General features: G+C 62.3%; 54 protein-coding genes and 1 rRNA gene (1 of these 55 cut by a window edge). 25 read left to right on the forward strand and 30 right to left on the reverse strand.

Annotated elements, in window-relative coordinates; translation table 11 throughout:
• Positions 1–113: ribosomal RNA gene (locus O3297_RS19980) — 16S ribosomal RNA — on the reverse strand; the annotation flags it as partial.
• A gap of 607 nt (positions 114–720) precedes the next feature.
• Here O3297_RS19980 and O3297_RS19985 point away from each other — a divergent pair.
• The 3 genes from O3297_RS19985 to O3297_RS19995 all read left to right on the forward strand — a co-directional run bounded on the left by O3297_RS19985 (position 721) and on the right by O3297_RS19995 (position 4,178).
• Entirely contained in the window at positions 721–2,001 is a 1,281-nt protein-coding gene (locus O3297_RS19985) for a sensor histidine kinase (protein ID WP_070253895.1), read from the forward strand.
• A 68-nt stretch (positions 2,002–2,069) separates the two neighbouring features.
• On the forward strand, positions 2,070–2,828 hold the full coding sequence (locus tag O3297_RS19990; RefSeq protein ID WP_034782231.1) for a LytTR family DNA-binding domain-containing protein: 759 nt from the start codon (positions 2,070–2,072) through the stop codon (positions 2,826–2,828).
• A gap of 156 nt (positions 2,829–2,984) precedes the next feature.
• Positions 2,985–4,178: a PAS domain-containing sensor histidine kinase gene (locus tag O3297_RS19995; protein ID WP_070282808.1), complete on the forward strand. Its 1,194-nt coding sequence runs from the start codon at positions 2,985–2,987 to the stop codon at positions 4,176–4,178.
• 45 nt (positions 4,179–4,223) lie between these two features.
• Here the strand turns inward: O3297_RS19995 and O3297_RS20000 are convergent, their stop codons facing one another.
• The 3 genes from O3297_RS20000 to O3297_RS20010 form a co-directional block, all read right to left on the reverse strand.
• Complete coding sequence (locus tag O3297_RS20000; protein ID WP_052140115.1) at positions 4,224–5,171, reverse strand: porin; 948 nt, start codon at positions 5,169–5,171, stop codon at positions 4,224–4,226.
• A 185-nt stretch (positions 5,172–5,356) separates the two neighbouring features.
• A complete protein-coding gene (locus O3297_RS20005; RefSeq protein WP_034782226.1) occupies positions 5,357–6,007 on the reverse strand; it encodes a class I SAM-dependent methyltransferase in 651 nt (216 codons plus the stop codon).
• 61 nt (positions 6,008–6,068) lie between these two features.
• A complete protein-coding gene (locus O3297_RS20010; RefSeq protein WP_034751505.1) occupies positions 6,069–7,010 on the reverse strand; it encodes a CysB family HTH-type transcriptional regulator in 942 nt (313 codons plus the stop codon).
• A gap of 160 nt (positions 7,011–7,170) precedes the next feature.
• On the opposite strand from O3297_RS20010, the gene O3297_RS20015 reads away from it, so the two are divergent.
• The 8 genes from O3297_RS20015 to O3297_RS20050 all read left to right on the forward strand — a co-directional run bounded on the left by O3297_RS20015 (position 7,171) and on the right by O3297_RS20050 (position 14,949).
• Positions 7,171–7,944 carry a sulfite exporter TauE/SafE family protein gene (locus O3297_RS20015; protein WP_305049741.1) on the forward strand — a complete coding sequence of 258 codons (774 nt, stop codon included), beginning with the start codon at positions 7,171–7,173 and terminating at the stop codon, positions 7,942–7,944.
• Positions 7,945–8,025: 81 nt separating this feature from the next.
• Complete coding sequence (locus tag O3297_RS20020; RefSeq protein ID WP_034782222.1) at positions 8,026–9,714, forward strand: nitrite/sulfite reductase; 1,689 nt, start codon at positions 8,026–8,028, stop codon at positions 9,712–9,714.
• A complete protein-coding gene (locus tag O3297_RS20025) occupies positions 9,707–10,267 on the forward strand; it encodes a DUF934 domain-containing protein (protein ID WP_034782220.1) in 561 nt (186 codons plus the stop codon). The genes O3297_RS20020 and O3297_RS20025 overlap by 8 nt, the downstream gene beginning before the upstream one ends.
• A 9-nt stretch (positions 10,268–10,276) precedes the next feature.
• Positions 10,277–10,993 (forward strand): phosphoadenylyl-sulfate reductase, encoded by a 717-nt coding sequence (locus tag O3297_RS20030; RefSeq protein ID WP_305049742.1) that lies wholly within the window; start codon positions 10,277–10,279, stop codon positions 10,991–10,993.
• Between the two features lie 39 nt (positions 10,994–11,032).
• Complete coding sequence (cysD, locus tag O3297_RS20035; protein WP_034782216.1) at positions 11,033–11,944, forward strand: sulfate adenylyltransferase subunit CysD; 912 nt, start codon at positions 11,033–11,035, stop codon at positions 11,942–11,944.
• Positions 11,944–13,260 carry a sulfate adenylyltransferase subunit 1 gene (locus O3297_RS20040; protein WP_305049743.1) on the forward strand — a complete coding sequence of 439 codons (1,317 nt, stop codon included), beginning with the start codon at positions 11,944–11,946 and terminating at the stop codon, positions 13,258–13,260. The genes cysD and O3297_RS20040 overlap by 1 nt, the downstream gene beginning before the upstream one ends.
• A 28-nt stretch (positions 13,261–13,288) precedes the next feature.
• Positions 13,289–14,053 (forward strand): uroporphyrinogen-III C-methyltransferase, encoded by a 765-nt coding sequence (cobA, locus tag O3297_RS20045; protein WP_305049744.1) that lies wholly within the window; start codon positions 13,289–13,291, stop codon positions 14,051–14,053.
• 245 nt (positions 14,054–14,298) lie between these two features.
• Entirely contained in the window at positions 14,299–14,949 is a 651-nt protein-coding gene (locus tag O3297_RS20050; RefSeq protein WP_139144061.1) for a hypothetical protein, read from the forward strand.
• Here the strand turns inward: O3297_RS20050 and O3297_RS20055 are convergent.
• From O3297_RS20055 to lptF, 4 genes are read right to left on the reverse strand one after another with little or no spacing between them, the layout of a single operon-like run.
• Positions 14,946–15,914, reverse strand: coding sequence for a Stealth CR1 domain-containing protein (locus O3297_RS20055; RefSeq protein WP_305049745.1), 969 nt, complete (start codon positions 15,912–15,914; stop codon positions 14,946–14,948). The genes O3297_RS20050 and O3297_RS20055 overlap by 4 nt on opposite strands.
• A complete protein-coding gene (locus O3297_RS20060; protein ID WP_070282797.1) occupies positions 15,911–16,318 on the reverse strand; it encodes a sirohydrochlorin chelatase in 408 nt (135 codons plus the stop codon). Before O3297_RS20060 ends, O3297_RS20055 begins: the two co-directional genes overlap by 4 nt.
• A complete protein-coding gene (lptG, locus tag O3297_RS20065) occupies positions 16,318–17,487 on the reverse strand; it encodes an LPS export ABC transporter permease LptG (protein WP_034782207.1) in 1,170 nt (389 codons plus the stop codon). The genes O3297_RS20060 and lptG overlap by 1 nt, the downstream gene beginning before the upstream one ends.
• Positions 17,484–18,629, reverse strand: a complete 1,146-nt coding sequence (gene lptF, locus O3297_RS20070; protein WP_305049748.1) for an LPS export ABC transporter permease LptF — start codon at positions 18,627–18,629, stop codon at positions 17,484–17,486. The genes lptG and lptF overlap by 4 nt, the downstream gene beginning before the upstream one ends.
• Before the next feature lie 67 nt (positions 18,630–18,696).
• On the opposite strand from lptF, the gene O3297_RS20075 reads away from it, so the two are divergent.
• Complete coding sequence (locus O3297_RS20075; protein WP_305049750.1) at positions 18,697–20,190, forward strand: leucyl aminopeptidase; 1,494 nt, start codon at positions 18,697–18,699, stop codon at positions 20,188–20,190.
• A 94-nt stretch (positions 20,191–20,284) separates the two neighbouring features.
• Here the strand turns inward: O3297_RS20075 and O3297_RS20080 are convergent, their stop codons facing one another.
• Genes O3297_RS20080 through O3297_RS20095 form a run of 4 tightly spaced genes read right to left on the reverse strand, consistent with a single transcriptional unit; the run spans position 20,285 to position 21,898 of the window.
• The gene (locus O3297_RS20080; RefSeq protein WP_305049752.1) at positions 20,285–20,812 is read right to left on the reverse strand and encodes a hypothetical protein; all 528 of its coding nucleotides are present in this window, start codon (positions 20,810–20,812) and stop codon (positions 20,285–20,287) included.
• A gap of 11 nt (positions 20,813–20,823) precedes the next feature.
• Positions 20,824–21,294, reverse strand: coding sequence for a CreA family protein (locus O3297_RS20085; RefSeq protein ID WP_058049645.1), 471 nt, complete (start codon positions 21,292–21,294; stop codon positions 20,824–20,826).
• A 33-nt stretch (positions 21,295–21,327) separates the two neighbouring features.
• On the reverse strand, positions 21,328–21,516 hold the full coding sequence (locus O3297_RS20090) for a DUF1653 domain-containing protein (RefSeq protein WP_034782199.1): 189 nt from the start codon (positions 21,514–21,516) through the stop codon (positions 21,328–21,330).
• Positions 21,517–21,526: 10 nt separating this feature from the next.
• The gene (locus tag O3297_RS20095; RefSeq protein ID WP_034751548.1) at positions 21,527–21,898 is read right to left on the reverse strand and encodes a hypothetical protein; all 372 of its coding nucleotides are present in this window, start codon (positions 21,896–21,898) and stop codon (positions 21,527–21,529) included.
• Between the two features lie 569 nt (positions 21,899–22,467).
• Between O3297_RS20095 and xth the strand changes: the two genes are divergently transcribed.
• Entirely contained in the window at positions 22,468–23,232 is a 765-nt protein-coding gene (gene xth, locus O3297_RS20100; RefSeq protein WP_034782197.1) for an exodeoxyribonuclease III, read from the forward strand.
• Positions 23,233–23,318: 86 nt separating this feature from the next.
• Here the strand turns inward: xth and O3297_RS20105 are convergent, their stop codons facing one another.
• A complete protein-coding gene (locus tag O3297_RS20105) occupies positions 23,319–26,981 on the reverse strand; it encodes an EAL domain-containing protein (protein ID WP_305049758.1) in 3,663 nt (1,220 codons plus the stop codon).
• Positions 26,982–27,192: 211 nt separating this feature from the next.
• Between O3297_RS20105 and prpR the strand changes: the two genes are divergently transcribed.
• From prpR to O3297_RS20130, 5 genes are all read left to right on the forward strand, one after another.
• Positions 27,193–28,818 (forward strand): propionate catabolism operon regulatory protein PrpR, encoded by a 1,626-nt coding sequence (prpR, locus tag O3297_RS20110; protein ID WP_305049760.1) that lies wholly within the window; start codon positions 27,193–27,195, stop codon positions 28,816–28,818.
• A gap of 25 nt (positions 28,819–28,843) precedes the next feature.
• Positions 28,844–29,782: a phytanoyl-CoA dioxygenase family protein gene (locus tag O3297_RS20115; protein WP_305049761.1), complete on the forward strand. Its 939-nt coding sequence runs from the start codon at positions 28,844–28,846 to the stop codon at positions 29,780–29,782.
• Positions 29,783–29,872: 90 nt separating this feature from the next.
• Positions 29,873–30,745, forward strand: coding sequence for an alpha/beta fold hydrolase (locus O3297_RS20120; RefSeq protein ID WP_305049763.1), 873 nt, complete (start codon positions 29,873–29,875; stop codon positions 30,743–30,745).
• Between the two features lie 3 nt (positions 30,746–30,748).
• Positions 30,749–31,798 carry a sensor histidine kinase gene (locus tag O3297_RS20125; protein WP_305049765.1) on the forward strand — a complete coding sequence of 350 codons (1,050 nt, stop codon included), beginning with the start codon at positions 30,749–30,751 and terminating at the stop codon, positions 31,796–31,798.
• Positions 31,795–32,514, forward strand: a complete 720-nt coding sequence (locus tag O3297_RS20130) for a LytTR family DNA-binding domain-containing protein (protein ID WP_305049767.1) — start codon at positions 31,795–31,797, stop codon at positions 32,512–32,514. Before O3297_RS20125 ends, O3297_RS20130 begins: the two co-directional genes overlap by 4 nt.
• Positions 32,515–32,519: 5 nt before the next feature.
• On the opposite strand, the gene O3297_RS20135 is transcribed toward O3297_RS20130, so the two are convergent.
• The 3 genes from O3297_RS20135 to clpS form a co-directional block, all read right to left on the reverse strand.
• Positions 32,520–35,873, reverse strand: a complete 3,354-nt coding sequence (locus O3297_RS20135; RefSeq protein WP_305049768.1) for a S41 family peptidase — start codon at positions 35,871–35,873, stop codon at positions 32,520–32,522.
• Positions 35,874–36,044: 171 nt separating this feature from the next.
• Complete coding sequence (gene clpA, locus O3297_RS20140; RefSeq protein ID WP_034751575.1) at positions 36,045–38,345, reverse strand: ATP-dependent Clp protease ATP-binding subunit ClpA; 2,301 nt, start codon at positions 38,343–38,345, stop codon at positions 36,045–36,047.
• Positions 38,342–38,644 (reverse strand): ATP-dependent Clp protease adapter ClpS, encoded by a 303-nt coding sequence (gene clpS / locus O3297_RS20145; protein ID WP_034751577.1) that lies wholly within the window; start codon positions 38,642–38,644, stop codon positions 38,342–38,344. Before clpS ends, clpA begins: the two co-directional genes overlap by 4 nt.
• Positions 38,645–38,965: 321 nt before the next feature.
• On the opposite strand from clpS, the gene O3297_RS20150 reads away from it, so the two are divergent.
• On the forward strand, positions 38,966–39,169 hold the full coding sequence (locus tag O3297_RS20150) for a cold-shock protein (protein ID WP_010395943.1): 204 nt from the start codon (positions 38,966–38,968) through the stop codon (positions 39,167–39,169).
• A gap of 87 nt (positions 39,170–39,256) precedes the next feature.
• Here O3297_RS20150 and icd read toward each other — a convergent pair whose 3' ends face one another.
• The gene (gene icd, locus O3297_RS20155) at positions 39,257–40,510 is read right to left on the reverse strand and encodes an NADP-dependent isocitrate dehydrogenase (protein ID WP_305049776.1); all 1,254 of its coding nucleotides are present in this window, start codon (positions 40,508–40,510) and stop codon (positions 39,257–39,259) included.
• A gap of 290 nt (positions 40,511–40,800) precedes the next feature.
• On the opposite strand from icd, the gene O3297_RS20160 reads away from it, so the two are divergent.
• From O3297_RS20160 to O3297_RS20170, 3 genes are all read left to right on the forward strand, one after another.
• Entirely contained in the window at positions 40,801–41,364 is a 564-nt protein-coding gene (locus O3297_RS20160) for a pseudouridine synthase (protein WP_305049777.1), read from the forward strand.
• 110 nt (positions 41,365–41,474) lie between these two features.
• Positions 41,475–41,795: a hypothetical protein gene (locus O3297_RS20165; protein WP_305049779.1), complete on the forward strand. Its 321-nt coding sequence runs from the start codon at positions 41,475–41,477 to the stop codon at positions 41,793–41,795.
• Positions 41,796–41,922: 127 nt separating this feature from the next.
• Positions 41,923–42,366 (forward strand): DUF192 domain-containing protein, encoded by a 444-nt coding sequence (locus tag O3297_RS20170; protein WP_034782186.1) that lies wholly within the window; start codon positions 41,923–41,925, stop codon positions 42,364–42,366.
• Positions 42,367–42,503: 137 nt separating this feature from the next.
• Here the strand turns inward: O3297_RS20170 and rpsT are convergent, their stop codons facing one another.
• Positions 42,504–42,770, reverse strand: coding sequence for a 30S ribosomal protein S20 (gene rpsT, locus O3297_RS20175; protein ID WP_010395935.1), 267 nt, complete (start codon positions 42,768–42,770; stop codon positions 42,504–42,506).
• A 308-nt stretch (positions 42,771–43,078) separates the two neighbouring features.
• Here rpsT and murJ point away from each other — a divergent pair, with 308 nt between their 5' ends.
• A complete protein-coding gene (murJ, locus tag O3297_RS20180; RefSeq protein WP_034782184.1) occupies positions 43,079–44,626 on the forward strand; it encodes a murein biosynthesis integral membrane protein MurJ in 1,548 nt (515 codons plus the stop codon).
• Between the two features lie 179 nt (positions 44,627–44,805).
• On the opposite strand, the gene O3297_RS20185 is transcribed toward murJ, so the two are convergent.
• The 12 genes from O3297_RS20185 to gspG all read right to left on the reverse strand — a co-directional run bounded on the left by O3297_RS20185 (position 44,806) and on the right by gspG (position 54,940).
• Positions 44,806–45,303, reverse strand: a complete 498-nt coding sequence (locus O3297_RS20185) for an FxDxF family PEP-CTERM protein (protein WP_052140113.1) — start codon at positions 45,301–45,303, stop codon at positions 44,806–44,808.
• A gap of 241 nt (positions 45,304–45,544) precedes the next feature.
• A complete protein-coding gene (locus tag O3297_RS20190; protein ID WP_176374937.1) occupies positions 45,545–46,195 on the reverse strand; it encodes a type II secretion system protein in 651 nt (216 codons plus the stop codon).
• 5 nt (positions 46,196–46,200) lie between these two features.
• Positions 46,201–46,593: a type II secretion system protein gene (locus O3297_RS20195; protein ID WP_305049782.1), complete on the reverse strand. Its 393-nt coding sequence runs from the start codon at positions 46,591–46,593 to the stop codon at positions 46,201–46,203.
• 3 nt (positions 46,594–46,596) lie between these two features.
• Entirely contained in the window at positions 46,597–47,088 is a 492-nt protein-coding gene (locus O3297_RS20200) for a type II secretion system protein (protein WP_305049784.1), read from the reverse strand.
• Complete coding sequence (locus tag O3297_RS20205; RefSeq protein ID WP_176376755.1) at positions 47,085–49,109, reverse strand: secretin N-terminal domain-containing protein; 2,025 nt, start codon at positions 49,107–49,109, stop codon at positions 47,085–47,087. Before O3297_RS20205 ends, O3297_RS20200 begins: the two co-directional genes overlap by 4 nt.
• On the reverse strand, positions 49,109–49,630 hold the full coding sequence (locus O3297_RS20210; RefSeq protein WP_070253562.1) for a hypothetical protein: 522 nt from the start codon (positions 49,628–49,630) through the stop codon (positions 49,109–49,111). Before O3297_RS20210 ends, O3297_RS20205 begins: the two co-directional genes overlap by 1 nt.
• Positions 49,627–50,199, reverse strand: a complete 573-nt coding sequence (locus O3297_RS20215) for a hypothetical protein (protein ID WP_305049787.1) — start codon at positions 50,197–50,199, stop codon at positions 49,627–49,629. Before O3297_RS20215 ends, O3297_RS20210 begins: the two co-directional genes overlap by 4 nt.
• Positions 50,196–50,744 carry a hypothetical protein gene (locus O3297_RS20220; protein WP_092611234.1) on the reverse strand — a complete coding sequence of 183 codons (549 nt, stop codon included), beginning with the start codon at positions 50,742–50,744 and terminating at the stop codon, positions 50,196–50,198. The genes O3297_RS20215 and O3297_RS20220 overlap by 4 nt, the downstream gene beginning before the upstream one ends.
• Positions 50,741–51,559 carry a hypothetical protein gene (locus tag O3297_RS20225; RefSeq protein WP_305049789.1) on the reverse strand — a complete coding sequence of 273 codons (819 nt, stop codon included), beginning with the start codon at positions 51,557–51,559 and terminating at the stop codon, positions 50,741–50,743. Before O3297_RS20225 ends, O3297_RS20220 begins: the two co-directional genes overlap by 4 nt.
• The gene (locus tag O3297_RS20230) at positions 51,552–53,258 is read right to left on the reverse strand and encodes a GspE/PulE family protein (protein WP_305049791.1); all 1,707 of its coding nucleotides are present in this window, start codon (positions 53,256–53,258) and stop codon (positions 51,552–51,554) included. The genes O3297_RS20225 and O3297_RS20230 overlap by 8 nt, the downstream gene beginning before the upstream one ends.
• The gene (locus O3297_RS20235) at positions 53,255–54,460 is read right to left on the reverse strand and encodes a type II secretion system F family protein (RefSeq protein WP_305049792.1); all 1,206 of its coding nucleotides are present in this window, start codon (positions 54,458–54,460) and stop codon (positions 53,255–53,257) included. The genes O3297_RS20230 and O3297_RS20235 overlap by 4 nt, the downstream gene beginning before the upstream one ends.
• A 36-nt stretch (positions 54,461–54,496) precedes the next feature.
• On the reverse strand, positions 54,497–54,940 hold the full coding sequence (gene gspG / locus O3297_RS20240) for a type II secretion system major pseudopilin GspG (RefSeq protein WP_099395142.1): 444 nt from the start codon (positions 54,938–54,940) through the stop codon (positions 54,497–54,499).
• 465 nt (positions 54,941–55,405) lie between these two features.
• Here gspG and O3297_RS20245 point away from each other — a divergent pair, with 465 nt between their 5' ends.
• A complete protein-coding gene (locus tag O3297_RS20245) occupies positions 55,406–56,164 on the forward strand; it encodes an NF038120 family PEP-CTERM protein (protein ID WP_305049794.1) in 759 nt (252 codons plus the stop codon).
• Positions 56,165–56,207: 43 nt separating this feature from the next.
• Positions 56,208–56,281: the 5' end (the start) of a S8 family peptidase gene (locus O3297_RS20250; RefSeq protein WP_151093286.1), read on the forward strand. 3,079 nt of this gene lie beyond the right edge of the window; 74 of the gene's 3,153 nt are visible here — the first part of the coding sequence; its start codon is at positions 56,208–56,210; the stop codon falls past the right edge of the window.

The following is a 56,281-nucleotide window of genomic DNA, read 5'->3' on the forward strand; positions in this document are numbered from 1 at the left end:
TACTCACCCGTTCGCCACTCGCCACCAGAGCAAGCTCCGTGCTGCCGTTCGACTTGCATGTGTAAGGCATGCCGCCAGCGTTCAATCTGAGCCAGGATCAAACTCTTCAGTTTAATCTCTGTTACTTTGCCATTTTACCGGCATGGTCGAACTATTTAACTAGTTCAAACCCCTCGCATTGCGAGGTGTTTGCTCACTCAAAAAACTGACAGGCTACTTCCGAAGAAGTATCCTATTTCATTATTTCTTGTGAACATTTGATATTTTAAGTTAGACGCCAATCCGAAGATTGACGCTGCACTTACATCAAATGCCCACACTTATCGACTGTTAATTGTTAAAGAACTGTATTCGGTACTGCTTTCGCGCTATCGACAAAGCGTTGTGTTTGTCAGCTGCGAAGAAGGAAGAGTATGAAGCGTTTAGATCGTTTCGTCAACCTTCTTTTTTCACCCTGCTTTACTCGGCATTTGCATGCGTCGTTCAGCGAGGGGGCGAATTATAGCCTTGCCCCTCACGCCCCGCAAGCGCTATTTTTCCCCCCTCACCGCCCAGCAAGCATAGTCTTCACTTCAAGCGCCTTTTTGTGCAGCCTGTCGCAATCGGCTGGCGTAGTTCGTGGTCTTTAGGCACAGTGGCAACATCAGACTCTGACGCTACTCAACAAGGGGTTAAACTTGCCCGCTGCGTCGATTAACTCTTGTACTTGAAAGTGCCCTCATGCTTCCGATTTCCAGCCTGCCCCAATTGTTGAAAACCATCCTCGCATGGTTGCAACGGGCATTCGACGCGACGACGACCTGGGTTACCCAACTGTCCTGGTGGAAATTCTTCCTGTTCGCTGCACTGGCACTGATCGCCGGCTCCATTTTGCAAGATGAGCTGTTCTCGTCCAGCCCGGACGAAGAGGTGGTCATCAAGTCGCATAAACGCAGCAGCAAAGGCTCGGGTGAAACCAATATCCTGATCGACGATACGGGCATTCACTTCAATCCCCGCAACAGCAAGAACCGCCGTAGCAGCTCGGCCGATCCAGCCGATGCGGCCGAGGCAGACGCACAAGCCGGTGCCGTGCCGCCCGAACCGCCTGAACCACCGGCGGCCCCTGCCAAACCCAGCTATCCAGTAACGACGAATGCCTCGGGCGAAGAAGTCCATATTGAATTGCCGCCGCAAATCGGCGAAGAGTTGTCGAATGCTATTGAAGAAGCGGTCGATGATGCGGCAGAACAAAAAGTGTCGCGCTATCACCAGCAGGCATCGACCTGGTTCAAGAGCTTTGTGTCCTTGCTGGTATTGGCCCTGTTTGCCATGAAAGCCCTGGTTGGCGGCAAGAAACGTGCGGAAGCGGAAACTGTCACGGCAAACGAGGCGGCCGAGCGCGAATCCATGCAGCGCCAGCTCAGCGAGGCGAAAATGCAGATGATGCAGGCGCAAGTCGAGCCGCACTTCCTGTTCAACACACTGGCCTCCGTCGAACACCTGATCCAGGTCGATCCGCCGCGCGCGGCCAAGATGCAGCGCAGCCTGATCCAGTATCTGCGCGCCGTGCTGCCGCAAATGCGCGACAACGCCCTGATTACCAACCTGGGCCGTGAAGCGGATATGGTGCAAGCGTACTTGAACCTGCTGAAAATGCGCATGGAAGAGCGCCTGACCGTCGATTTCCAGATTCCAGACGGCCTGCGCAGCGCCGCCTTCCCGCCCATGATGCTGCAATCGATGGTAGAGAATGCCATCAAACACGGCCTGGAAGTCAAACCGGAAGGCGGCACCCTGCGCATCGTGGCCGAAGTGGCGCACAGCAAGCTGCGCGTGACGGTGACCGATGACGGCCTGGGCTTTGGCGTGGTACCCAGCGATGGCACGGGACTCGGTTTACCCACCATCCGCGAGCGCCTGAAGCTGCTGCATGGCGACCAGGGCAGCCTGACCATTACGCCAAATCAACCGTCGGGCGTATGCGCCGTGATCGAAGTGCCATATCAATTGTCCAAATAAGACAGAGTAGTTGATAAAAACGCTAAATCATTGAATAATCAATCTTCGCCCGTTCACACTTGAGACCTATGCCTACCGCTATTATTGCCGACGACGAAAGACTGATGCGCGACCAGCTGCGCCTGCGCCTGGGCCAAGCCTGGCCTGAACTGGAAATCATCGGCGAAGCCAAGAATGGCGACGAAGCGATCGAACTGGTGGAGCAACTCAAGCCGGACTTTGCCTTCCTCGATATCCGCATGCCGGGCAAGACAGGCATGGAAGCAGCGCAAGTGATTGGCGGCAAGACGCACATCGTCTTCGTCACGGCCTATGATACCCACGCCGTCGAAGCCTTCGAGCGGGGCGCCGTCGACTACGTGCTCAAGCCGCCCGAGCATGAGCGCTTGCTGGTCACGGTGGAGCGCCTGAAAACCCATTTGAACAAGCCGGCCCTGGACGTCAACAGCAGCGTCACGGCCATGCTGTCGCAACTGGCGGAAAAAATCACGGCCAAGCCCACGTATCTGCAATGGATACAGGCCAGCATCGGCCAGGACTTGCGCATGATCCCCGTGGAAGAGATTCTGTTCTTCCGTTCTGACGAGAAATACACCTGCGTGCAGACAGCCAAGTATGAGGCGCTGATCCGCAAGCCCGTGCGCGACCTGGCCGAAGAGCTCGATCCTTCGCTGTTCTGGCAAATCCACCGCGCCACACTGGTCAACGTGAATGCCATCGAAGGCGTGACGCGCGACATCCGCGGCCGCCACCTGGTGCTCATCAAAGGCAAGTCCGACAAGCTCGAAGTGAGCCGCAGCTTCCTGCATCTGTTCAAGCAAATGTAAGTCTCTCGCCGCCGCCCGGCCCAGGCCGGCGCGGCGCATCACTCTCTTCTTTCCCCTTCCTGCGCCACATCAAGCCGCGCCGTGCCAACAGGCATAGGCTAAAGTCCTGTCTGCCATTCCTGTCTTGCCTTCGTTCACGTTCGCAAGGAGAACCCCATGCCTGACCGAGGCAGTTCCACACTGCTGCGCATCCTGCCGCTGGGCATGGCGGCAGCGCTTTTGCTGTGCTTGTTTCCTCCCCTGAAAGCCCTCCGGCAACGGCAGGCGCGTGGCCAGGCCATCATCGATAGCGCCAGCGACGCCATCATCAGCATCGACAGCGGGCAAATCATCCTGCATGCGAACGCGGCGGCAGCCAGGTTGTTCGATGACACGCCGGACGGCATGCGCGGCATGCGCCTGGGCCAGTACATCCTGCGCGACTTGCGTACCCTTGACGGCCTGGGCAAGCACGATGGCGATCCGCCGTTTGGCGACATCAGCCAGGAGCTGCGCCTGACGGGCCGGCGCGCCACCGATTACACCTTGACGGGCCGGCGCAGCGATGGCGCCATGTTTCCCCTCGAAGGTTCGCTCTCGGCCATGCAGGAAGACGGCCATAGCGTGTTTACCATCATCGTGCGCGATATCACTGCGCGCCAGCAAATGCATGAACAGCTGGCCCGCTCCTTTTCGCAACTGCGCGAATTGTCGAGCGCGCTGCAATCCATCCGCGAAGAGGAGCGCAAGCATATCGCACGCGAACTGCATGATGACCTGGGGCAGCTGCTGGCCACCTTGCGCGTCGACCTGACCCTGGTGCGCCAGCACACGGATACCACCGCATCCTTGCAAGCACTGCTGCACAGCATGGACGGCTTGCTGGTGACGGCCATCACCTCGCTGCGGCGCATCGCCAGCAACCTGCGTCCGCGCGCGCTCGATGAAGGGGGCTTATATTTTGCGCTACAAAAACTGCGGCACGACTTCCTGCTGCGCCGCGCCATCCATTTCGACTTGCTGGCGGACGAAGCCGACCTCGTGCTCGACGATGCGCGCAGCACGGCCATCTATCGCATCGTGCAGGAAGCGCTGACGAATATCGCGCGCCATGCCGAGGCCAGCCATATCACCATCGCCCTGCACCGCATCGATTCCTCGCTCGCCATCACCATCCAGGATGACGGCCGCGGAATTGCCGAGCACGACCTGGAAAAAGCCACGGCCCTGGGCTTGCTGGGCATGCGCGAACGGGTGTGGGGCTTGAACGGCAGCATCCATATCGGCGCCGATAGCGAATTGGGCGGCACGCGCATCGACATCTCGCTGCCCATGCATGCGGAGGCGGCAGCAGCAGCGGCGATGCAATAAAAAAGGCGCCCGCAGGCGCCTTTGCTTCCTTACATCGAATGATGCTTAGAATTTGTGTGCCAGGCCGATCTGGTACGAGGTCAGCGATTTGACGCGCTCGCGGCCAGCGTAAGCGTACACGTCGGTGCGCTTCGACAGGTGGTAGTCGTAGCCGACGCCGAATTCCTTGATGGTGTCCTGATCCTTGAACTTGTTATTGCTTTGCTCTTGCTTGCCGTACGACACTTTGGCATCGCCGCCGCCAACCGTGTAGTTCAGGCCGATCAGGTAGGACTTGAATTCGCCGGTCGTGGCAACTTTGGTGTCGCCTTTCGAGTAGGCGGCCGTGATCTTGGCCGGGCCGAATTTATAGCCGCCACCGATGGACCACAGGTCAGGCTTGGCGGCCGTTGCCGTTGCTTGCACGGCTTTTTCGTAGCCGGCGTGCAAGCTGATCGGGCCATTGTCGTAGGTTGCCAGGCCAATCACGCCTGCGTCAGCGCTGTTGACTTCGCTCAGCACGTATTGCAGGCTGCCCACGAAACCTTCAAAGCTTGGGCTGTTGTAGGTCACGGCGTTGTTGACGCGCGATGTGCCGACGCCCGAACGCAGCAGGGTTTCATTGTTCTTGCCGACCACGCCGTAGGTGTTGAATGGATCGACGCGGGCGATGGTGCCATCGACCAGATTCTTGGTGCGGCCCAGGATGGCGGTACCAAACGCGCCTTTCAAGCCCACGTAAGCTTGACGGTCGAACAACACGCCTTTTTGCGCGCCGGTATCGGCCAGGAATTCACTTTCCAGGTTGAAAATTGCGGACAGACCGCCACCCAGATCTTCCGTACCCTTGAAACCGAGGCGCGACGCATTGTTTTCGCGTTGTACCGTCGGCTGGCCAGTGGTCTTGGCAATACCGAGGTCAACCAGGCCGTACACGGTGACGTTCGATTGTGCTTGTGCCGTAGCTGCTGCGAAGGTGCCGATGATCAATGCTGCCAGAGTAATTTTTTTCACTTGAGATTCTCTACATTAGGTTGGACAAGAATGTTGCTGCTTAGCTGCTGAACCGAATCATGCCCACCAAATACTTCAACAATATGACATCGACAAGATGTTGTTTTTTGGCACAATGTCTTGTCAGATAAAAACAACAGGCGAAAAAAAACCGCCCGAGGGCGGCTTGTGGCGGCAGTCCGGCCTTACTTCAGGCGGCAGCTCAGCAGCCAGTAGTATTCCAGGCGCTTCATGCGGATTTCGCGGGCCGAATGGGCGAACTTCTTGCGCAGGTGGCTATCCGACGGGAAATTCTTCAGCACTTCATAGCGCTCGCCCCCATCCGTCGTGCGGAACTGGTGGGTATTGCCTTCCAGATCGGTGCGCGCGATAACGGTGCTGCTGCCATCGACATAGGAATTGTCGATCAGTACCAGCAGGATGTCCTTGCCCAGCTTGCTGCGCAATTGCTTCAGGTATTTGTCCTGGTCTTCGCGCTTGACGTGCGACCACCAGAAGCCGGCAAACACGGCCGTGAACTTGCCCAGCAAGTCGTCTGGCAAGTTGAACGCGTCGAGCTTGGCAAAGGTGACGTTGTCGGGCAAGCCGCGCGCCTGGGCCAGCGCCAGCATTTCATCGTTGATATCGGTGGCCAGGACGGACTCGGCCGACTCGGCGACCACCTCCGTCCAGTAGCCGGTACCGCAAGCCAGTTCCAGCACGGTGTGGCCTTCCAGCACGTCGGCGACCTTGTCGCGCAACACTTCCAGGTCTTCCTGGCGTTCGGGCTTGTCATAGACGCGCTCGTACTGCTGCGCGATGGTGGCGTAATATTTGGCAAGCTGATCGGTAATCATTGTTTCTTCTCTTCTTAAATAATCTTGGCCAGGCACCTCGCCCGGCCGACTTCATGCATTGTTATAGTTCGTAGTGCTCTTTATCACCGCTCATCGCCTGCTCGATGAGCTTGCGGTTCAGGGTCGGCGTCAGCAACTCGATAAAGGTATAAATATAGCTGCGCAAATACGCGCCTTGCTTGACAGCCACGCGCGACACATTCATGCCGAACAGGTGGCCGACAGGGATGGCGCGCAAGCCTTTGTCGCGCTCGGCATCGAAGGCCATACCCGCTATGATACCAATCCCCATGCCCAACTCGACATAAGTCTTGATCACGTCCGCATCGATGGCTTCGAGCAAGATGTCAGGCTTCAGGCCGCGCAGCACGAAAGCGTGGTCGATCTTGTTGCGTCCGGCAAACGCGCTGTCATAGGTAATCAGAGGGAAAGCGGCGATTTCTTCCAGGGTCACGGACTTCGACTTGAGCAGCGGATGGTCGACCGGCACCACCACCACGTGCTCCCACTGATAGCATGGCAAGGTGATCAAGCCATCGATGGCGGCGATCGATTCCGTGGCGATGGCCAGGTCGGCCTGGTCGCGCTGCACCATCTCGGCGATCTGGCGCGGATTGCCTTGCAGCAACGACAATCTTACCTTCGGGAACTTCAACATGAAGGCTTGCACCACCTTCGGCAAGGTGTAGCGCGCCTGCGTATGCGTGGTGGCAATGGTAAAGCTGCCGCTGTCCTGCGCCGCGAATTCCTTGCCGATGCGCTTCATGCTGTCGATTTCCTGCATGATCAGCTCGACGGACTCCAGCACCAGGCGGCCCGGTTCCGTCAAGCCGCGGATGCGCTTGCCGTGGCGCGTAAAAATATCCACGCCCAGCTCTTCCTCCAGCTCGATGATGGCTTTCGATACGCCCGGTTGCGACGTAAACAAGGCCTTGGCGGCGTCCGTCAGGTTGTAATTCTGCCGGACCGCTTCGCGCACGAAGCGCAATTGATGGAGATTCATTGCTGGTTTGCCCTAGATTGCCGTAATTTGCCGAGTTTCCGCCCCACCCATGATTTTACGTTCATGCATATACGCATATCGCATATAAGCAAATGCGTACTTAGTAGTTTGGAATAAACACTAAGTTTATTACTATTGCGGGTACTTTGGGGGTGCAAGCATGACTTTGTCTTATATAGTCTCAGGATTTGCCGTAGGATTACTCGTAGGAATGACCGGCGTGGGCGGAGGTTCGCTGATGACGCCGCTGTTAACCTTGCTGTTTGGCGTGCCGCCTTCCGTGGCGGTGGGCACCGACCTGGCGTTCGCCTCGATCACCAAGAGCGCCGGCACCCTGACGCACCGCCTGCGCGGCACCATCCGCTGGGATATCGTCAAGCGCCTGTGCATGGGCGCCCTGCCCGCCGCCGTCATCGCGACCCTGGCGCTGAAATCGTTCGGCACCCTGTCGCCGGAAATCGGCAAGATCATCCGTTACTCGATCGCCGGCTCCGTGCTGCTGACCGTCGTGGCGCTGATTTTCAAGGGCCGCATGCTGGCCTGGATCAATGCACACCCCGAGAAACAATTGCAAGGTAACAAGCTTGCCGCTGCGACCATTATTTCCGGCGCCGTGTTGGGCGTGCTGGTCACGGTGTCGTCGATCGGCGCCGGCGCCATCGGCGCGACCCTGCTGGTGATGCTGTATCCACGCATGAGCTCAGCCGAAGTGGCGGGCACCGATATCGCCTACGCCGTGCCCCTGACGGCCATCGCCGCCCTGGGCCACTGGTGGCTCGGCTCCATCCACTGGGAATTGCTGGCCTCCTTGCTGGTCGGCTCCCTGCCCGGCATCACGCTCGGTTCCTGGGTCGCCCGTTCCGTGCCGGAAAAGTTTTTACGAGTGCTGCTGGCGATGACCTTGACCGGCGTGGCAGTGAAGCTAATCTATTAATTACCGAACAAGTGACAAGAGCAGTATCAAGAACATAATCCCAGGCAATCTTCCAGCACCCCGGCTTTTTTAGGAATTGATATGTACCACTACGATCAGTACGACCACCTCATCATCAAAGAACGCATCGCCCAGTACCGAGACCAGGTTGCGCGCCGTATCGCCAATGAGCTGACGGAAGAGGAGTTCATTCCGCTGCGCCTGCAAAACGGCCTGTACATGCAACGCCACGCCTACATGCTGCGCATCGCCGTGCCGTACGGCTTGCTGTCGTCGAAGCAGATGCGCATGTTCGCGCACATCGCGCGCAAGTACGACCGCGGCTATGGCCACTTCACGACGCGCCAGAATATCCAGTTCAACTGGATCGAGCTGGAGCAAACCCCCGATATCCTGACGGACCTGGCATCGGTGGAAATGCACGCGATCCAGACTTCCGGCAACTGTATCCGTAATACAACATCGGACCCGTTCGCCGGCGTCGCCGCCGATGAAATCATCGATCCGCGCCCGTACGCGGAAGTGTTGCGCCAATGGAGCACCTTCCACCCCGAGTTCATCGCCCTGCCGCGTAAATTCAAGGTCGCCATCAATGGCGCCGAAGAAGACCGTGCCGCCATCGCCGTGCACGATATCGGCTTGACGGCCGTGCGCAACGAAGCTGGCGAAGTGGGCTTCAAGGTGATGGCCGGCGGCGGCATGGGCCGCACGCCGATCCTGGGCAGCGTCGTGCGCGAATTCCTGCCGTGGCAGCATTTGCTGACGTATATCCAGGCCATCATGCGCGTGTACAACCTGCACGGCCGCCGCGACAACAAATACAAGGCGCGCATCAAGATCCTGTTGAAAGCCATCGGCGTGGAAGAATTCACGCGCCAGGTGGAAGCAGAGTGGGTCGACTTGAAAGATGGTCCGGAAACCTTGACGGCCGAGGAAATGCAGCGCGTGGCGGACTTCTTCAATCCACCCGCCTACCTTGCCCTGCCGGAACTCGACTACAAGGCGGAGCACGCGGACAACAAGGCGTATGTGAACTGGCTGGCGCGCAACGTCAAGCCGCACCAGCGTCCCGGCTACGTGGCCGTGGTACTGTCGCTGAAGAAAACGGGCGTGCCGCCGGGCGACGCGACGGCCGAGCAGATCGACTTCGTGGCGGATCTGGCCGACCGCTACAGCTTTGGCGAACTGCGCGTGACCCACGAGCAAAACCTGGTGCTGGCCGACGTGGAGCAGTCGAAACTGTTCAAACTGTGGCAGGAAGCCAAGGCGCACGGCCTGGCCACGCCGAACATCGGCTTGCTGACGGACATGATCTGCTGCCCCGGCGGCGATTTCTGCTCGCTGGCCAACGCCAAGTCGCTGCCGATCGCGGCCGCCATTGCCGAACGCTTCGACAGCATCGACTTCCAGCATGACATCGGCGAGATTGAACTGAATATTTCCGGCTGCATCAATGCCTGCGGCCATCATCACGTGGGCAGCATCGGCATCCTCGGCGTCGACAAGGATGGCAGCGAATGGTATCAAGTGTCGATTGGCGGCGCACAAGGCAACAACGCGGCCATCGGCAAGATCATCGGACCATCGTTCTCTTCCCTGCAGATGCCTGAAGTCATCGGCCGCCTGCTGCACGTCTATGTGCGCGACCGCCACGAAGGCGAGCGCTTCGTCGATACGGCCCAGCGCCTGGGCGTGGCGCCGTTCAAGGAACACGTATATGCAACGCCGATCACGGTCGGCAACCTGGTGGGAGAGGACGAATATGTTTGAAGTACGCGAAGAAATCATCAAGAATGCCGCCGTGGTGCCAAATACCTGGGGCTTGCTGCGCCTCGATGAAAACGACACGCCGGAAACGGTCGTCGTGCCTGCAGGCAAGGTCATCGTGCCCCTGCTCGTATGGCAAGCCCAGCGCGAGACCCTGGCCGCCCGCCTGCCCGATATCGGCGTATGGCTGGCCAGCGACGAGCGCCCGGAAGAACTGGCGGCCGACGTGGCGCAACTGCCCGTGATCGGCGTGGACTTCCCGAAATTCACGGATGGCCGCGGCTATTCGATCGCCTTCAACCTGCGCGCCCGTCTGGGTTTCCAGGGTGAGTTGCGCGCCATCGGCGACGTGCTGCGCGATCAGCTGTTTTCCATGCACAGGGTAGGCTTTGACGCTTATGCCACCCGGCCCGACCGCAGCATCCACGACGCCCTGAAAGGTTTGTCGGTCTTTTCGGAAACCTACCAGGCTTCGTGGGATCAAAAATCACCGCTGTTCCGCCGCCACCAGCGCGAAGGCCAGAATCCTGACCTCGACAACGCGGCCGGCATCTGAGGGCCCATCATGAGCAATTTGACTTCTTTGATTGACGCCACCGAGCAAACGCTGACACGCATCGCTGCGGATTTTTCGCCAGCCGTGTTCGCGTCCAGCCTGGCAGCCGAAGACATGGTGCTGACCGACATGATTCTCAAGGCGAAGCTGCCCATCGGCATCTTTTCCCTGGAAACGGGCCGGCTGCACCAGGAAACCCTGGCCGTGCTCGACAAGGTCAAGACCCGTTACGACCACGACATCACCTTGTACCGCCCGCAGCCGGAAGCGGTGGCTGCCTACGTGAAACAGAACGGCCTGAACGCCTTTTATAACAGCGTCGAGATGCGCCGCGAATGCTGCCGCATCCGCAAGGTCGAACCGCTGGGGCGCGCCCTGGCCGGCAACAAGGCCTGGGTGACGGGACAACGCCGCGCCCAGTCCACCACGCGCGCCGAATTGCACGTGCAGGAAGACGACGCGGCGCACGCGATGACGAAATTCAATCCGCTGGCCGACTGGTCGGAAGAAGACGTGTGGGCATACATCCGCGCCAACGACGTGCCCTACAACGCGCTGCACGACCAGGGCTACCCGTCGATCGGCTGCGAACCCTGTACGCGGGCCGTCCAGCCGGGCGAAGATGTGCGCGCCGGACGCTGGTGGTGGGAAAACCCGGACTCCAAGGAATGCGGCCTGCACATGGTGGACGGCAAATTGATACGCATCAAATCCGTGGCAGCCTGAACAGACACAACAGACTCAGCAGAATAAGAAAGCACCCATATGAGCAATATTTTGAACCAGCGTCACCTCGACAGCCTTGAATCGGAAGCCATCCACATCATGCGCGAAGTGGCGGCCGAATCGGCCAATCCTGCGCTGCTGTTTTCCGGTGGCAAGGATTCCGTCGTCCTCTTGCGTTTGGCCGAGAAAGCCTTCCGCCCGGGCAAGTTCCCATTTCCCCTCGTACATATCGACACGGGCCACAACTTCCCGGAAGTCATTACTTTCCGTGATAAAAAGGTGGCGGAACTGGGCGAACGCCTGATCGTCGGCTCCGTGGAAGACTCGATCAAGCGCGGCACCGTGCGTCTGCGCAACCCGGCCACGGATTCGCGCAATGCGGCGCAAGCCGTCACCTTGCTGGAAACCATCGCCGAACACGGCTTTGACGCCTGCATCGGCGGCGCCCGCCGCGATGAAGAAAAGGCCCGTGCCAAGGAACGCATCTTCTCGTTCCGCGACGAATTCGGCGCCTGGGACCCGAAAGCCCAGCGTCCGGAACTGTGGGACCTATATAACACCCGCGTGCATCCCGGTGAAAACATGCGCGTGTTTCCCATCTCGAACTGGACGGAGCTGGACGTGTGGCAATACATCGCCCGCGAGCAACTGGAATTGCCACCGATCTACTTCGCGCACGAGCGCCAGGTGATCCCGCGCAACGGCTTGCTGGTGCCGCTGACGGATCTGACGCCGCCACGCGAAGGCGAAACGGTGGAAACGCAAGTCGTGCGCTTCCGCACGGTGGGCGATATCTCGTGCACCTGCCCTGTCTCCTCCGATGCGGCGACGGTCGACGCCATCATCGCCGAAACGGCAATCACGCAAATCACGGAACGGGGGGCCACCCGCATGGATGACCAGACTTCCGAAGCCTCGATGGAAAAACGCAAGAAAGCAGGGTATTTCTAATGAACGCAGCAATCCAGAACACCAACCTCACCGACAGCCTGGAGCGCGGCATGTTGCGCTTCATCACGGCCGGTTCCGTCGATGACGGCAAAAGCACCCTGATCGGCCGTTTGCTGTTCGACAGCAAGGGCATCTTTGCCGACCAGCTCGACGCCATGTCGCGCTCCAAGCACAAGCGCACGGTGGGCGACACGGTCGACCTGTCCCTGCTGACGGACGGCCTGGAAGCGGAACGCGAGCAAGGCATCACCATCGACGTGGCCTACCGTTACTTTGCCACGCCGAAACGCAAATTCATCATCGCCGACACCCCGGGCCACGAACAATACACGCGCAACATGGTCACGGGCGCTTCCACCGCCGATGCCGTCATCATCCTGATCGACGTGTCGAAGGTAAAACTGGGCGACGATGGCAGCGTGGAATTGTTGATCCAGACCAAGCGCCATTCGACCATCGCACACTTGCTGCAGATCGAGCACGTGGTCGTGGCCATCAACAAGATGGACCTCGTCGACTACGATGAAACGGTGTACAAGCGCATCGTGGCCGCCTACCGCGAATTTGCCCAGTCGCTGGGTTTGAAGGACATCACGCCGATTCCCCTGTCGGCACTCACTGGCGACAACGTCGTCGAACGCGGCGACAAGCTGGGCTGGTACACGGGCCCGACCCTGATCGAGCTGCTCGAATCGCTGTCCGTCTACGATGAATCGCACGACACGCCATTCCGCTTCCCGGTGCAGCTGGTGGCGCGCCACAATGGCCACGAAGCGAACGACTTCCGCGGCTACATGGGCCGCATCGAAGCGGGCAAGGTCAGCATCGGCGACACCCTGGTGGTGCAGCCATCGGGCCAGACGGCAACAGTCAAGGATATCGTCACCCTGGACGGTTCGCTGCCAACGGCCGTGGTGGGCCAGTCCGTGACCCTGCTGCTCAATGAATACCTCGATATCTCGCGCGGCGACTTGCTGGCAAGCAGCGAGCGTCCTGCCACCCTGCTGAAACAGGTGGTGGCCGACGTGTGCTGGCTGTCGGAAGACGCGCTGGACCTGCGCCGCAAGTACTGGATCAAGCACGGCACGAAGCAGACGGCAGCCAAGGTGACGGCGATCGAATCGATCCTCGACATCAATACGCAGCAGCGCCATCCGGCCGAAGGCTTGAAGCTCAACGATATCGCCCGCATCAGCCTGAATGTGCAGCAGGCGCTGGCGGCCGACGCGTATGCCGATATCCGCGCCACCGGTGCCTTCATCCTGATCGATGAAGTCACCCACCAGACGGTCGCGGCCGGCATGGTTCGACTCTAACTCCGCATCGTCCAGGAAAGGCAGCCATATGAACAGCTCCCCATCTCTCCCCGGCAAGGTCTACCTGGTCGGCGCCGGCCCCGGCGCGCAAGACCTGATGACCTTGCGCGGCGCGCGCCTGCTGGCGCAAGCGGACGTCGTGCTGCACGACGCGCTGGTCACCGAAGAGATGCTGGAGCTGTGCCCGCAGGCGAAGAAAATCCTCGTCGGCAAGCGCTGCGGCCAGTTGTCGACGGCGCAGGCCTTCATCAACAAGCAACTGGTCGACCATGCGCGCAAGCACGCCGTCGTCGTGCGCCTGAAAGGGGGCGACCCCATGCTGTTCGGGCGCGCCGACGAGGAATTGCGCGCGCTGGAAGAGGCGGGCATCACGGTGGAAGTGGTGCCCGGCATTACCACGGCACTGGCGGCAGCGGCCGCCACACAGCAGCCGCTGACCAAGCGGGGCGTGTCGCGCAGCGTGGCCTTTTTCACGTCCAGCACGGCGCCGGGCGAACCGGACCAGACGCGCATTCCCGACTGCGACACCCTGGTGCAATACATGGGCGGCCGTGAAGCCATCGCCACGGCACAGCGCCTGCTGGCGCAGGGCCGCCGTGCCGACACCCCGGTGGTAGTGATTGAAAACTGCAGCCGCCCGGACCAGGGCATCGTACGCCTGCCGCTGAGCGCCCTGGCGCATGGCCTGGGCGACACCCACGGTCCCGTGCTGGTGATGCTGGGCGACGCCATGGCCGCGCGCGCGCACCAGAGCACCGAAGCAGCCGCCGCCATGCTGGCGCGCCATGCTTGAATAAACACACCGTATTTTACCGACTTTAAAGTCAGTAATCGACGTCTTCAGAGGAAACATGATACGATGCGGACGCATCTTTTCTCGAGAAGTTGTTGTGTGATAGCAATAAATTCACGCTTCGCCCCGCCATAGCGCTTGCCATGCGGTCTCCCGGCTGACGGAACCACTGGCAACCTCCCCGAAAAAAGCTGCGCCCGCAGGCTGCAATACCGCGCCGCGCAACTTTAGCCTTACGACCACACATGAATTTCACCTCCATGCGCGAAGCCCTGACTTCGCTCAGCCGCAGCAATGTCGGCGTCGCCAGCGCTGTGCTGTTAAGCATGCTCGCCTCTATCGCCCTGTGGACGGTGTTCCCGAATATCGACGACGAAAACCATTTGTTGGAATGGCTGCAAGCGCTGTTCCTGGCCCTGGCTTGCACCGTGCACGGCGTGCGCGCCTGGCAAGAGACTGACCGCCAGTCGCTGCGCTTTCTCATGCATGCAGGCTTGTGCGCCCTGCTGTTCGGCTTCCTGCTGCGCGAACTCGATATCGACCAGTTCGGCACTGCGCCCGTCTGGGCCCAGCTGGAAAAAGCCCTGCGCGTGCTGGAATTGCTGATCCTGATACGCATCCTGATCTTTTTCGCGCCGCGTGCCCGCAAGGTGTTTGCCCATGCCGGCCTGATTTTCAGCATGCGCATCACCATCCTGACGGCCATCGGCGGCTTGCTGATGGTCGCCGGCTGGCCCTTCGACAAGAAGGTCTTCCATGGCATGCCGGACGCCTACGCGCTGCTGGGCGAGGAAGTCTTCGAACTGGGCGCCTATCTGCTGCTGTTCCTCGCTTCGCTGTCCGACAGTTCGGCCGCCGCCCGCATCAGCCTGGCGCCAAAGAAGAAATCGGCTTAAGCGCCTTCAAATGAAGATGGCAGCGGCAGCAGCCGCTGCAAGGTCGCGGCCACGCGCAGCAGGCGCGGGTCATCATCCTCGGCCTCGTCGCAGGTATCGTTGATACAGAAAAACGGCAAGCTGCCAAAACGCGCCGCCAGCTCCTCAAGCTGCTGCGGCGCCGCCACATCGCCGCTGGCGATATGCAGCGGGTCGAGCATGCGCGACCGCGCAATCCCCTGATGCACCATCCAGCGCGGCACCAGGTCGGGCAGCAACGCCGGCACCTGCCACGAGCGAAACACCGTCGCGCGCACGCCGGCAAACATGGCCGGCGCCAGCCCTTCCAGTGCATGCAGCGCGCTTTTCAGCATGGGCCGCGGCGCGTGCGCATACAGGCGCGGTTCATGCTGGTAAGCTGCATACTGCGCCGACAGCCATTGCCGCGACAAGGTGGCGCAATTGACAGGCGCCGCCACGTCGGCGCGCAAGCCCTGCATGTCTTCGTGCAGCGCACTCTCCGTGAAAACGCTCAAACGCCCGTCCCCTTCCTCCCCAAACCAGAATGCGGGCTCGAACGGCGCGCCAAAAAATACGTCGTCGTTCAGATACAGGAAGCGCTCGGACAGGCCCGGGATATGGTGCAAATACGATTCGATATGGCCGGAATCGAACACGGGCAAGGCGGCGCCGGGCATCAGGCTCGCATGATCGATCACCGTCAGACGCGGTGAGGCGCGCAGCCACTCCGGCACTTGCCGGTCCGTCAGCAGGTAGACATGGCCGTGGCCGGGGAAGAAGCGCTCGAGCGCGCGCAGGTTGTAGCGCAGCTCGCCGTTGTCGCGGTAGCGCCCCGCCACGTTGCCGTGCAGGGCCAGCTGGCCAGGATGCGCCCGCGCCCAGGCGGCATACGCGTGCTGCCAGCGCGCGCGCCAGGCGGGATCGGTGCCGTCGACCCACAGGTAGACGATGTCGATGCCGCTCAAGGGAGAGTGCTGGAGCCTGGCGCCGCCACGCAGTAATCGGCAATGGCGGCGAGCACGCTGGCGTTCTCGCCGACCGCCTCGACCACCTTCAGGCGCAGTGCCGGATGCCGCTGGCGCAATTCTTCCAGCAATAGCGGCAAGTCGCGCAGCACATGCCCGCCCTGCCCCAGGAACACGGGCACCACGGTGACGTCCAGAATGGCGCCGGCGGGCAGCTTGGCCAGCAGGGTCGCTACCAGCTCGGGCAGGCGTGGCGTCATCAGTTCAAGGAAAGCCAGGTGCACGCCGGTGCCGGGCATGCGCGCCTGGGTCAGGTCGCGCAGGCGCTCGAAGGGCGCGGCCCACGATGCGGCGCGCGCGCCATGGGCAAACAGGATCAGCGCCTGTTCCGCGTTCGTCTCCATCAGTGCCGCTCCACCCACCACAGGGCGCCCAGCGCCAGCAGCAGATACAGCGCGCTCGGCGCCACCGCCGTCAGGAAGGCCGGCCAGGTGCTGAGCAGCCCCAGATGCGAGAACAGGGTGTTGACCAGCATGAAGCTCACGCCGATCATGATGCCGATGAAGATCTTCAGGCTGATGCCGCCGCTGCGCGTATGCATGTAGGCGAACGGCAGCGCCAGCGCCATCAACACGAAAATGGCCAGCGGATCGATCAGCTTTTTCCAGAAGGCGATGCGGAAACGCTCGGTTTCCTGCTTGTTCTCGGCCAGGTGGCGCGTGTACACGGCCAGTTCGCTGGCCGACATGCGCTCGGGATCGGAAGCCGACACCGTCAGGATCTTCGGCGTCACTTCCGACGTCATGTCCTTGCTGGCGCTTTGCACCGTATGCACCAGGCTCGTTTCCTGTCCATAGTAGTTCGACAGCTTCGGCTCGAAGCCGGGCGACGTGGCCGCGCTGTTCGAGAACGAGGTTTCCGTCACATCGGTCAGGCGCCAGATATTATTGCCCCGATACGTCGCGCCCTTGGCCACGGTCAGGGTGCGCAAACGCATATCGGTGTCGAATTCATACAGCTTGACATTTTTCAGCTGGCCGTCCGGACGCGCTTCGCCGACATTGAAAAAGCGCGAACCGGTGACGGTGCCCGTCAGGCCATCGCTCTTGACCATGTCCTTGGTCCACAGGCCCGAGCGAAACTCGCTCGACACGGCCGCGCCGCGCGAGGTCAGCTTGAGGCGTTCGGCCAGCGGTTCCGTGCGCGGCGTGATCAACTCGCCGAAGATGAAGGTGATGACGACGAAGACGATACCGATGCGGAACAGGAAACCGGCCGCCATCGCCGTCGACATGCTCGATGCGCGCATGATGGTAAATTCGGAACTGGCGGCAAACTGCGCCATCGTGTAGATCGTGCCGATCAGCGCCGCGATCGGCATCACCTCGTACACGTGCCCCGGCACCAGCACCAGCACGTACAGGAAGGCATACTGGATGGTGTAGCCGTTGCGGCCCACCTTGGGCAGCTCGCCCGTCAGGTCGATGAAGGCTTGCAGTGCCAGGAAGGCCAGCAGCACGAACAGCACCGCCTGGAATATCGAGACCGCAAAATAGCGCTGTAAAATCTTCATTTCGATGCCGCTTTACTTGTATTGCCGGCGCGGCGCGCGCGCTTGAAAGCCGCCAGCAGGACCAGCGGATGATAGCGGTGGTTCACATTCAGGCGCCACGCAAACAGCGCCACCACGGCCAGCGCCGCCAGCAGGTGCAGCGGCCACCAGGCCAGGCCAAAGGTCAGGCGGCCCTGTTTCACGCTCGCTTCGATGACCTTGATCAGGTTGCTGTACGTAAAGAAAATCAGCAGGGCGATGATCAGGTTGGTCGAACTGCCGGCACGCGGATTGACAAAGCCCAGCGGAATGGCCAGCAGGATCAGCATCAGGCCGATCAGGGGCGCGCTGACCCGCCACAGCAATTCGGCCATGGTATACGGATTCGGATTGGCGATGAGCGCCATGGTGCTCATGGCGCGCACGCCCAGCTCCGCGCCCAGTTCCTGCTGCTTGCTCTCGATGCGCATGATGTACTGTTCGAACTCCATGGTCTGGAAGTCCGCCTGCGTCGGCACGCCCTGGTAGCGGCGGCCGCTCTTGAGCACCAGGAAGCGTTCACCCTTGGCGTCGGTATTGATCACGCCTTCCTTGGCGACGACGACGACGGCGCTGCCTTTTTCATCGACGGTATTGACGAAGACGTTTTGCACCACCGTCTTCTCGCCGCTGACGCCCTCGACGAAGAAGATGCGGTTGCTGCCGGCCGATTCGCGGAACTGGCCCGGCGTGACTTTCTGCAGGTCTTCGCGCTTTTCAAAGCGCGCCACATATTCATCGCTTTTCTTTTGCGCCCACGGCGTGGCGTACAGGCTCAGGATGCCGGTGGCCAGCACCAGCGGCAGGCCGAAGCTGAGCACGGGCCAGATCCAGCGCGACAGGCTCAGGCCGGAGGCGAACCACACCACCATCTCCGACTCCTTGTAGCTGCGGGTGACGACCATCAGCACCGAAATGAATCCGGTGAGGATGATGATGGTGGGCAGCTGCATCAGGGCGGAAAAGACCATCAGCGACATGACGTCGGACGACGCAATCTTGCCGCCCGCCGCCTTGCCGAGAATACCGATCAGCATCCAGGTGAGCAGGATGCTGAACAAAACTGTGAAGGTGGCCCCGGCGGCACTAGCCAATTCACGTCGAAGGGCGCGTTGAAAGATCATTCGGAGTTTATAATTCGGATCAGTTAGTTGAGTAACACGTTACTAGTAAATGAAAACGGAGAACCAAATGGACTTTAGCATAAAAGCATTCGATACCAAGAGCACCCTCGGCACGGCCAAAAGCGGATGCATCGCGGTTGCGGTATTCGAAAACAAAAAACTGTCGCCAGCGGCAAAATCGCTGGACAGCAAGGGTGCGATTTCGGCTGCGCTGAAGTCCGGCGACATCAGCGGCAAGCCTGGCAGCACCTTGCTGCTGCGCGCAGTCGATGGCGTCGCCGCCGAACGTGTTCTGCTGGTAGGCATGGGCAGCGATGACACTGTCAGCGAAAAAAGCTTCACGACCGGCGTACAAGCCGCACTGAAGGCCTTCGGCTCGCTGGGCGCTGCGGACGCCATTATCGCATTACCGCTGGCTGAAGTGAAAGAGCGCGACGTAAATTGGGCAATCCGTTGCGTGGTGCAAGCCGCACATGACAGCCAATACCGCTGCGACTCGCAAAAAAGCAAAAAAGATCCGGCGCCAGCAGGCGTGCGCAAGATCGTCCTGGCTGCTCCTGCAACGGCCGCCACGCGCGGCGCGCTGACGCAAGCCATCGCCATCGCCAACGGTTCCGACCTGACGCGCAACCTGGGCGACCTGCCGGCAAACATCGCCAATCCGACCTACCTGGCCAACACGGCCAAGCAGCTGGCCAAGGATTACAAGTTCGAAGTCGAAGTGCTGGACCGCAAACAGCTCGAAGCGCTGAAAATGGGCAGCTTCCTGTCCGTCACCAACGGCAGCGAGCAGCCGCCGAAGTTCATCGTCCTGAAACACATGGGCGGCAAGGCCAAGGATGCGCCAGTCGTCCTGGTCGGCAAAGGTATCACCTTCGACACGGGCGGCATTTCGATCAAGGCCGGTCCTGGCATGGATGAAATGAAGTACGACATGTGCGGCGCCGCCTCCGTCCTGGGCACCTTCCGCGCCATCGGCGAAATGAACCTGAAGCTGAACGTCATCGGCATCATCGCCGCGTGCGAAAACATGCCGTCGGGCCGTGCCACCAAGCCGGGCGACATCGTCACTTCCATGAACGGCCTGACCATCGAAGTGCTGAACACGGACGCCGAAGGCCGTCTGGTGCTGTGCGACGCGCTGACCTACGCCGAACGCTTCAAGCCGGCAGCCGTGGTCGATATCGCCACCCTGACGGGCGCTTGCGTCGTGGCCCTGGGCCACCACAACAGCGGCCTGTTTACGCGCAGCGATGCGGCGCATGACCAGTTGGCCAATGAATTGCTGGCAGCGGGCAAACAGTCGAGCGACACGGCATGGCGCATGCCGATCGAAGAGGCGTACAACGAGCAGCTGAAGTCGAACTTCGCCGACCTGGCCAACATCGGCACGCCAGGCGGCGGTTCGGTGACGGCAGCGGCCTTCCTGGAAAACTTCACCAAGAAGTACACCTGGGCGCATCTGGACATCGCCGGCACGGCATGGAAATCGGGCGGCGCAAAAGGCGCGACCGGCCGTCCAGTCCCACTGCTGACGACGTTCCTGATCAACCGCGTCTAAATTGACGCCTGCCGGTAGCGCGCCCTGCGCTATCGGCGCCGCGAAGCAGCCGCCATAGTCACTGACCCTGGCGGCTTTTTCATGTGCAGTTGAATCAGTAGACGACGGGATTGGGCAAGGGCGACGGCGCCACCTTGGGCTGCACCACCGTTTCCGGCACGGCGGCCGGCTGCGGCTTCGCGGCGACGGGCGCGGGCGGCGGCGCCAGGCGCGCGGGGTCCTGCATGACGATGGTCAAAATGGATGGGTAGTCAAAGCCGGCGCCCGTGTTGCGGTCGACGAAATAGCCGACGCCCAGGGTCAGGATGACATTGCCCCAGACGCTGCCATTGAGCTTGGGGTCGATATGGTCGTCCGTCGCGATGGCGGGCGAACCGTGCTTGCGGCAGTCGACCTTCAACGGTTCCTGGCTCTTGCGGATGGTGATGCGCCCGGGCGTGGTGACGAACCACTTGCCCACGTCGTTGCTGAGGATGCAGCCGGCGCCCGTCAGTTCGCGGTTATCCTGGATGGTTTGCACCAGCACCATCTGCTCGGTGTTGCCAGTCAGGGTGGCGCAGCCGCCCAGGCCAAACAGCAGCAGCGTCCTGGCGGCAAGGTCGGCAGACGATGGCACGCGCATGGGAAGCTCGCTTAACGGACGGGAATCGGCTGGTCGCCGGGCACGGCGACGGCGGTGACGCTGTTTTTCGGACTGCCGTCGATCAGGCGGTCGGAATACACGAGGTAGACCAGCGCATTGCGCTTGCTGTCGACCATGCGCACGACGCGCACATGCTTGAAAAAGATCGAGGCTCGCTCGGTAAACACTTCTTCCTGGCGTGGCAGCTTGCCCTTGAATTGCAGCGGCCCCACCTGGCGGCACGCCACGGCCGCATCGGCCTTGTCTTCTGCCAGGCCGACGGCGCCCTTGATGCCGCCCGTCTTGGCGCGCGACAGATAGCAGCTGACGCCGGCGACGCGCGGGTCGTCATACGCTTCGACGACGATCTTGTGGTCAGGACCGATCAGTTTGAACACCGTGTCGACCGAGCCGATGGTTTCGGCGTGCGCCGCGGCGCAGGCAAAGCCCAGCACCAGAGCGGCAGGCAGCAATTTACGCATGAAGAGTATCCCGGGCACGCACGCAGGCGGCCATCAGTTGATGGGAGCGAAACGCTGGACCATGACGCCTTCGACTTCGATCAGTTGAAAGAATACGTCCTTCGGCCGGGTCCAGATGGAACCGTCGGCGGCGCGATAGACGATCATCGGCGTCAGATCCGCTTCCAGCGTGGCTTCGCACACCAGTTCGTAAATGCCGCCCTTGTAGTGCCGATAACGCATCGCCGTCCCCTCAAGCCGTTGAATCTTCGCTCTTGTCGTCGGCCAGTGCCTTCTGCTTCTGCTTCAGGCCCTGGATCACTTTCAGTATGCCTTCCATGCCGGCCGCGCCATCGGCGCCGCTGAAGGCGTCGAGCACTTCATTGAGCACCTTGTTGCGCACGGTCGCTTCATCGGAAGACATTTCCAGCGCGCGCTGGGCTTTCGCCGCCTTTTCGGCAGCGCTCACGCGCGGCTTGGCAGCCGTCTTGCCATGCGTCAGAGCAGCCTGCCAGATAACCCAGCGGCGCTGGGTCTCGAAAATCAGGTACTCATCCGGTTTGTCTTCTCTTCGCCGCACAATGTGGCCGTCACGCTGCGCCCACGCTTCAAATGCAGTTCGCATTTTCTTCCTTTGCAAATGCTACGCGCAAGTCTCACTATTAAAACTGCAACATTTCAAAATAGTACCATCTATTGATGTCGCAAAACAGTCTCATAGATATAGTACTGCAATTTATATAACAAGTCTGGCGGCGCCAAGGACGGAATTGACACTCCGTCCCCGGCACAGTGGTCATGTAATCGGAATAGCAATTACAACTAATTACAACTGCTTCCTGTCTGGTTGCCAACTTGGCCGTAACAAAGCTGTGTGACACAGTTGTTACACGGTGCCATTTTAGTAGTTTTTATCGCGTTTTAGCGAGAAACTTTACACCTTTGTCGCGTTAATCAGCGAGACGCATCCTGCCACGCCAGCCACTTATGCCAAATCAAACATAGGGGTTGATCAATGATACACAAAAACATAATATTCATGCGCCACGATTGGTTAAGTATAAATACTTTATTTGTACTCTTTTTCCCTGCCAGCAAATAAAGCTCCTACCCGGCAAGCGGCGCAAGACGTCATCGACACGCATGCGGTAAGATTCGCGCCTAACGATACCCATTCAAGCAAGGATTTTTCCCATGAAACTCGCCACCTGGAACGTCAACTCGCTCAAAGTGCGCCTGCCGCAAGTGCTGCAGTGGCTGACAGACAACCCGGTCGACATACTCTGCCTGCAAGAGACCAAACTGACGGACGACAAGTTCCCCGTCGCCGAGATCGAGGCGGCCGGCTACCAGGTGGTCTTCAGCGGCCAGAAAACGTATAACGGCGTGGCCATCCTGTCGAAGCTGCCGATCACCGACGTGGTGAAGAACAACCCGCGCTATGAAGATGCGCAGCAGCGCATCCTGGCCGCCACCATCGGTGGCGTGCGCGTCGTCTGCGCCTACGTGCCGAACGGCCAGAGCGTCGACTCGGACAAGTATGAATACAAGCTGGGCTGGCTGGCCGCCCTGCACGACTGGCTGGCAGAAGAAGCGCAGCAGCACCCGCAACTGGCCGTCGTCGGCGACTACAATATCGCGCCCGACGACCGCGACGTGCACGACCCTGTCGCCTGGGAAGGCCAGGTACTGGTGTCGGACAAGGAACGCGCCGCCCTGCAGCGCCTGTTCGACATCGGCCTGACGGATGCCTTCCGCCTGTTCGAGCAGGCGGACAAATCGTTCAGCTGGTGGGATTACCGCCAGCTGGGCTTCCGCCTGAACAAGGGCCTGCGCATCGACCACATCCTGCTCTCGCCCGCCCTCGCCGCCCGCTGCACGGCGTGCGTCATCGACCGCGTGCCCCGCAAGTGGGAACAGCCGTCCGACCATGCACCCGTCGTGGCCACCATCGACTAGACAGGGCGCGCATCATCGACAGTGGAGCACTCGCCCCGCAAATGGGAACAGCCGTCCGACCATGCGCCAGTCGTGGCGACGATTGACTAGCTAACGACTATCCGCTCCAGCAAGGCCTGCGCGTTCACGGCAGGCACTGGCGCGGAAAACAGATAGCCCTGCGCATAGCGGCAGCCGTTCGCCTGCAGCAGGGCGAACTGCTCTTCCGTCTCCACGCCCTCGGCCACGGCCGACAATTGCAGGCTGTCGGCCAGCGCGATGATGGCCGCCACGATGGCGCGGTCTTCCCCGCTGTGCTCCAGGTCCTTGATGAAGGCGCGGTCGATCTTGACCTTCTTCACGGGGAAGCGCTTCAGGTAGGCCAGGCTGGAATAGCCGGTGCCGAAATCGTCGATCGACAGGCGCAAGCCCATGCCATTGATCTGGCGCAGAATCTCCAGCGTATGCTCGCCGTGCTGCATCAGCGCCGTCTCGGTGATCTCGAATTCCAGCAGCGCCGGGTCGATGCCCGTTTCCCGCACCACGGCGCCAATCGCCGCCACCAGGCCCTTGTGCATGAACTGGCGCGGCGACAGATTCACCGCCAAGGGCACGGGCTGCAAGCCCTGGCGCTGCCAGGCCATGCTTTGCTCGCAGGCCTGGCGCATCACCCATTCGCCCACCGGCACGATCAGGCCGTTTTCCTCCATGATGGGAATGAAGCGGTCCGGCAGCACCAGGCCATGGCCCGGGCGGCGCCAGCGCAGCAGCACTTCCATGCCATGCAGCCGACGCGTGGCGATATCGATGACGGGCTGGTAAAACAGTTCGAACTGCTGCAGCGCCAGCGCCGTGCGCAAGCTGCTTTCCAGGTCGAAGTGCAAGGCCGCCGCCTGGTTCATCGTCTGCGTGAAGAACTGGTAGTTATTGCGGCCATTGCCCTTGGCGTGGTACATGGCCGCATCGGCATGGCGCATCAGGGCGTCAACGTCGCCGCCATCGTCCGGATACAGGCAGATGCCGATCGACGGCGTCACGTGCAGCACATGGCCGTCGAGCGGAAAGGCGGGCGTCAGCGCTTCGATGATCTTCTCGGCCACGCGCGCCGCTTCGTCGCTGCCGCGGATGCCCGGCACCAGCACGACGAATTCGTCGCCGCCCAGGCGCGCCACCGTGTCGCTGGCGCGCACGGCGCCGCACAGCCGGGCGGCCACTTCCTTGAGCAGCAGGTCGCCCGTCATGTGGCCCAGCGAATCGTTGATGGTCTTGAAGCGGTCCAGGTCGATGAACATCACGGCCAGCTTGCGCCCGGAACGCTGCGAGGCCAGCATGGCCCGTTCCAGCCGGTCCGACAGCAGCGCGCGGTTCGGCAAGCCTGTCAGGTTGTCGTGATAGGCCATGTGGTGCACCCGCGCCTCGGCCTGGCGCCGCTCGACGATCTCGCCCTGCAACAGCAGGTTGGCGCCGGCCAGTTCGGCCGTGCGTTCCTGCACGCGCAATTCCAGCTCGTCGCGCGCGCGGCGCACCGCCTCGGCCGCCTCGCGGCGCGCCGTCACGTCGTCGACCAGCCACACGGAACGGCCATGCGCATGCGCCAGGTCGAACGGCCGGCCGGACAGGCGCGCCCAGAAGCGGCTGCCATCCTTGCGCACCAGCTGGTATTCCGACATGTGCACGCGTCCCGCATCGAAGTCGCGCGCCGTCTCGCCGCGCGCCACCTTCCACGCGGCCATGTCCGGATACAGGGCCTGCACCGACAGGCCGTTGATTTCACCCGGTCCATAGCCGAACAGCTCTTCCATCTTGCTGTTGGCACGCAAATTGTAGCCGCCCTCTATCACCGAGATGCCCAGCACGGCGCTATCCAGGATGGCCTGGTTTTCCAGCAGCGCGTTGCGCAGGGATTCTTCGGCGCGCTTGGCTTCCGTGCGGTCCTCGATGATCCAGATGGTGCCGGCGGCGGGATCGTCCGGATTGACGACATAGGCGATCAGCTGCGCCCACAAGGTGCTGCCGTCGCGGCGCATCATTTCCACTTCCGTCTGGAAGGGCTTGGCCACGGACAGGAAGGGGAAGGCCGCCGCGCCCAGCAGCTCGTACGATTGCTGCGACACGTACAGCGCGCGCCCGGGCAAGCCCAGCGCCTCGTCGCCGCTATAGCCGAACATCGCGGCAAAGCCCAGGTTATAGCGCGTGATCAGGCGGTTCTTGGTATACAGGATGCTCACCGAGGCATTCGTCATGATGGCCGCCACTTCCATCTGTGTCTGGCGGCTGGACGTGATGTCTTCCAGTATCCAGATGGCGCCCTGCTCGCTGTGCGTCTGGTCGACGGCCTTGGCGCGGATGCGGCACCAGAACAGGCTGCCGTCGCGGCGGCGGAACAGCGATTCATCCTGCTCGTATGGCAAGCCCTGTCCCAGCAGCGGCGTGGCCTGTACGCCAAACTCCTCGTAGGCGGCGGGCGACGGAAACAGTTCGGCGGCGGGCAGGCCCGTCATCTCCTCCTGCGCGTAGCCGAACATTTCGGCGAAACGGGGATTGCAGCGCAGGATCAGGCGCGAACGGGAAAACAGGATGCCGACGGAGGCATTGTCGAGGATAGCCTGCTGCTCGAGCATCAGCTGGCGCGTCGCCTCCTCGGCCGCCTTCTGCGCGCTGCGGTCGTCGAACAGCCAGATCGTGTCGCGCAGCGCGCGGTCGGACTGGCTCTCGGGATTCAGCACATAGCCATACGCCAGCGCCCAGAACGTGGAGCCGTCGCGGCGGCGCATCTCCATCTCGCCCTGGAACGGCAAGCCGCGCCGCAGCAGCGGTGCGGCCTGGCGCACGACATTGTCATACGCAGCGCGCGACGGATACAGGTCGGCGACGGCCAGGCCCACGCCGCTGTCGCCGTCAAAACCGAAGCATTCGGCGAAACGCCGGTTGTAGCGCAGCACGCCCTTGTCGCGCTGAAAACCGATGGCCAGGGGCGCGTTATCCATCACCGCCTGCATTTCCAGCATGGCGCGCCGCAGCTGGTCTTCATCGCGCCGGTGGTCGCTGATGTCTTCGATGATCCAGACCGTGCCGTCATGCGTATTGAGGGGATCGACGGCACGCCCGTGCAGGCGGCTCCAGAACAGGGTGCCATCCTGACGCCGCAATTCCAGTTCCGTGCGGTACGGCTTGCCCTTCGACAGCAGCGGCGCCGCTTCCAGCCCCAGGGCGCGGCAATGCTCGGCGGAGCGGTACAGCACCGCGCCCGGCATGCCCGTCAGCTGGTGACGCGCGTAGCCGAGCATCTCGGCGGCGCGGATATTGCACTCCTCGATGAAGCCGCCCTTGGAAAAGACGATGCCGACGGCCGCGCTTTCCAGGATCGCCTGCTGCTCGAGCAAGGTCTTGCGCAAGGCTTGCTGGTCGCGCTGCTGCACGCTGATGTCGGCAAACACGAGGGTCGCACCGGGCAAGCCATCGTCCACCAGCAGGGGCCGCGACCAGACCTGCACGGCGATGGCGCCCGCCTCCCCTTCCAGGCTGCTGTCCCAGTGCCGCTCGCGCCCGGCCGCGCCAAGCGCGCCGCGCAGCATGCTGGTGCTCGACGCGCGGTAAGCGTCCGTAAAGCAGTCGGCCAGCAGCCGGCCCGCCATATCCCGACCCAGCAGGGCCTGCAAGGCGCCATTCGCGGCCACCACCATGCCGCAGGCATCGCAGGCGCAGGCCGGCAAGGCAATCAGTTGCAAGGCATCGGCGATGAAATCGGGACTGGTCGGTACGCGGTTCATGGACACCATGGGATGGTTAAGGACAAGATAAACATGCGCCTGGGCAAATATTCTTCCAAGCATCATGGTGCTGCTAGATCATAAACCAGTTTCCCGGGGTTTTTTCATATTCCTTATTGGCAATATCTGAAACACCACAGACCACTTGCAACACGCCCGTTGCAACGCCGTTGCATGGCTGAAAAATGAAACAAATCGTTTAGAATAAAGCATGCGCCGCCCTCCCCAACCTCCGCTCGACCACCGCGACAAACCCGTCATCTGGACCGTCTCCGTCTCGCGCCTGTTCGACCTGTTCCGCGACATCACGCTCGAATACGACGACCTGGCGACGATCGAACCGATCAACCTGGGCTTCGACGACGCCGTGCGCCACATCCGCGAACGCATGGCCACGGAGCGCTGCGACGCCGTCATCGCGGCCGGTTCGAACGGCGCCTACCTGAAAGGCAGGCTGTCGGTACCCGTCATCATCGCCAAGGCCAGCGGCTACGACGTGATGCAGGCGCTGGCGCGCGCGCGGCGCATCTCGCCGCACATCGGCGTCGTCACCTACCAGGACCCGATGCCGGAACTGGCGGAATTTGCCGCCACCTTCGGCTTCCAGATCTTTCAGCGCACCTATGCCACCGAGGAAGACGCGCGCGCGCAGATCAATGAACTGAAGGCGGCCGGGGTCAAAGCCGTCGTCGGCGCGGGCCTCGTCACCGACCTGGCCGAAGAGGCGGGACTGGCCGCCGTCTTCGTGTATTCGGCCACGGCCATCCGGCGCGCCTTCGACGATGCGCTGGAACTGGCGCGCCTGACCCAGATCGAATCGAACCGGGGACGCCGCACGGTAGTGGCCGACACCCTGCGCGCGCGGCACGGCCTGCACGATCTGCGCGGCGAGTCGGAAGCGATGGAAGCGCTGCGCCAGTCGGTGGTGCTGTATGCGCGCTCGCCGGCAACGGTGCTGATCCAGGGAGAAACGGGCAGCGGCAAGGAACTGGTGGCGCAGGCGATCCATCGCGAAAGCCCGCGCAGCCTGGGCGCGAACCGCCCCTTCATCGCCATCAACTGCGGCGCCATCGCCGAATCCCTGCTGGAATCGGAACTGTTCGGCCACGAGGATGGGGCCTTCACGGGCGCCCGCAGGGGCGGCCATGCGGGCCTGTTCGAGGCGGCCAACCACGGCACCCTGTTCCTCGACGAAATCGGCGAAATGCCGCTGGCCCTGCAAACGCGATTGCTGCGCGTGCTGGAAGAGCGCGAAGTGGTGCGCGTGGGCGGCACGCGGCCCATCGCCATCAATGTGCGCATCATCAGCGCCACGCATTGCGACCTGGAACAGCGCATCCGCGAAGGACGCTTCCGCGCCGACCTGTTTTACCGTCTGGCCGTGCTGCGCCTGCATTTGCCCGCCTTGCGCGAACGCGCCAGCGACATTCCCGGCCTGGCCGAGTGGTCGCTGAAAAATGCGCTGGCCGCGCTGGGCGCCCGTCCGCACCCCAACCTGCATGCGGAAATCCAGGCTTGCGCGCCGCTGCTGCGCCGCTACGACTGGCCCGGCAACGTGCGCGAACTGCGCAACCTGGCCGAGCGCCTGGCCCTGTTCCTGGCCGCCGAACCGCTGCAGGCGCTGACGCCCGCCTTCGTGCTGGGCGTGGCGCCGGAACTGGCCAATGCTGCCGGCACGCCGGCGCCGCTGCCGTCGCCGGCCGCCGCCATCGCGCCGTGCCAAGAAGACGAAAGCGCCAGCGCCGTGCTGGCGCGCTTTGGCGGACGCCGCGACGCCGCCGCCCACTACCTCGGCATCAGCCGCACCACCCTGTGGCGCCGCCTGCGCACCGGCTGATTTCTTCAACCAGACAAAAGACACCATGGACGACTGGCCTCACTTGCACGAATTATGGCAACGCTGCACGGGACACGGCGGCGCGGCCGGCAGCCAGGGACTGGCGCGCGACCACCGGGACATCAAGGCGCTGTATGCGCGCGGCATTTCCATGGAAGACGCCATGCAGTTCCTGTTCCAGCAACGCCCTACGCTGGAAGCCTTCCAGGCGTGGCTGGCTGGCCGCACGCGCGTCCGCCCGGCGCACGCCGCCAGCGCGCATCAGGACGTGCTGTCGGCCGCCGAACTGCGCCATTTCGAGGAGCACGGCTACCTGGTGCTGCGCGGCGCAGTGCCGCGCGCGCAGTGCCTCGCAGCACAAACGGCGATATGGGAATACCTGGACGCCAGCCCCGATGATGCGGCATCGTGGTACCGGCCGCACCCGGGCAAGCGGGGCCTGATGCTGCAGTTTTCCGACCATCCGGCCCTCGAGGAAAACCGCCACTGCGCGCACATACGCCACGCCTGTCAGCAGCTATATGACAACGGCATCGGCGCCGGCACCGGCATCTACGCCAGCATCGACAAGGTGAGCTTCAATCCGCCGGAAACGCCGCAGCACCGTTTCCTTGGCAGCGCCCTGCACTGGGACGTCAGCCTGCAACAGCCGGTTCCCTTCAAGCTGCAAGGCATGCTGTACCTGAGCGACTGTCCGGCGCAGCACGGCGCCTTTCACTGCGTGCCCGGCTTCCAGCACCACATGGCCGGCTGGCTGCGGCAAGTACCGCCGGGCCGCCAGCCGCGCGAATGGGCCGTCGAGGACTTGCGGCCCGTGCCCGTCGAAGGCATGGCCGGCGATTTCATCATCTGGCACCAGGCCCTGCCCCATTGCGCCACGCCCAACCGCGGCCCGGCGCCGCGCATGGTGCAGTACCTGACCTACCTCCCGGAGCACTGCCAGGATCAGGATGCGTGGATCTGAACCACTCATCCCGCCCTGGCGCCGCTCATCCCGCAGCGCTGGCCGCGCGCTCCCGGCGCCGCTAGCATGGTCGTCAAGGAGGAACACCCCATGAAACGAACACTGCAAACATTGATCTTGCTCAGTACCGCGCTGCTGGCGGGCGCCAGCCAGGCCGCCGCGCCCCAGGCCTTCACGATCGAGGTCACCGGACAAGGCCGTCCCCTGATCCTGATTCCCGGCCTGGCGTCTTCCGGCGAAGTCTGGCAAGGCACGGTGGCGCGCCTGTGCGGCCCGCAAGCCGCACGCCAATGCCACGTGCTGACACTGGCCGGCTTTGCCGGCGTGGCGCCCATCGAGGGCGACCTGCTGGCGCAGGCCGAGCAACAACTGGCCGACTACATCGGCACCCAAAAACTGGGCCAGCCGGCCATCATCGGGCATAGCCTGGGCGGCTTCCTGGCGTTGAAAATGGCCATCGACCATCCTGACCAAACGGGCAAGCTGGTGATCGTCGACTCGCTGCCGGCGCTGGGCGCGACGCAGCTGCCCTCCATCACGCCGCCGCAGCTGCAAGCCATGGCTGCGCAGATGCAATCGGCCATGCGCGCGCAGGATGAGACCACCTACGCCGCCAGCCAGCGCCGCACGGTAAGCAGCATGGCCAGCGCGCCGGCCGACGTGGAGCGCATCATCGGCTGGGGCCAGCGCTCGGACCGCGAGACGGTGATCAAGGCCATGGGCACCCTGGTGGCCAGCGACCTGCGCCAGGACGTGGCGAAAATAAAATCGCCAACCCTGGTGCTGGGTACCTGGATCGCCTACAAGGACTATGCGCCGCGCGCCGCCATCGAAGCGACCTTCCAGCAGCAGTATGCCCAGCTGCCCGGCGTAAAAGTCGCGCTGGCCGACACGGCGCGCCACTTCATCATGTACGACCAGCCGGACTGGATGCAGGCGCGCATCGAACAGTTCCTGGACTAGGCGATGAACGCGCCCTTGCATCGGCCGCCGCTGCTGGCCAGGATCAACTGGTACTGGACCTTCCAGCTGGCCGGCTGGGGCGCGCTCACCCTGTTCAACAGCGTGTATGGCGGCTCCACGCAGCTGCGCATCGTCGTGACGATTGCCAGCTGGGGCTCGCTGGGCGGGCTGCTGCTGTCGCACCTGTGGCATGGCGTCCTGCGCCGGCGCGGCTGGGCGGCGAACGGCTTGCGCTGGCAGCGCATCGTGCCGTCGCTGATCGTGCTGGCCGCCATCCAGACGGCCAGCGTGACGGCCGCCTTCCACGTCATGTATCCGCCGGACACCATCCGCGGCATCGCCTGGCTGCCCGGCGCGCTGCTGTTCTGGTTCGGGGTATTCCTGACCTGGACGGTGTTCTACTTCACCGCGCTGTCGCTGCGCCGCGCCAGCCGTTTCGAGGCCGAGGCGCTGCGCCTGGAAGTGCTGGCCAAGGATGCCCAGTTGCGTGCCCTGCAGGCGCAAGTCAATCCGCATTTTTTCTTCAACAGCCTCAATAGCGTGCGCGCGCTGATCTTCGAAGACCGCGAAGCGGCCGCGCACATGATCGACCAGCTGGCCAACCTGATGCGCCATGCGCTGCAGTCCAGCCAGCACGCCACCGTGCCGCTGGCGGCAGAACTGGAGGCCGTGCGCGCCTACCTGGCCATCGAACAGAGTCGCTTCGAGGAGCGCCTGCGCGTCAGCTTCGACATCGCCCCCGGCCTGGAGCTCGTGCGCGTGCCGCCCATGGCCCTGCAAACGCTGGTGGAAAATGCCGTCAAATATGGCGTCGAAGCGAGTGCCGATGGCGGCGACATCCGCATCGCGGCGCGGCGCGGCGCTGGCATGGATACGCTGCAGATCGAGGTCGCCAACACGGGCAGGCTGCGCAGCGCGTCCGGCTCCACCGGCATCGGCCTGCGCAATGCGCGCCAGCGCCTGCAGCTGGCCTGCGGCGAGCGCGCCAGCCTGGAACTGTGCGAACAGGCGGGCTGGGTACACGCCACCATCCACTTGCCGGAACTGGCATGAACGGCCAGCCGCTCAGGATACTGCTGATCGATGACGAGCGCCTGGCGCGCGCCGAGCTGCGGCGCCTGCTGGCGCCGCATGTGCAGCAAGGTGCCGTGGAAATCGTGGGTGAGGCGGCCAGCGCGGCCGACGCCATCACGCAGATCGGCAAGCTGCGCCCCGACCTGCTGCTGCTCGACGTGCAGATGCCGGGCGGCTCCGGCTTCGACCTGCTGGCCGCGCTGGACGATGCGCCCGACGTCATCTTTTGCACGGCCTTCGACCAGTACGCGCTGCAGGCGTTCGAGGTCAGCGCCCTCGACTACCTGCAAAAACCCGTGCAGGCGGCGCGCCTGGCCACGGCGCTGGCGCGTGCCGGAGCGCGGGCGCAAGCCGTGCCGCCGCCTGCGCCGCGCAAGGTCTTCATCAAGGATGGAGAACGCTGCTGGTTTGTGGCGTTTGACGATATCCGCCTGCTGGAATCGGAAGGCAACTACACGCGCGTGCATTTCGGCGAACAGCGTCCGCTGATGCTGCGCACCCTGAACCAGCTGGAAGAAAAACTCGATCCCGCCCTGTTCCTGCGCGCCAACCGGCGCCAGATCGTCAACCTGGCGCAGGTGGCGCAGCTGTCACCGAACGCCGCCGATGGCCTCGACCTGCACCTGCTGGACGGCAGCGTGGTCGAGGTCTCGCGCCGCCGCGCGCAACAGTTCAAGGCCGCCTGCGGCCTGTAGCGGGACTATTTCAACGCGGGGATCGGCTGCGCCTGGAATGCGGGGCGCGGCTGCTCCTTGAGCTTTTTCGCCAGCATGTCCAGCGCCACTTCCAGCTGGCGGTCGGCGCCATTGAAGGTGGCGTGCGGCGGGTTTTCCACCTCCACGTCCGGCACCACGCCCACGCCTTCGATCAGCCACTGGCCATCGATGCCGAACTGGCCGTTTTCCGCCACGCGCGCCATACCGTTATCCGCCAGGCGCGTATTGTCGCTGAGCCAGACGCCGGCGCCGGCCGTGCGCTTGCCCACCAGCGGCGCCAGGCCCAGGGCCTTGACGCCGGCGGCAAAGGTCTCGCCATCGGAATACGTGAGTTCATCGACCAGCACCACCAGGTGGCCGCGGAAGGTGTTCTGCATGTTCGACGATGGCTGCACGCCCGGCGGCGCCCAGTAGGCCCAGGCCTTGCGCAGCAGTTTTTCAATGATCCAGCTGTCGATATTGCCGCCGTTATTGCGCCGCACGTCGATGATCAGACCTTCGCGGTTGATGTTGGCGTAAAAATCGCGCGCGAACGAGGCGATGTCATTCGGGCCCATGGCGCGCAGGTGCAGGTAGCCGATGCGCCCCTGCGAATCGGCCGCCACCTGCTCGGCGCGGCTCAATTCCCAGTCGCCATAGCGCAGCGCCGTCTGTTTCGCCATGTTGACGGGCGTGACGATGACGGCGCGCGGCGCGCCCTTGCCATTCCCCCGTTTGACCTGCAACAAGACCTGCTTGTCGGCCTGGTTCAGCAGCAGGTCGCTGATATCGCGCGCGGCCAGCACGTCCTTGCCGTTGACGGCCGTGATCACGTCGCCCGCCTTCACATCCACGTCGGGGCGCGACAGCGGCGCGCGCGCCGAGGGCAATTCCGCTTCGCTGCGGTAGACATGCTCGACCCGGTAACCGTCGTTTGTCCGCGCCAGCACGGCGCCCAGGCCCGCAGGCGTGCCTTCCTGCTCCGTGCGGCGCAATTCGCCGGGACGGATCTGCGAATGCAGCGCGCCCACTTCGGCCACCATCATGCCGAGTAGATCATTGAGTTCGGCGCGGTCCGTGACCCGCTCGACCAGCGGCGCATATTTGTCGCGCGCCGCCTTCCAGTTCACGCCGCGCATCTTCGCGTCGTACAGGAAGTCGCGGTGCAAGCGCCAGGCATCGTTGAACATCTGCTTCCATTCCAGGCGCGGATTCGACACAAACGTCCAGTCGTCAACCTTGACCTTGGCTTTCGACAGGTCGGACGGCAGCTTGGCGCCCGCCTCGATCACCAGCATCTCGCCCGGTCCCGTAGCTGCCGCCGTGCGGTAGTACAAATGCTTTTTATCCTGCGCCAGGTCGAATTCACGCACGTTGGCCACCAGCAGTTCCGGCTTGGAACCGGTATTGCCAATCGCCAAAGTCTTCAGGCTGGACTTGTTCTCGCCGCTGTCCCGTTCGAGGAAATACAGGCGCTTGTCATCGGCGGCCAGCGCGCTGTAATTGCCCGCCGCCAGCGGCACTTCATACAGGCGCTCGGCCAGGCCCTGGCTGACGATGGCCGGCAGCGCAGCCGCTACCTTTTTCACGGCGCCCTTGCCGCCGGCCTTTTCCAATGCCTTTTCCGCCGCCAGTTCGGCCGCCTTTTCATCGTCCGTCTCGGCCGGCTTGACGCCAGGGCGGCTCAGTTCATCGTCGGGCTGGAACGGGAAACGGTTGCCAGGCTGCAGCGCCAGCGCATATACGCCGATACGCTTGTCGAACACGGGCCCCATGTTGCGGTCGCCCCACGGCGAGCCGTTGGCCAGCTGGAAATTGCGCGCCGACATGAAGTACAACCATCGCCCGTCGGGCGAAAACACGGGTGAACCGGACGTATAGCGGTCGCTGGTGACGAATTGCAGCTGTTTCGACGCGAGGTTGTACAGGCCGATCTGCTCGCGCTGCTCATTGCTGGCCACACGCACGATGGCCAGGTTGCGGCTGTCGGGCGACCATTGCACTTCGTCGTGCTTGTCCACGCCCGCCTTGCCCGCGTCGTCGATCAGCGCGTTGCCCCTGGTCGCCAGGTCCAGCAGCCAGAAACGGCCCTTCTTATCCGTGTGGGCCAGCCAGCGCCCATCCGGCGACGGGTACAGCTTCCAGCGGTGGTTATCTCCCTGCGTCGTCAGCTGCTCGCCCTTGCCCGAACCATCGGCGGCGTACTTCCAGATTTCATTCTCTCCGCTCGTGTCGACGATGGCGAAGACGGATTTTTCGTCGCTGGAAAAGACGGCGTCGCGCGCCCGCGCCCCTTCGGGAATGGCGATATCGACGCGGCGCATGCTGCCCGTACCGGCGATGCTGACGCGTCCGCGAGCCGTCAGGATGATGCGCTCATCCTTGCCGGACAGCTGCACATTGCTCAAGGTGTCCAGCGGCGAGCGGATCTGGCGCGCGCGCTGCTGGTCGAAGTCGGATACGAGGCTGATCGGCAATGGCGATGAGTCCGTCCCTGCCGCCAGGTCCAGCACCTGCAGGTCCGCGCCCAATTGATACACAATCTTGCCATCGCCCAAGGAAGCATTACGCACGTCCCATTGCTTGTGCGTCGTCAATGCGCGGCGGTCGGAACCGTCCGGCAGCATGCTCCACAGATTGTCGCTGCCGCCCGCGTCGCTAATATAGTAAACGCGGCCTTGCCACCACATGGGACGCTTGTTGTTGCCAGCCAATACGGCAGGTTCCGCATGCATGCGCACGGCCTCGTCCTTGCCGCCCACCTCATAGCGCCACAGGGTGGCATGCGCGCCGCCCCGGTAATTGCGCACATTGTCGTTGGTCATGGCCAGGCCGAAACGCGTGAAGAACAGCGTCTTGCCCGCATCGTCGAGCACGGCGTCGTTGGCATCGGCCACGGGAAACACGCGGCGCGTCTGTTTCACGGGGTCGATGGCGGCGACGATGCGGCGCGAAGCGGGACCATCCGTGTTTTGCGTGCTAACCAGCACCTCGCCCTGCGCCGTCCAACCCAGGACCAGCACGCCGCCGTTGTCATACGAAATACGGCGCGGCAAGCCGCCTGCCAGCGGCATCACATACGCTTCCTGCGCCCCTTCATAGGCGGCGGAAAAGGCAATCCATTGGCCATCGTGCGAAATCGCCGCGTTCGTTTCATAGCCGGGATGCGTGGTCAGGCGTTGCGCGGCGCCACCGCGCACGCTGCTTTTCCACAAATCGCCTTCTGCCGTGAAGACTACGGTATCGCCGCGCACGGCGGGAAAGCGGAAATAGCTGCCGGCAGGAGAAGAGGCAGCGGTGGCGTTGCCCAGCAGGCCGGCGGACAACAGGAGCAAGCTAAGATTGCGGGAAATTTTCATATGAGCATCCAGATAGCGGTCAGGTGGCATGGACATCATGTCGATACCGGACAGCAATTCTGGCATAACTATGACCAAAGAAAACCTTCTTAAAACCTTCTTTATTGCCCACAAAAACGTAAAAAAACCCGCGCCACTTGCGTGGGCGGGTTTTTGTTGACAGCAGGAAGCTTATTCCACTTCCACCGTTTCCGGTGCTGCCGTCGGCGCCGCGTCTGGCGGTTCCGGGAATTCCAGCAAGACCTGGTCCTTGTCGTCGAGGTCGACGGTGACCCGTCCGCCCGTCACCAGGCGGCCGAACAACAGTTCGTCGGCCAGGGCCTTGCGGATCATGTCCTGGATCAAACGCGCCATCGGACGCGCGCCCATGAGCGGATCGAAACCTTTCTTGCCGAGGAAGGCACGCAGCTTCTCGGTAAACACGGCTTCGACCTTTTTCTCGTGCAGCTGCTCTTCCAGTTGCATCAGGAACTTGTCGACCACGCGCAGGATGATTTCCTGGTCCAGCGCGCGGAAGCTGATGGTCGCGTCGATACGGTTGCGGAACTCCGGCGTAAACATACGCTTGATGTCGGCCATCTCGTCGCCAGCCTGCTTCGAGTTGGTGAAGCCGATCGACGTCTTTTGCAAGCTTTCCGCGCCCGCATTCGTCGTCATGATGATGATCACGTTGCGGAAATCGGCTTTGCGGCCATTGTTGTCCGTCAAGGTGCCGTGATCCATCACTTGCAGCAGGATATTGAAAATGTCCGGATGGGCTTTTTCAATTTCATCGAGCAGCAAGACCGCATGCGGCTTCTTGGTGATCGCTTCCGTCAGCAAGCCGCCCTGGTCGAAACCAACATAGCCCGGTGGCGCGCCGATCAAACGGCTGACGGCGTGGCGTTCCATGTATTCCGACATGTCGAAACGAATCAGCTCGATACCGAGGATGAAGGCCAGCTGTTTCGCCACTTCGGTCTTGCCGACGCCCGTCGGACCGGAGAACAGGAAGGAACCGATCGGCTTGTCTGTCTTGCCCAGGCCGGCACGGGCCATCTTGATGGCCGACGCCAGCGCGTCGATGGCGGGATCTTGCCCGAACACAACATTGCGCAAGTCGCGGTCGATCGTCTGCAGCTTGCTGCGGTCGTCCTGGTTGACCGTTTGCGGCGGAATGCGCGCGATCTTGGCGATGATGTCCTCGATCTCGGCCTTGCCGATGGTTTTCTTCTGTTTCGACTTCGGCAAGATGCGCTGTGCCGCGCCCGCTTCATCGATGACGTCGATCGCCTTGTCGGGCAGATGGCGGTCGTTGATGAAGCGCGCCGCCAGTTCGGCCGCCGTCGACAGGGCCGAGGCCGAGTATTTCACGCCATGGTGCTCTTCGAAGCGCGATTTCAAGCCGCGCAGGATCTGCACGGTTTGCTCGACGGTCGGCTCGTTGACGTCCACTTTCTGGAAACGGCGGGAGAGCGCATGGTCTTTCTCGAACACGCCGCGGAATTCCGTGTACGTGGTCGCGCCGATGCACTTCAATTGACCGTTGGCGAGTGCCGGTTTCAGCAGGTTGGACGCGTCCAGCGTGCCGCCCGACGCCGAGCCCGCACCGATGATGGTGTGGATTTCGTCGATGAACAGGATGCCGTTCGGATTGTCCTTCAATTGCTTGAGCACGGCTTTCAGGCGCTGCTCGAAGTCACCGCGGTATTTGGTACCGGCCAGCAAGGCGCCCATGTCCAGCGAATACACGACGGCATTCTGCAGGATTTCCGGCACATCGCTTTGCGTGATGCGGTAAGCGAGGCCTTCGGCGATGGCCGTCTTGCCCACGCCCGCCTCGCCGACCAGCAGCGGATTGTTCTTGCGGCGGCGGCACAGGATCTGGATCACGCGGTCGACTTCTTCCTCGCGGCCGATCAGCGGGTCGATCTTGCCTTCGGCGGCGGCCTTGTTCAGGTTTTGCGTGAACTGGTCGAGCGGGCTTTCCTTCGGCTGGCCATCGACAGGCGCTTCTTCCACCCCTTCGGAGGCTTTCGCGCTTTCCGTCGACTGGTCCTTGCGCACGCCGTGCGAAATGAAATTGACCACGTCCAGGCGCGTCACGCCCTGCTGGTGCAGGTAGTACACCGCATGCGAATCCTTTTCGCCGAAGATGGCCACCAGCACATTGGCGCCCGTGACTTCCTTCTTGCCATTCGAGGCGGACTGGACATGCATGATGGCGCGCTGGATCACGCGCTGGAAACCAAGCGTCGGCTGGGTGTCGACTTCGCCCGTGCCAGGCACGGTCGGCGTGTTATCGCCGATGAAATTGGTGAGGGTCTTGCGCAGGTCTTCTATATTGACCGCGCAGGCACGCAACACCTCGGCAGCGGAGGGATTGTCCAGCAGTGCCAGCAGTAAATGCTCAACCGTGATGAATTCGTGCCGTGCCTGCCGAGCTTCGACAAACGCCATGTGCAAACTTACTTCTAATTCCTGCGCAATCATACTTCCTCCATCACGCACTGCAGGGGATGCCCCGCCTTGCGCGCATGCGTTAAAACGAACTCCACTTTGGTACACGCTATATCTTTAGAGAACACGCCGCACACTCCTTTGCCGTAGCGATGAACACTGAGCATGATTTGCGTCGCCGTTTCACGGTCCTTGTTGAAATACTCCTGAATGATGGCCACCACAAATTCCATCGGGGTGTAGTCGTCATTGAGCAAGGCTACCTGGTAGAGCGGTGGCGGCTTCAGCACTTGCCGCTCCAGCAGGGTTTCTGTGTCGTGCTTGGTTGCCATACGCTTATTCTAATGCTTTCACAGTGGTTGTCATGCGCAATATCTACGCCTTTCCAATTGTTTTCAATCTTACGCGTTTTCTTAATACTGCGCAGATGGCGACCTTGCCGTCAAAATCAAGAGTTGCTTTTTTGGTTGTCGTGAAGAATTTGGCAATATCGATGGAAAAGCGCTTGACTTCATTATTTATTCCGCCAACAATGCTGTATCGACTGTTGCAGTAATGTACAGCTTGATAAGAAGTGAGACGTCGAGGAGGGGGCAAGAAGCTTCTTGCTTTTATGGCTCGTGTGATTTGTTTTAATTTTGAAAGTTCTTTTTATGGCAACAGGTACAGTTAAGTGGTTCAATGATTCCAAAGGTTTTGGCTTCATCACTCCAGATGATGGCGGCGAAGATTTGTTTGCTCATTTCTCCGCAATCAACATGAACGGTTTCAAGACCCTCAAAGAAGGTCAAAAAGTTCAATTCGAAGTCACGCAAGGCCCTAAAGGCAAGCAAGCTTCCAACATCCAAGCAGCCTAAGCATCGCCGGCCCTCAGATGTGAAAAACCCCGTCTCCTGACGGGGTTTTTTTTCGTCCGCAGGGTGCGCGGCACCCTGCCCCTCCAGTTACATGTGCTCGATCATCACTTCGCCGAAGCCGGAGCACGACACTTGCGTGGCGCCTTCCATCAGACGGGCAAAGTCATAGGTGACGCGTTTCGAGGCGATCGATTTTTGCATCGAAGAAATCACCAGGTCGGCCGCTTCCAGCCAGCCCATGTGGCGCAGCATCATTTCCGCCGACAAAATCAACGAACCGGGGTTCACGTAATCCTTGCCCGCATACTTGGGCGCCGTGCCGTGCGTCGCTTCGAACATGGCGACGGAATCGGACAGGTTGGCGCCCGGCGCGATGCCGATGCCGCCCACTTGCGCCGCCAGCGCGTCGGAAATGTAATCGCCGTTCAAATTCAGGGTGGCGATGACGCTGTATTCGGCCGGACGCAGCAAGATCTGTTGCAGGAACGCGTCAGCGATGGAGTCCTTGACGATGATGTCGCGGCCCGTCTTCGGATTCTTGAACTTGCACCATGGGCCACCATCGATCAGCTCGGCACCGAATTCCTTTTGCGCCAGCGCATACGCCCAGTCGCGGAAGCCGCCTTCCGTGTACTTCATGATGTTGCCTTTATGCACAATCGTCACGGACGGCTTGTCATTGTCGATCGCATACTGAATGGCCTTGCGCACCAGGCGCTCCGTGCCTTCGATGGACACGGGCTTGATGCCCAGGCCCGACGTGGCCGGGAAGCGGATTTTCGTCACGCCCATTTCATTGACGAGGAAATCCATCAATTTCTTGGCCTCTGGGGAGCCTTGCTGGTATTCGATGCCGGCGTAGATATCTTCCGAGTTTTCGCGGAAAATCACCATGTCCGTCTTTTCCGGCTCTTTCACCGGCGATGGCACGCCCGTGAAGTAGCGCACGGGGCGCAGGCAGACGTACAGATCGAGCTGCTGGCGCAGGGCCACGTTCAGCGAGCGGATGCCGCCGCCGACGGGCGTGGTCAGCGGGCCCTTGATGGAGACCACGTAATCTTTCAGCACTTGCAAGGTTTCTTCCGGCAGCCACACGTCGGGGCCGTACACATTCGTCGATTTTTCGCCCGCATAAATTTCCATCCAGCTGATCTTGCGCGCGCCGCCGTAGGCCTTGGCCACGGCGGCATCGATCACCTTGATCATGACCGGGCTGATATCGATGCCCGTGCCATCGCCTTCAATGAAGGGAACGATGGGATTATCTGGTACATTCAGCGAAAAATCGGCGTTGACGGTGATTTTTTGGCTGTCAGCAGGTACAGTGATATGTTGATACATCGTGATCTCCGAAGTGGGACACACCGCTGGCGGGCAACGCAGGCCGGCGACGCGCTCTGCGGTTGCAGAGTTTACAAAAACAAGTGCGAACATGGCGGCAACAACGCACTTTAGCAGGGAAAGAACACCCGGGCCATCTGCGGCGCCAAAGAATCTCAATGCCATACCGTCCATGTCTTCTATAAGACATAAGACTAACATCCATATTATGCACCAGTATCCTACAGGGCGCCACGCTTTTGCGGCGCCAACCAGCAGCCACCATCGCTTACATCAATTCCTTTACCAGCATGCCACTCATCCTCTTCAATAAACCATTCCAGGTCCTGTGCCAGTTTTCGCCGCAGGACGGCCGCGCCACCCTGGCCGACCATCTGAGCATCCCCGGCATCTACCCGGCCGGCCGGCTCGACGCCGACAGCGAAGGCTTGCTGCTGCTGACGGACGACGGCCGCCTGCAGCACGAAATCAGCCACCCGGACCGCAAGGAAGCGAAAACCTACCTGGTGCAGGTCGATGGCGTGCCCGATGCGGCCAGCCTGGCGCGCCTGCAGGCGCCGCTGGACCTGGGCGACTTCATCACCAAGCCATGCAAGGCCGTGCGCATCGCCGAGCCGGACTGGCTGTGGTCGCGCAATCCGCCCATCCGCGCACGCGCCGACAAGCCGACCTCATGGCTGGCAATCACCTTGAAAGAAGGAAAGAACCGGCAAGTGCGGCGCATGACGGCCGCCGTCGGCCTGCCCACCCTGCGCTTGGTGCGCAGCGCCATCGGCCCGTTCTCGCTGGCCAGCCATCCCTTGCTGCCCGGAGAATGGTGCGAGGTGCCGGCCGAGAACATTGGGAAAACGTGAACCAGACAAGAAAAAACGCCTTCCGTACCGAATTTTGCCAATAAGCACTATTTATTTTTAGATAATGCATTAAAATCATCTGACCTCAACATGACCGAAAAGGAAAGATGATGACAAAAGTAATACTGGCCCTGGCCGCTTCCCTGCTTGCCGGCGCCGCACTGGCGCAATCGGGCGCCCAGGTGCACGCTTCCGCCGCGACCGATGCCGTCAAGCCGCCGCCCGCATCGGCTGCCAGCCATGCCTCGGCCGCCACCGATGCCGCCAAGCCGGTGCCGCCGGCATCGGCCACCGTCAACGCTTCGGCCGCGACGGATGCGGCGCGCTCAGGTGCATCGACCAAGGCCTCGGCCGCAACGGATGCGCCGCGCCTGATTCCCCAGGCGCGCAAGACCAAGCAGTCGGCCGCTGAAGGCAAGCCCGTGAAATAAACACGGTTCCCGGGGTTACGGCAGCATGTTGCTGTAACCCCACGCTTTCGGCGCGGCCAGGCAGCACGCTTGACCAGGCGGCCACCAGCATGGCTTAATCGCCGCTTCGCAGCCACCGTCCCGCCCCATGAAAAATTCCCTACGCCGTCTCAGCCTGTCGATCGCCCTGCTGGCGTGCGCCAGCATTGCTCAAGCGCAGACAAAGAGCTTGCAACTGTCGGCTGGCATGCATTTGATCCAGGCAGAAGTGGCCGCCACGGAAGAGCAGCGCGAACAGGGTTTGATGTACCGTGAAAAGATGCCGGCCAATGCGGGCATGCTGTTCGTCTTTGGCAACCCATCGACGCAATGCATGTGGATGAAGAACACGCCGCTGCCCCTGTCCGTGGCCTTTATCGATGCCGGCGGCAAGATCGTCAATATCGAAGACATGCAGCCGCACACGCTCGACAGCCATTGCTCCACCAGGACAGTACCCGTGCGCTATGCGCTGGAAATGCACTTGGGCTGGTTCAAGCAAAAGAATATCAAGCCGGGCATGAACATCGGCAACTTGCCGGCGGCACGCTAAGCCGGCGCGGCCGCAAAAAATGTGAAAAAAAACGCGAAAAAACCCGCCAGAATGAATCTGCGGGTTTTTGCTTTTCAACCAGTGCCAGCGTACCGGCACAGGCAAGGCCACCATGGTGGCTTGCCTGCTGGCGAATATTAAGCGGACAGTGCTTTCAAAGCAGCTGCCAGACGGCTCTTATGGCGAGCTGCCTTGTTTTTGTGGATGATCTTCTTGTCAGCGATACGGTCGATGGTCGACACGGATGCTTGGAAGATTGCAGCAGCAGCTGCCTTGTCGCCGCCCTGGATCGCTTTGCGAGCAGCTTTGATAGCCGTGCGCAAGGTCGAACGTTGGGACGAATTGTGTGCGTTTTGCTTAACTGCTTGACGAGCGCGTTTGCGCGCTTGTGCGGTATTTGCCATGGAATTTCCTAAAACAGGGTCAAAGTGCGTTTGCAAACATTAGTGTTTGCCAACCGGTGCGTTCTGTGCGTCTGCCGAACCATGTGTGCCAAACCAGTGCCTGTCAAACATTAGTGTCTGCGTAACAGAATTCTGTACAGCCTTCGATTATAGCGATATTTTCAAGCGGGGGCAAATCAAAAAACCGGGTATCGCGGTAAAAACACCTGAAAATGGGCCTGGCAAGGGCGAATCGGCGGCACTTGTTACCCGCTTGTTACCATATTTTAACCGTTTGACAGTACCGCGCCCGGCTATAATCTGGCCCCATGAACTTGCTTAAAACTCTCGCCGCCATTTCCAGCATGACCATGCTGTCCCGTGTAACCGGATTATTGCGCGAAAGCCTGTTCGCGCGCGCCTTTGGCGCCGGCGCCTACACGGACGCCTTCATTGTTGCCTTCCGCATCCCCAACCTGTTGCGCCGCCTGTTTGCCGAGGGAGCCTTCTCGCAAGCCTTCGTGCCGATCTTGTCTGAATACAAGAACCAGCATGGCCAGGAAGCCAGCAAGCAACTGGCCGACCATGTGGCCACCACCCTCGTCTGGGCCACCCTGCTGGTGTCCGCCATCGGCATCGTCGGCGCGCCGTGGTTCGTCTACGCCATCGCCACGGGCCTGTCCAAGGACCCTGGCGCTTTTGACGCGGCCGTGTGGATGACGCGCTTGATGTTCCCTTATATTACTTGCATGTCCTTCGTGGCCCTGGCCGGCGGCATTCTGAATACCTGGCGCGAATTCAAGATTCCCGCGTTCACGCCGGTGCTGCTGAATCTGTCGTTCATCGCCGCCTCGCTGTTCCTCGCGCCCCATCTGGAGCAGCCGATCTACGCCATGGCCATTGCCGTGTTCGCCGGCGGCCTGCTGCAGGTGGCCATCCAGATCCCTGCGCTGATCAAGATCGGCATGCTGCCGCGCCTGTCGATCAACCCAGCCATCGGCCTGTCCGACGGCGGCGTGCGCCGCGTGCTGAAAAAGATGGGGCCGGCCGTGTTTGCCGTCTCGGCAGCGCAGATCAGCCTGATGATCAACACGAGCATCGCCTCGCGCCTGGCCGAGGGCAGCATTTCCTGGCTATCCTATGCGGACCGCCTGATGGAATTCCCCACCGCCATGCTGGGCGTGGCCCTGGGCACCATCTTGCTACCCAGCCTGTCGAAGGCGAATGTGGATGGCGACAAGACGGAATACTCGGCCCTGCTGGACTGGGGCTTGCGCCTGACTTTCCTGCTGGCCCTGCCCGCCGCCGTCGGCATGGCGACCCTGGCCACGCCGCTGATCGCCACCCTCTTCCACTACGGCAAGTTCACGGCCGAATCCGTGACCATGTCAACGCAGCCACTGGTGGCCTACAGCCTGGGCCTGATCGGCATCATCCTCGTGAAAACCCTGGCGCCCGCCTTCTATGCGCGCCAGGACATCCGCACGCCCGTGAAAATCGCCATCGGCGTGCTGATCGCCACGCAACTGATGAATCTGCTGTTCGTTCCCTACATCGCCGTGGCCGGCCTGGCCCTGTCGATCGGCCTGGGCGCCTGCCTGAACGCCAGTTTCCTGTACTGGGGCTTGCGCAAGCGCGGCATCTACCAGCCGAAGCCGGGCTGGGCCAAGTTTTTCCTGCGCCTGCTGCCGGCACTCATCGTGATGGGCGGCGTGGCATATGTGGGCGCCATGCGCATCGACTGGATCGCCATGCAAGCCCATCCGCTGCTGCGGGCCGGCGCGCTGGCCCTGGTGGTGGCCGTGTGCGGCGTGGCGTACTTTGCCACTTTGTTCCTGGTTGGCTTCCGCTTCCGCGACTTCAAGCGCCACGCGTGACAAGCTGTGCAGGACGTTGTTGCCGACGTCTCGCCGTACTAGCGTACTGTCTTCGACTTGGCGCCTGGTCCTGCGCAGCTTGTCCGGATTGTGCAGGACGTTGTTGCGGCGTCTCGCCATACTGACGAAAGACGAAAAAAAACCCGCCGAAGCGGGTTTTTTTTCATTGCAGCGAAAGCTTAGGCAGCTTTCTTGGCGCGGCGGCGGGCCACGGCGCCAACCAGTGCCAGGCCGCCCAGCAGCATGCCATAGGTTTCTGGCTCTGGTACTGGCAGGGCCGACACGGAACCCAGGTAAGCGGCATTTTTCAGACCCGTCAGGCCCGTCACATGCACCGTGTACGAACCGGCGGCCAACTGGCCATCCCAGCTCAGGCTCTGGATACCAGCGGCGCTGGTGTTGGTCAGGTTGCCGTAACCCAGCAAAGTGGCCGAGAAATCCTTGATCGCGCCTTCAACCACGGAGAACGTTTGCAGTGCGCCAAACGACGTCGACGATGGGGTGACCAGCTTGAAGGTCCAGAAGTCGTCAACTGCCGAGTTAGCGGCAAACTTGGTGGTAATGGCCGACAGGGTATCGGAACCGGTTGGATCCAGGATGCCCAGGTCGTACGTTGCTGCCGATGCGCTGAACGATGCTGCTGCCAGAATGCCTGCAGCGATAAATTTCAATTTCATAGTTTATCCCTTAAAAAGTAATTTATGGCTGCAATGCGCAGGCCACCAATAGTTTTAGTACCGGAAGTACTAGACAGGATGGTAGCATAATCACATCAAATTACTTATAAATATTTTATCGAAGTTTCATCCAAGATAACTATTTTCGAAATGAACTATTTGCCACTATCTATGAATTTCTATGGAAAAATAGTTACCGAGGCATACATCTAATTTTTCCCATGTTTAACGGTGAAAACGCCTATTCGGCAGGGTTTTCAACGGGACTTTGCGGTTCAGGAGGCTCAACTGGCTCTGGTGGCGCCTGTTCTTGCGATGGAGTAACAGGGCGGGAAAACAACGGTGGTGGCGGCAAAGCGGGCATGATGCCGGCCTCATCACCCGCCGGAACAGTTGCCGGTCCCGCAGGCGGCACGGATGACAGCCGTGCATCGACCATGAAGTGCCACTCCGAGAAATGCGCCCTGCCTTCGAAGCCCGCAAACCGGGCCTCGAAATTGCCAACCTTTAATGGCGCCGCCTGCGACAGGCTGTGCACGCCGATGATGCCCTGGCTGCCGGGCTGGTACAGCAAGCCCCACTCGGCGCGTCCCGTGATGGGGTCCACATACAGCTTGCGCAAATGGCGGCGCAGTTGCGGAAAGCGGGGGTCGCGCAGCAAGGCCGCCAGGGTCGGAGGCTGCTGCGGCTGGCCGGCCGGCGTAGCGGCCGCATAGCTGTAGAGGGCATCTGAAAACTGCGCGCCGATGTCGAGCAACTCCTGCTCGGTCGCCTGGCGCTGCAGCAAGGAACCCATCTTCAGTCCGGCCGCCCCCACGAGGCCCAGGATAGCCACCAGGATGATCAGGCCCAGGTAGGTAAAACCACGCTGGCGGCGCGCAGGACGGTGCATGGCCGCTACCAGTCGGCAAACGGCGTGCCGCTGCGGTCCTTGCCGGGCGCGCCGCTTTTCACGTCATACACCTGGCCCGGCGTGTCGTCGGGCGGCGGCACGATGAGCCAGCTGCTGTCGCTATCGGTGATGGGATCGATGGGCATGGCCCGCAAATATTTCTTTTCCACCAGCTGCTCCAGCGTATCGGGATAGCGCCCCGTATCGCCGTGGAACTGGTCGATGGTCGTGCGCAGGTTGCGCAAGTTGTCCGCCAACACGGTTTCCTTCGCCTTGTCCAGGCTGGGAAAGTAGCGGGGCACGGCCAAGGTCAGCAGCAGCGCCACGATGCCGAGCACCACCAGCAACTCGATCAGGGTAAAGCCGCGCCTGCGGTGTGGGATATTTTCAGCAGCCATGGTTCACCATAGACGGTAAGGCACGTTGTTCAAGCCCGTTTTGCCGGACGTACAATACACATCGTAGACATCGTCGCCCTCGCGTGGTTCGGCCGCTTCGCTGGCGTAGCTGCGCTTGCCCCACGTTTGCGCATCGCTCAGGCCAGCGTCCGCGTTGAACGGGTCGCGCGGCACGCGGCGCAGGAAAAACAGCTTGCTGCGCTTCGGGTTGCGCTGGTCAGGCACGCCCTCGACCAGCAGTTCCAGGTTTTTCGGATAGCCACTGGCGTCTGGCGCGCGCAGGATACGGCCCTCGTCGCCGGCCCGTTTATAGGCATCGAGCCCCTGGCGGATCTCGCGCAGCGCGCGCCGCAATTCCTGCTCCTGGCGCCGCTGCACCGTTACCTGGGTGACGGGGATCACCAGGGTGGCCAGCACGCCCAGGATGGCCAGGGTCACCAGCAGCTCGATCAGGGTGAAGCCGCCCTGCCCACCCTGCGCATGCGCCAGTCTCATTTGACGGGCGGCGGCGGCACCACCGGCACCGGCTGGCTCGATGACAGCGGCAAGGGCGCCGCCTGCAGCGGCACGGGCTGGCCCGACGATATCGGCAAGGGCGAGGCGGCCGGCTCGGGCGACGGCGCCACTTCCGGCGCCGGAACGCTCTGCGGCAAGGCCGATGGCACCTGGCCGGGCACCATCAGCGGCTGCGCCGGCGCCGGCTGCATGCCGACGGCCGACGGGCCGGAACGCACGATCACCGTGCCCGGCATCTGCGTGGGCGCCTTGGCCGCCATGTCGGGCCGGCGGCGGAAGCTGCCTTCCGTGCCGGCCGAGAATTCCGATTCCTTGGCTTCCGGACGCTGCACCGTGCGCACGAGGTGCGGCGTGATCGACAGCACGATTTCCGTCTTCTGGCTGTCGTCCTTGCTGCTGCCGAACAGGCGCCCCAGCACGGGTATGTCGCCCAGGCCAGGCACCTTGTTGCCCGAACTGCGCTCTTCATTGTTGATCAGGCCCGCCAGCACCTGGTTTTCGCCATCCTTCAGTTGCAGCATGGTCGACGCCTGGCGCGTGCCGATCTGGTACAGGGTCGAGCCGCTGCGGGTGGTGGTGGCCGCGCCCAGGTTGCTCACTTCGAGCGAGATGCGGATGCCCACTTCATTGTTCAAATAAATGGTCGGCTCGGCATTCACCGTCAAGCCCACGTCCAGGTAACTGATGGACTCGGAAGCGAAGCCGCCCGTGCCCGGCGAAATGGTGGTGGTCACCACGGGCACCCTGTCGCCGATGACGAACTTCGCCTTTTCCCGGTTGCGCACGCGGATGCGCGGATTGGCCAGGATATTCGCGTCGCCGTCCGTCTTCTTGGCGTTCGCCGTCACGGACAGGTCGCTCACGCCGATGGTGCGCTGGTTCAGGTTATTCAAGTCACTGATGGTCAGGCCCGCGCCGCCCGAGGTGGAGAGCGGCGTCAGGGTCAGGCTGGTGGGCCAGGCCACGCCCAGTTCCATCAGGCGGCTGCGCTTGACTTCGAGGATTTCCAGTTCCAGCACGACCTCGGCCTCCGGCACGTCCTGCAGCGCGATCAGGCGCTCGGCCAGGCGGATCGCCTCCGGCGTGTCGCGCACGATGACGAGGTTGAGTTTTTCATCGGCCACCACGTCTCGCGTCTTCAAGATGGTCTTGAGGGTGTTGGCCACCTGCTTGGCGTCCGCATTCGCCAGGAAGAAGGTTTTCACCAGCACTTCCTGGTACTCCTTCAATTTTGCCGCCACGTTCGGGTAGATCAAGATCGTGTTTGCATCCATCACCTGCTGTTCCAGCTGGTTCGTCACCAGCAGGAAGTAGACGGCCGACTCCACCGTGCTGTTTTTCAGGAAGATCGAGGTTTTCGCATCCGCCTTGACGTCCTTGTCGAAGACGAAATTGAGGCCGGAACGGCGCGCGATCAGCTCGAACACCTGTTTTAATGGCGCTTCGCGAAACTCGATCGTGATCGGCTGCTTGTACGATTTGGCCAGGCCCGATTCGACGACGGGCGGCGCCGTTTTGTCATCGACCTCGCGCAGCAGCGCGCGCGCGCCGGCGTGATTCGGCTGCTCCGTGAGGATGGCATTCAGGCGCTGGCGCGCCGGGTCGTAGCGCTTCGCGTCGATATCCTTTTGCGCCTCGGCCAGCAGCTTGCCATGGCGCTGCTCGCGTTCGAGCGCGCGCAAGCCGCTGTTGGCACGCTCGTTCTGCGCATCGATTTCCAGCACGCCCATAAACGAGGCGCGCGCCAGGTCGCCCTGCCCCGCCTGCGCCTGGCGCTCGGCCTGCTGCAAGCGGCTGCCAGTCGCCCGTTCGCGCGCCTGCAGATAGGCGCTGCGGTATTGCGCATTGCCGGGGTCCTGCTGCAGCGCCTCCTGCAGTTTTTGCAGGCCGGCCGGGATTTGATCTTGCGCAATCAGCTCGCGCCCGTCGCGGTAGGCTTGCTGCCCTGCGCAGCCGGACAGCAGCAAGAGCAGCAGCGCCGATGAAAAGGAACGAGACATCACTCGGAAACTCCAATGTTGAGCTGCTGAACCTGGTTCAACGGCAGATAAGTGAGCGTCATGACGGGCGGCGCAATCGTCACGACCTTGTAGGCGCCATCGATGACGGTATTGGCGCGCACGATATAGGTCTTGTCGGCGCGCGACAAAAACACTTCCCAGGCGCCATCGGCGGCCGCCTTGCCCAGGTAGACGAAGGGCAGCGGCGGCGCCATCGGCGGTGGTGGCGGCGGTGGCGCGACGGCTACCATTTTCGGCGGCGGCGGATTCCAGTTCTGGCTCTGGAAGACAGCGCCGGCGCCGGCAAAGGTATCGCCATCCTCGCCCGCCACTTCGCTGCGCGGCAGCAGGGCCAGGATGGCCGGCTGCGCGGCTGGCGGCTTGGCGGCCGCATGGCGCGCGGGCGCGACGGCCCGCTCCACCGCTTCGGCCACCTCGGCCACAGGCTGCCGCTCGCCGAACAGCAGCAAGGCGCCCGCGCCCAGCACGCCGGCCAGCATGAGCCAATGGCGCGGGGTCATGGCGCCTCTCCCGCATCGCCAGGCGTATCGGTCAGATAAAAGGTGAGGCGCAAGCGCGCTTCGAGTTCCGTATCGGCGATCTGCTCGCGGCGAAAACTCAGTTCGTCGAGCGAGGCGAAGGGGACGGCGCGCAGCGCTTGCAGCGCGAACTGCCACACGGCCGCATAACTGCCCTTCAGCGGCAAGGTCACCTGATAGCTGGCAACCCTGCTGGCCTTGTCGTAGCCGCTCTTGTATTCGCCCTGCGCCAGCAGCAAGCCGTTTTTCGCGGCCAGGTCGAACAGCTGCTTGACTTGCTGCTCCGCGTGGCGCTGCTGTCCCAGGGCGGCATAAAAGCGCGCCAGGTTCTCGTTGGATGTCGCCGGCGGCGCCGCGATGACTGCGGCCAGCGATGGCTGCGGCAAGGGCCGCGCTTCCAGCTGCGCCGCCACGGCGCGCTGCTGCCACGCCCACGCCCAGGCTACCATGCCCAGCGCGAGCAGGGCCAAGGCCAGGCAGGCAGGCGCGCCCAGGCGGCGCAGCAGCAGTTGCGCGCGCAGGCGCAAGCTATTGATGTCGATGGCCATCATGGCGTGCCCCAGCGCGCTTCAAGCTGGAAGCGCAAGGGTTTGTTCGGATCGAGCGCGTTGATTTCATGGCGCAGCAGCTGCACGCGGGTGCCGAACAGCTCCTGCTGCTTCAGTTGCGCCACATACGCGACCATGGCGTCGCTACTGGTCGTCTCGGCAGTGATCTTCAGCACGCGCTTGCGCGCATCCGGTTCCAGCGCCAGCAGCGCGATGGCGGGTGGCGTGGCGCTGGCCAGCGCATCCTGCACGTCGCGCCACGGCAGATTCAGTTGCAGGATGGCCGCATTCACGGCCGCCGCCTGCGCCGGCGCGATGGGTGTTTGCGGTGCAGCCACCGGTCCCTGCGTGGCGGCCATGACGCGCTGCTGCGCCAGCCGCCAATGTGCCTCGCTTGCCTGCTGCCGCTGCAGCGCGGCGCTGCCGCAGTACGCCGCCGTGGCGATCAGCGCCGCACCAACGGCGCCGATGCACCATGCCCACGCGGGCACGCGGTGCAGGCTGCGGCGCCAGCTGGGCGGCGCGAAATCGATATCGAGGCGCGTCATGCCACGCCCCCGCTGCAGGCCAGCCGGGCGGCCGGCGACAAGGCGCCGTCCCCATCCGGCGTGGATAAAATCTGGCAGTGGAACGCTTTCGCCTGTGTCAGCCATGCGGGCGGCGGCGCGCCGCACAGCTGCAGCAGCGCCGGTGCGGGCACGCCTTGCAGCAGCGCCTCGCGCGCCAAGGTCTGCGCCAGCCAGGCATGGCCGGCGTCTGCGGGCACGGGCAGCGCGCGCACGGCGCGCAGGCGGCCATCGTGCCGCACGCCCAGGGTCAGGACGTTCTCCTGCAACTGGCCGAACCACTCCCCTGGCTTCAACGCGCCGTGCCAGCGGTTCCAGTGGCGCGCGAATTGCGGTGCGATAAAAATCAGGGCCAGCTTGCGTGCGTCGGCCACGCGCGTCAGCTGCGCCAGCAGCGCACGGGGCACGGCGCAAAAGAACGGCGCGCGCACATCCCAGGCGCTGCTGCTGTGCCACAGGCCGGGCGCATCGCCATACAGCGACTGGAAGCGCAGCGCGGCGGCAGCCTCGATATCGGCCAGGCGCGCGGCGCCTTGCGGCATGTCCACTTGCCACAGGCGCGCCAAGCCATCGTCAAGCACCACGGACAGGGGCCAGCCGGCGTATTGGCTGGCTGGCAGAATCTGTTCCAACGCCTGGCCCAGGGCGGCAAAGTCGCCATGCAGCGTGCCGTCCGGCACATATGCGGCTTCGCCCAGCAATATCCATGCAGGGGCGCGCCAGCGGCTGCTGCGCCACAGGCTCACCTTGCCCGCCGCCACGCCCAGGCGCAAACCTTGTCCAAAACCTCTACGCATGCAGGGTGACCCTCTTGATTTCCGTGATGGTGGTGGCGCCCCGCTTGACCAGTTCCAGCGCCGCCAGGCGCAGGCTGCGCGTGCCGTTCGCATACGCGGCCGCCTTGATCTGCCGGATCGGTTTCTTGTCGACGATCAGTTCGCGGATTTCATCGGTCAGCACGAGGATTTCGGCAATCGAGCGGCGCCCCTTGTAGCCCGTGCCGCGGCAGTCGCCGCAGCCCTTGCCCTGCTTGAATTGATACTGCGCCACGTCGGCGCGCGCCAGGCCCACGCTGGCCAGCTCACCATCGTCGGGCGTGTAGTCGGTGGCGCAATGGGGGCAGTTGGTGCGGATCAGCCGTTGCGCCCAGATGCCGTTCAGGGCCGAGACGAACGCATACGGATCGATGCCCATGTGGGTAAAACGGCCGAACACGTCGAAGACATTATTCGCATGCACGGTAGTGAGCACCAGGTGGCCCGTGAGGGCCGACTGCACGGCGATTTCCGCCGTTTCGCGGTCGCGGATCTCGCCCACCATGATCTTGTCGGGGTCGTGGCGCAGGATGGAACGCAAGCCCTTGGCAAACGTCAGCCCCTTCTTTTCATTGACGGGTATCTGCAAAATGCCGGGCAGCTGGTATTCGACGGGGTCTTCGATGGTGATGATCTTTTCGCGCCCGTTGTGGATTTCCGTCAGCGCCGCATACAGGGTCGTCGTCTTGCCGGAGCCGGTCGGTCCCGTCACGAGCAGCATGCCGTAGGCTTCCTGCGCCAGCGCGCGCAAGGCTTCCAGCGATGGCGCGTCAAAGCCCAGCGCTTCCAGGGTCAGGGCGCCATACGCCTCGATCATGGCGCGCTTGTCGAGGATACGGATGACCGCATCCTCGCCATGGATGCTGGGCATGATGGAGACGCGCAGATCGATTTCGCGTCCGCCCGATTCGACGCGGAAGCTGCCGTCCTGCGGCACGCGGCGCTCGGCGATATCGAGTTCTGCCAGCACTTTCAGGCGCGAGATGATGTGCTCGGCCACTTCGATGCCGTTGACGGACGTGGCGTGATCGAGCACGCCGTCGACGCGGTACTTGACGGCCAGGCCGCCGGCCGTGCTTTCCAGGTGGATGTCGGAAGCGCCCGCCTTCAGCGCGTCATATAAGGTCGAGTTGACCAGCTTGACGGCGGGACTGGCCGCTTCCGACACACTGGCGAACGACAGCACGGCCGCCGTCTTGCCGTCGCGCCGCGCATCCGTGGCGGCGCCGGGCAGCAGGCTGTCGACGGCGCGCGCCGATTCTTCCTGCTTCGACAGATAGGCGCCGATGTCGGCCTGCAGCGCCAGACGCACGTGCAAGGCGCCCTGCCCGGCGCGCGCACTCAGCCAGGTTTGCAGGTCGAGATCGAACGGGTCGGCAATCACGCCCACCAGCTGGCCGTCGGCGGCGCGCAGCAGCACGCTGTGGCGCGCCAGCGCCTGCGACAGGGGCAGCACATCGAAGGCGGGAGAAAACGCCAGCATGTCGGCCGTTTCCAGCACGTCCAGGCCGAACGGGCGCGCCAGTTCGCGCACCACAGCGCGCGCCTCGATGCCGCTCAGTTCCTGCAATTCCTCGACCAGGCTGCGCTTCGATTGGCGGCTCAGGACGCGGGCGCGCTGCAGTAGGTCCGCGTCGATGGCGACGCTGGCCAGGGTGGATTCGGCAGCGGTCTGCATCATGAAATATCGCCGGCAAGGTCAAAGATGGGCATGTACAGCAGGATCACGATGGCGCCCACGACCAGGCCGATGCCAGCCATCAGCAAGGGTTCGAAAGTACGCGTAAAGCGGTCGATCCAGCGGCTGATTTCACCGTCGTAGAAGGCGGCCGACTGCGTCAGCATGGGCCCCATGTCGCCCGTGCGCTCGCCCACGCGCAGCATGCGCAGGGAAATCGGCGTCGTCAATTGATGCTGCTCGAAGGCGGACGACAGGGGCTGGCCCGCCTCGATGGCGCCGCGCGCGCCCTGCAAGGATGCCTGCATGCCCGGCGAGACCATCGCTTGCACGGTGGAAATCGCCTGCACGATGGTGATGCCGCCTTCGGCCAGCATGCCCAGGGTCAGGTACAGGCGCGACAGTTCATAGATGCGCACGCGCTCGCCGATGCCAGGCAGTTTCGCCAGCAGGCGCGCCACGCCGCCATGGCGCAGCACGCGCCGCACGGCCATGAACACCGCGCTGCCGGCGAGCGCCAGCCCAAGCAGCAACAGCACGCCATGCTGCGTGACGAACTGGCCCCAGCTGAGCATGACTTGCGACATCCACGGCAGGTTGCGCCCTGCGCCCTGGTAGACCTCGGCGAAACGGGGCACCACATAGCTGATCAGGAAGGCGCTGACGCCGCCGCCCACGGCCAGCAAGATGGTGGGATAGATGGCGGCGCTGACGATCTTGCCACGCACCGTATCGATGCGCTGCTGGTAGTCGATGTAGCGCGACAGCGCGCGCGGCAAGTCGCTCGTGCCCTCGGCCGCCTTGACGATGCCGATATACAAAGGGGGGAACAGTTCCGCCTGCTCTGCCAGCACGGCGGAAAAGCGCTTGCCTTCGCGCAAGCCTTCCAGCAGGCGCGTGAGCACGCTGCGCGTGGCCGGCGACGCTTCCTTTTCCAGCAAGGCTTCCAGCGCTTCGACGATGCCCAGGCCCGCTTGCAGCAGCGCCAGCAATTCCTGGCTGAACAGCAGCAGTGGCAAGGCCCGCGCCCGCTGGCGCCCGGCCGCGCTGAACGGCGTGGCACGCACGGGGCGGATGGCGCTGACAAACAGGCCGCGCGCTTCGGCCTGGCGGCGTGCGTCGGCTTCGTCGCGGCCGTCGATCACGCACGTATGCAAGGTTGCTACGGCCTGGTCCGTGGAAAGCGCGCGTACTTCGAACTGCATGATGGCTTGTCCGTAGGAAAAAGAATGGCGCTGGCGTTATTGCGAGCTGATGTCGGCGTTCTCGCCGCTGCCGCCCGGCTGGCCATCCTTGCCCATCGAGACGATGTCGTACTCGCCCTTGCTGCCAGGCGCGCGGTATTGATAGGCATGGCCCCACGGGTCGAGCGGCACGGCCTTTTTCAGGTAGGGGCCATTCCAGCGCGTGCCGGCGGCGGGCGGTGCGACCAGCAGCGCGGCCAGGCCTTCTTCCGTGGTGGGATAGCGCCCCACGTCGAGGCGGTAGGTGTCGAGCGATTTTTCAAACGCCTCGATCTGTGCCTTGGCCACCGTCACTTCGGATTTGCCCAACTGAGCGAAATACTTGGGGCCGACATACGCCGCCAGCAAGCCGATGATCACGATGACGACCAGCAATTCGAGCAAGGTAAAGCCGCGCGCATGGCGCGTTGCCGCAAGGTTCTGCCTGTGTACTGCATGCATCCGGTAACTCCTTATTGCCTACCTTCAATACATTGCGTCGCTGCGCGCGGCGGATGGCCACGCACAGGCGACACGCGCTTGCCTGATGCTTATCAGCCTACCATGCCGGTTATGGTTCATACAATCTTTTCTTTGCACTGTGAACAACAAATTCCGGCGGAAACCATCCAGTGTGCGCGAAACCGCCACGGCGACGCGCGCGCTTGACTGGCTGGTCAATCACTCAACTATTTTCAATGCGGAAACTATCTACTACTGGTTACCAATTCATAGTAAGTGATGAATTTTATTCATTCATTATTTGTAACTTTCAAATTAAATTTGCAAGAATATCAAACAATGAAATTGCCTCTTTTGCTATAGTAAAAATCAATTTTCTACGTATTGGTCTTATCCGTCCACGCAGGAAAGAGCATCCCAGACGCAAAACATATTGCATCCTACATAATCACCAAGGGAAAATTCATGACTCGTATTGTGCATTCGAAGGCAGCTTCCGCAGCAAGTCCTTTCTCGGCCAAGCAGTGGACCGGCGCCGCCATCCTGGCCCTGTCCGCCGCCTGGGCCCCCGCCGCCATCGCGGACGTGATCAACTTTGACAATCTGGATAGCCAGTTCGTCGGCCATGGCGACTCCCTGGAATTCGGCAAATTCCTGCTGACGGGTGCTTCGAATACCGCCGGCGCCAGTTATGGCGACCTGGTCGGCGCCGTGTTCGACGGCACGGATCCGGCCGCCTGCGGCATGGCGTGCCCGACCAACAATACGAGCCATTACTATGCCTCGCTCAACGACGGCATCATCTACCTGGACCCGCTGAACCCGGGCGGCAGCGTCAGCCTGCAGGGCTTCGACGCCAGCTTCATCGGCTACGCCCAGGGCGTCACCTATCCGGCGGTAGCCGGCCTGCTGCGCGTGCAAGGTTTCTACGCGGACGGCTCTTCCCTGTATGAAACATACCAGCTGGGCGGCCCCATCGGCGGCAACTTCCAGTTCCAACACTACAACACCAGCGCCAGCTTCGGCAGCCAGCAATTCGCCTCGCTGGCCTTCTTCGGCTTCACTTGCAACACGGCCGGCAATTGCAACGCCTTCAGCACCAACAAGGGCCAGTTTGCGCTCGACAATATCGTCGCCTCGGTACCGGAGCCATCGACCTACGCGATGATGCTGCTGGGCCTGGCAGGCATCGGTTTCGCGGCGCGCCGCCGCCAGCAAGCCTGATTTTCCCCTTTCGATTCCCGCTACCGTCACCAGGAAACCCTACATGACATTCCGTCCCGCCTTGCGTCCCATTTCGCTCGCCGTGCTGAGCCTGTTTGCCAGCCTCAGCTTCCAGGC

The organism is Janthinobacterium sp. SUN128, assembly GCF_030587275.1.
Lineage (GTDB): Bacteria > Pseudomonadota > Gammaproteobacteria > Burkholderiales > Burkholderiaceae_D > Janthinobacterium > Janthinobacterium lividum.

Excerpts from the sequence above, each read along its gene's own strand:
- O3297_RS20075 (WP_305049750.1), top strand. The coding sequence starts at position 18,697 with ATGGACTTTAGCATAAAAGCATTCGATACCAAGAGCACCCTCGGCACG.
- O3297_RS20230 (WP_305049791.1), bottom strand. The coding sequence starts at position 53,258 with ATGATGCAGACCGCTGCCGAATCCACCCTGGCCAGCGTCGCCATCGAC.
- O3297_RS20185 (WP_052140113.1), bottom strand. The coding sequence starts at position 45,303 with ATGAAATTGAAATTTATCGCTGCAGGCATTCTGGCAGCAGCATCGTTC.
- O3297_RS20085 (WP_058049645.1), bottom strand. The coding sequence starts at position 21,294 with ATGCGTAAATTGCTGCCTGCCGCTCTGGTGCTGGGCTTTGCCTGCGCC.
- murJ (WP_034782184.1), top strand. The coding sequence starts at position 43,079 with ATGAACTTGCTTAAAACTCTCGCCGCCATTTCCAGCATGACCATGCTG.
- O3297_RS20195 (WP_305049782.1), bottom strand. The coding sequence starts at position 46,593 with ATGGCTGCTGAAAATATCCCACACCGCAGGCGCGGCTTTACCCTGATC.
- O3297_RS20120 (WP_305049763.1), top strand. The coding sequence starts at position 29,873 with ATGAAACGAACACTGCAAACATTGATCTTGCTCAGTACCGCGCTGCTG.
- O3297_RS20105 (WP_305049758.1), bottom strand. The coding sequence starts at position 26,981 with ATGAACCGCGTACCGACCAGTCCCGATTTCATCGCCGATGCCTTGCAA.
- O3297_RS20215 (WP_305049787.1), bottom strand. The coding sequence starts at position 50,199 with ATGATGGCCATCGACATCAATAGCTTGCGCCTGCGCGCGCAACTGCTG.
- O3297_RS19995 (WP_070282808.1), top strand. The coding sequence starts at position 2,985 with ATGCCTGACCGAGGCAGTTCCACACTGCTGCGCATCCTGCCGCTGGGC.
- O3297_RS20170 (WP_034782186.1), top strand. The coding sequence starts at position 41,923 with ATGAAAAATTCCCTACGCCGTCTCAGCCTGTCGATCGCCCTGCTGGCG.
- O3297_RS20125 (WP_305049765.1), top strand. The coding sequence starts at position 30,749 with ATGAACGCGCCCTTGCATCGGCCGCCGCTGCTGGCCAGGATCAACTGG.
- icd (WP_305049776.1), bottom strand. The coding sequence starts at position 40,510 with ATGTATCAACATATCACTGTACCTGCTGACAGCCAAAAAATCACCGTC.
- O3297_RS20165 (WP_305049779.1), top strand. The coding sequence starts at position 41,475 with ATGACAAAAGTAATACTGGCCCTGGCCGCTTCCCTGCTTGCCGGCGCC.
- O3297_RS20205 (WP_176376755.1), bottom strand. The coding sequence starts at position 49,109 with ATGTCTCGTTCCTTTTCATCGGCGCTGCTGCTCTTGCTGCTGTCCGGC.
- O3297_RS20245 (WP_305049794.1), top strand. The coding sequence starts at position 55,406 with ATGACTCGTATTGTGCATTCGAAGGCAGCTTCCGCAGCAAGTCCTTTC.
- xth (WP_034782197.1), top strand. The coding sequence starts at position 22,468 with ATGAAACTCGCCACCTGGAACGTCAACTCGCTCAAAGTGCGCCTGCCG.
- O3297_RS19985 (WP_070253895.1), top strand. The coding sequence starts at position 721 with ATGCTTCCGATTTCCAGCCTGCCCCAATTGTTGAAAACCATCCTCGCA.
- O3297_RS20040 (WP_305049743.1), top strand. The coding sequence starts at position 11,944 with ATGAACGCAGCAATCCAGAACACCAACCTCACCGACAGCCTGGAGCGC.
- O3297_RS20025 (WP_034782220.1), top strand. The coding sequence starts at position 9,707 with ATGTTTGAAGTACGCGAAGAAATCATCAAGAATGCCGCCGTGGTGCCA.
- O3297_RS20005 (WP_034782226.1), bottom strand. The coding sequence starts at position 6,007 with ATGATTACCGATCAGCTTGCCAAATATTACGCCACCATCGCGCAGCAG.
- O3297_RS20095 (WP_034751548.1), bottom strand. The coding sequence starts at position 21,898 with ATGCGAACTGCATTTGAAGCGTGGGCGCAGCGTGACGGCCACATTGTG.
- O3297_RS20200 (WP_305049784.1), bottom strand. The coding sequence starts at position 47,088 with ATGAGACTGGCGCATGCGCAGGGTGGGCAGGGCGGCTTCACCCTGATC.
- O3297_RS20080 (WP_305049752.1), bottom strand. The coding sequence starts at position 20,812 with ATGCGCGTGCCATCGTCTGCCGACCTTGCCGCCAGGACGCTGCTGCTG.
- gspG (WP_099395142.1), bottom strand. The coding sequence starts at position 54,940 with ATGCATGCAGTACACAGGCAGAACCTTGCGGCAACGCGCCATGCGCGC.
- O3297_RS20115 (WP_305049761.1), top strand. The coding sequence starts at position 28,844 with ATGGACGACTGGCCTCACTTGCACGAATTATGGCAACGCTGCACGGGA.
- O3297_RS20060 (WP_070282797.1), bottom strand. The coding sequence starts at position 16,318 with ATGGAGACGAACGCGGAACAGGCGCTGATCCTGTTTGCCCATGGCGCG.
- O3297_RS20030 (WP_305049742.1), top strand. The coding sequence starts at position 10,277 with ATGAGCAATTTGACTTCTTTGATTGACGCCACCGAGCAAACGCTGACA.
- O3297_RS20235 (WP_305049792.1), bottom strand. The coding sequence starts at position 54,460 with ATGCAGTTCGAAGTACGCGCGCTTTCCACGGACCAGGCCGTAGCAACC.
- O3297_RS20190 (WP_176374937.1), bottom strand. The coding sequence starts at position 46,195 with ATGCACCGTCCTGCGCGCCGCCAGCGTGGTTTTACCTACCTGGGCCTG.
- prpR (WP_305049760.1), top strand. The coding sequence starts at position 27,193 with ATGCGCCGCCCTCCCCAACCTCCGCTCGACCACCGCGACAAACCCGTC.
- O3297_RS20210 (WP_070253562.1), bottom strand. The coding sequence starts at position 49,630 with ATGACCCCGCGCCATTGGCTCATGCTGGCCGGCGTGCTGGGCGCGGGC.
- lptG (WP_034782207.1), bottom strand. The coding sequence starts at position 17,487 with ATGAAGATTTTACAGCGCTATTTTGCGGTCTCGATATTCCAGGCGGTG.
- O3297_RS19990 (WP_034782231.1), top strand. The coding sequence starts at position 2,070 with ATGCCTACCGCTATTATTGCCGACGACGAAAGACTGATGCGCGACCAG.
- clpS (WP_034751577.1), bottom strand. The coding sequence starts at position 38,644 with ATGGCAACCAAGCACGACACAGAAACCCTGCTGGAGCGGCAAGTGCTG.
- cobA (WP_305049744.1), top strand. The coding sequence starts at position 13,289 with ATGAACAGCTCCCCATCTCTCCCCGGCAAGGTCTACCTGGTCGGCGCC.
- cysD (WP_034782216.1), top strand. The coding sequence starts at position 11,033 with ATGAGCAATATTTTGAACCAGCGTCACCTCGACAGCCTTGAATCGGAA.
- O3297_RS20225 (WP_305049789.1), bottom strand. The coding sequence starts at position 51,559 with ATGCGTAGAGGTTTTGGACAAGGTTTGCGCCTGGGCGTGGCGGCGGGC.
- O3297_RS20015 (WP_305049741.1), top strand. The coding sequence starts at position 7,171 with ATGACTTTGTCTTATATAGTCTCAGGATTTGCCGTAGGATTACTCGTA.
- O3297_RS20020 (WP_034782222.1), top strand. The coding sequence starts at position 8,026 with ATGTACCACTACGATCAGTACGACCACCTCATCATCAAAGAACGCATC.
- rpsT (WP_010395935.1), bottom strand. The coding sequence starts at position 42,770 with ATGGCAAATACCGCACAAGCGCGCAAACGCGCTCGTCAAGCAGTTAAG.
- O3297_RS20160 (WP_305049777.1), top strand. The coding sequence starts at position 40,801 with ATGCCACTCATCCTCTTCAATAAACCATTCCAGGTCCTGTGCCAGTTT.
- O3297_RS20220 (WP_092611234.1), bottom strand. The coding sequence starts at position 50,744 with ATGACGCGCCTCGATATCGATTTCGCGCCGCCCAGCTGGCGCCGCAGC.
- clpA (WP_034751575.1), bottom strand. The coding sequence starts at position 38,345 with ATGATTGCGCAGGAATTAGAAGTAAGTTTGCACATGGCGTTTGTCGAA.
- O3297_RS20135 (WP_305049768.1), bottom strand. The coding sequence starts at position 35,873 with ATGAAAATTTCCCGCAATCTTAGCTTGCTCCTGTTGTCCGCCGGCCTG.
- lptF (WP_305049748.1), bottom strand. The coding sequence starts at position 18,629 with ATGATCTTTCAACGCGCCCTTCGACGTGAATTGGCTAGTGCCGCCGGG.
- O3297_RS20010 (WP_034751505.1), bottom strand. The coding sequence starts at position 7,010 with ATGAATCTCCATCAATTGCGCTTCGTGCGCGAAGCGGTCCGGCAGAAT.
- O3297_RS20050 (WP_139144061.1), top strand. The coding sequence starts at position 14,299 with ATGAATTTCACCTCCATGCGCGAAGCCCTGACTTCGCTCAGCCGCAGC.
- O3297_RS20130 (WP_305049767.1), top strand. The coding sequence starts at position 31,795 with ATGAACGGCCAGCCGCTCAGGATACTGCTGATCGATGACGAGCGCCTG.
- O3297_RS20090 (WP_034782199.1), bottom strand. The coding sequence starts at position 21,516 with ATGCGTTATCGGCACTACAAGGGCGGCATTTACGAACTGGTGTGCGAA.
- O3297_RS20150 (WP_010395943.1), top strand. The coding sequence starts at position 38,966 with ATGGCAACAGGTACAGTTAAGTGGTTCAATGATTCCAAAGGTTTTGGC.